Annotated in this window: 55 protein-coding genes and 1 riboswitch (1 of these 56 only partly in view); of the genes, 41 read left to right on the top strand and 14 right to left on the bottom strand. The window is 63.4% G+C overall.

Annotated features, from left to right (window positions below):
• Positions 1–554 carry the 3' portion of an aquaporin Z gene (gene aqpZ, locus AWB65_RS24515; protein WP_087669612.1) on the top strand. The gene continues 148 nt to the left of window position 1, outside the view, so 554 of the gene's 702 nt are visible here — the last part of the coding sequence; the start codon falls outside the window, past its left edge; its stop codon occupies positions 552–554.
• 73 nt (positions 555–627) lie between these two features.
• Here aqpZ and AWB65_RS24510 read toward each other — a convergent pair whose 3' ends face one another.
• Together AWB65_RS24510 and AWB65_RS24505 are read right to left on the bottom strand one after the other, a co-directional pair.
• The gene (locus tag AWB65_RS24510) at positions 628–1,575 is read right to left on the bottom strand and encodes a glycosyltransferase family 2 protein (RefSeq protein WP_087669611.1); all 948 of its coding nucleotides are present in this window, start codon (positions 1,573–1,575) and stop codon (positions 628–630) included.
• A gap of 26 nt (positions 1,576–1,601) precedes the next feature.
• Entirely contained in the window at positions 1,602–2,570 is a 969-nt protein-coding gene (locus tag AWB65_RS24505) for a glycosyltransferase family 2 protein (protein ID WP_087669610.1), read from the bottom strand.
• Between the two features lie 385 nt (positions 2,571–2,955).
• On the opposite strand from AWB65_RS24505, the gene AWB65_RS24500 reads away from it, so the two are divergent.
• Positions 2,956–3,279, top strand: a complete 324-nt coding sequence (locus AWB65_RS24500) for a PXPV repeat protein (protein ID WP_087669609.1) — start codon at positions 2,956–2,958, stop codon at positions 3,277–3,279.
• A 59-nt stretch (positions 3,280–3,338) separates the two neighbouring features.
• Here the strand turns inward: AWB65_RS24500 and AWB65_RS24495 are convergent, their stop codons facing one another.
• Positions 3,339–4,178 carry a Cof-type HAD-IIB family hydrolase gene (locus tag AWB65_RS24495; RefSeq protein ID WP_087669608.1) on the bottom strand — a complete coding sequence of 280 codons (840 nt, stop codon included), beginning with the start codon at positions 4,176–4,178 and terminating at the stop codon, positions 3,339–3,341.
• A 58-nt stretch (positions 4,179–4,236) separates the two neighbouring features.
• Complete coding sequence (locus tag AWB65_RS24490) at positions 4,237–5,121, bottom strand: glucosamine kinase nucleotide-binding domain-containing protein (RefSeq protein WP_087669624.1); 885 nt, start codon at positions 5,119–5,121, stop codon at positions 4,237–4,239.
• Between the two features lie 115 nt (positions 5,122–5,236).
• On the opposite strand from AWB65_RS24490, the gene AWB65_RS24485 reads away from it, so the two are divergent.
• From AWB65_RS24485 to AWB65_RS24475, 3 genes are all read left to right on the top strand, one after another.
• Positions 5,237–5,872, top strand: coding sequence for a DNA-3-methyladenine glycosylase I (locus AWB65_RS24485; RefSeq protein WP_200821787.1), 636 nt, complete (start codon positions 5,237–5,239; stop codon positions 5,870–5,872).
• Positions 5,873–6,341: 469 nt separating this feature from the next.
• A complete protein-coding gene (locus AWB65_RS24480; protein ID WP_087658668.1) occupies positions 6,342–6,767 on the top strand; it encodes a hypothetical protein in 426 nt (141 codons plus the stop codon).
• Between the two features lie 17 nt (positions 6,768–6,784).
• Positions 6,785–7,144, top strand: coding sequence for a hypothetical protein (locus AWB65_RS24475; protein WP_087669607.1), 360 nt, complete (start codon positions 6,785–6,787; stop codon positions 7,142–7,144).
• Between the two features lie 102 nt (positions 7,145–7,246).
• Here AWB65_RS24475 and rpsU read toward each other — a convergent pair whose 3' ends face one another.
• Positions 7,247–7,459: a 30S ribosomal protein S21 gene (rpsU, locus tag AWB65_RS24470; RefSeq protein WP_035942296.1), complete on the bottom strand. Its 213-nt coding sequence runs from the start codon at positions 7,457–7,459 to the stop codon at positions 7,247–7,249.
• A gap of 312 nt (positions 7,460–7,771) precedes the next feature.
• Positions 7,772–8,722, bottom strand: a complete 951-nt coding sequence (locus AWB65_RS24465; protein ID WP_087669606.1) for an aldo/keto reductase — start codon at positions 8,720–8,722, stop codon at positions 7,772–7,774.
• Positions 8,723–8,996: 274 nt separating this feature from the next.
• Between AWB65_RS24465 and AWB65_RS24460 the strand changes: the two genes are divergently transcribed.
• The 4 genes from AWB65_RS24460 (at position 8,997) to fliT (ending at position 14,406) form a co-directional block, all read left to right on the top strand.
• Positions 8,997–11,411, top strand: coding sequence for an HAD family hydrolase (locus AWB65_RS24460; RefSeq protein ID WP_087669605.1), 2,415 nt, complete (start codon positions 8,997–8,999; stop codon positions 11,409–11,411).
• 222 nt (positions 11,412–11,633) lie between these two features.
• On the top strand, positions 11,634–12,458 hold the full coding sequence (locus tag AWB65_RS24455; protein WP_087669604.1) for a flagellin domain-containing protein: 825 nt from the start codon (positions 11,634–11,636) through the stop codon (positions 12,456–12,458).
• Positions 12,459–12,633: 175 nt separating this feature from the next.
• Positions 12,634–14,076 (top strand): flagellar filament capping protein FliD, encoded by a 1,443-nt coding sequence (fliD, locus tag AWB65_RS24450; RefSeq protein ID WP_087669603.1) that lies wholly within the window; start codon positions 12,634–12,636, stop codon positions 14,074–14,076.
• A gap of 30 nt (positions 14,077–14,106) precedes the next feature.
• Positions 14,107–14,406 (top strand): flagellar protein FliT, encoded by a 300-nt coding sequence (fliT, locus tag AWB65_RS24445; RefSeq protein ID WP_087669602.1) that lies wholly within the window; start codon positions 14,107–14,109, stop codon positions 14,404–14,406.
• Between the two features lie 134 nt (positions 14,407–14,540).
• On the opposite strand, the gene AWB65_RS24440 is transcribed toward fliT, so the two are convergent.
• On the bottom strand, positions 14,541–15,551 hold the full coding sequence (locus tag AWB65_RS24440) for a sodium:calcium antiporter (RefSeq protein ID WP_087669601.1): 1,011 nt from the start codon (positions 15,549–15,551) through the stop codon (positions 14,541–14,543).
• Between the two features lie 89 nt (positions 15,552–15,640).
• A riboswitch (yybP-ykoY riboswitch) is annotated at positions 15,641–15,821 on the bottom strand.
• Positions 15,822–16,028: 207 nt separating this feature from the next.
• Here AWB65_RS24440 and AWB65_RS24435 point away from each other — a divergent pair.
• The gene (locus tag AWB65_RS24435; RefSeq protein ID WP_087669600.1) at positions 16,029–17,615 is read left to right on the top strand and encodes an ABC transporter substrate-binding protein; all 1,587 of its coding nucleotides are present in this window, start codon (positions 16,029–16,031) and stop codon (positions 17,613–17,615) included.
• A gap of 18 nt (positions 17,616–17,633) precedes the next feature.
• Here the strand turns inward: AWB65_RS24435 and AWB65_RS24430 are convergent, their stop codons facing one another.
• Positions 17,634–18,707: an MBL fold metallo-hydrolase gene (locus tag AWB65_RS24430; RefSeq protein WP_087669599.1), complete on the bottom strand. Its 1,074-nt coding sequence runs from the start codon at positions 18,705–18,707 to the stop codon at positions 17,634–17,636.
• A 114-nt stretch (positions 18,708–18,821) separates the two neighbouring features.
• Here AWB65_RS24430 and AWB65_RS24425 point away from each other — a divergent pair, with 114 nt between their 5' ends.
• From AWB65_RS24425 to bioB, 13 genes are all read left to right on the top strand, one after another.
• Entirely contained in the window at positions 18,822–19,244 is a 423-nt protein-coding gene (locus AWB65_RS24425; RefSeq protein ID WP_087669623.1) for a MerR family transcriptional regulator, read from the top strand.
• A gap of 25 nt (positions 19,245–19,269) precedes the next feature.
• A complete protein-coding gene (gene aceK, locus AWB65_RS24420; protein ID WP_087669598.1) occupies positions 19,270–21,078 on the top strand; it encodes a bifunctional isocitrate dehydrogenase kinase/phosphatase in 1,809 nt (602 codons plus the stop codon).
• Positions 21,079–21,104: 26 nt separating this feature from the next.
• Positions 21,105–21,875, top strand: a complete 771-nt coding sequence (gene can, locus AWB65_RS24415) for a carbonate dehydratase (protein ID WP_087669597.1) — start codon at positions 21,105–21,107, stop codon at positions 21,873–21,875.
• On the top strand, positions 21,868–23,061 hold the full coding sequence (locus AWB65_RS24410; RefSeq protein WP_087669596.1) for an acetyl-CoA C-acetyltransferase: 1,194 nt from the start codon (positions 21,868–21,870) through the stop codon (positions 23,059–23,061). The genes can and AWB65_RS24410 overlap by 8 nt, the downstream gene beginning before the upstream one ends.
• 21 nt (positions 23,062–23,082) lie before the next feature.
• Entirely contained in the window at positions 23,083–23,760 is a 678-nt protein-coding gene (locus AWB65_RS24405; protein WP_087669595.1) for an SDR family oxidoreductase, read from the top strand.
• 14 nt (positions 23,761–23,774) lie between these two features.
• On the top strand, positions 23,775–24,383 hold the full coding sequence (locus tag AWB65_RS24400) for a glutathione S-transferase family protein (RefSeq protein WP_087669594.1): 609 nt from the start codon (positions 23,775–23,777) through the stop codon (positions 24,381–24,383).
• Entirely contained in the window at positions 24,380–24,799 is a 420-nt protein-coding gene (locus AWB65_RS24395; protein WP_087669593.1) for a YchJ family protein, read from the top strand. Before AWB65_RS24400 ends, AWB65_RS24395 begins: the two co-directional genes overlap by 4 nt.
• A 335-nt stretch (positions 24,800–25,134) precedes the next feature.
• Positions 25,135–26,373 carry a dienelactone hydrolase family protein gene (locus AWB65_RS24390; protein ID WP_087669592.1) on the top strand — a complete coding sequence of 413 codons (1,239 nt, stop codon included), beginning with the start codon at positions 25,135–25,137 and terminating at the stop codon, positions 26,371–26,373.
• Between the two features lie 228 nt (positions 26,374–26,601).
• Positions 26,602–27,399, top strand: coding sequence for an enoyl-CoA hydratase/isomerase family protein (locus tag AWB65_RS24385; protein WP_087669622.1), 798 nt, complete (start codon positions 26,602–26,604; stop codon positions 27,397–27,399).
• A gap of 42 nt (positions 27,400–27,441) precedes the next feature.
• Positions 27,442–28,770, top strand: a complete 1,329-nt coding sequence (bioA, locus tag AWB65_RS24380) for an adenosylmethionine--8-amino-7-oxononanoate transaminase (RefSeq protein ID WP_087669591.1) — start codon at positions 27,442–27,444, stop codon at positions 28,768–28,770.
• A complete protein-coding gene (gene bioF / locus AWB65_RS24375) occupies positions 28,767–29,969 on the top strand; it encodes an 8-amino-7-oxononanoate synthase (protein ID WP_087669590.1) in 1,203 nt (400 codons plus the stop codon). Before bioA ends, bioF begins: the two co-directional genes overlap by 4 nt.
• Complete coding sequence (gene bioD / locus AWB65_RS24370) at positions 29,966–30,691, top strand: dethiobiotin synthase (protein ID WP_087669589.1); 726 nt, start codon at positions 29,966–29,968, stop codon at positions 30,689–30,691. The genes bioF and bioD overlap by 4 nt, the downstream gene beginning before the upstream one ends.
• Before the next feature lie 29 nt (positions 30,692–30,720).
• Positions 30,721–31,773: a biotin synthase BioB gene (bioB, locus tag AWB65_RS24365; RefSeq protein WP_087669588.1), complete on the top strand. Its 1,053-nt coding sequence runs from the start codon at positions 30,721–30,723 to the stop codon at positions 31,771–31,773.
• A gap of 60 nt (positions 31,774–31,833) precedes the next feature.
• Here the strand turns inward: bioB and AWB65_RS24360 are convergent, their stop codons facing one another.
• The gene (locus AWB65_RS24360; protein WP_087669587.1) at positions 31,834–32,832 is read right to left on the bottom strand and encodes a sulfate ABC transporter substrate-binding protein; all 999 of its coding nucleotides are present in this window, start codon (positions 32,830–32,832) and stop codon (positions 31,834–31,836) included.
• 79 nt (positions 32,833–32,911) lie between these two features.
• Positions 32,912–33,523 (bottom strand): RBBP9/YdeN family alpha/beta hydrolase, encoded by a 612-nt coding sequence (locus AWB65_RS24355; protein WP_087669586.1) that lies wholly within the window; start codon positions 33,521–33,523, stop codon positions 32,912–32,914.
• A 169-nt stretch (positions 33,524–33,692) separates the two neighbouring features.
• On the opposite strand from AWB65_RS24355, the gene AWB65_RS24350 reads away from it, so the two are divergent.
• Genes AWB65_RS24350 through AWB65_RS24325 form a run of 6 tightly spaced genes read left to right on the top strand, consistent with a single transcriptional unit; the run spans position 33,693 to position 38,115 of the window.
• A complete protein-coding gene (locus AWB65_RS24350; RefSeq protein WP_200821786.1) occupies positions 33,693–34,175 on the top strand; it encodes a VOC family protein in 483 nt (160 codons plus the stop codon).
• A gap of 1 nt (position 34,176) precedes the next feature.
• On the top strand, positions 34,177–35,118 hold the full coding sequence (locus tag AWB65_RS24345) for a 2-hydroxyacid dehydrogenase (RefSeq protein WP_087669585.1): 942 nt from the start codon (positions 34,177–34,179) through the stop codon (positions 35,116–35,118).
• 31 nt (positions 35,119–35,149) lie between these two features.
• Positions 35,150–36,073, top strand: a complete 924-nt coding sequence (locus tag AWB65_RS24340) for a hydroxymethylglutaryl-CoA lyase (protein WP_087669584.1) — start codon at positions 35,150–35,152, stop codon at positions 36,071–36,073.
• A 31-nt stretch (positions 36,074–36,104) separates the two neighbouring features.
• The gene (locus AWB65_RS24335; RefSeq protein ID WP_087669583.1) at positions 36,105–36,611 is read left to right on the top strand and encodes a YbaK/EbsC family protein; all 507 of its coding nucleotides are present in this window, start codon (positions 36,105–36,107) and stop codon (positions 36,609–36,611) included.
• 35 nt (positions 36,612–36,646) lie between these two features.
• Positions 36,647–37,207, top strand: coding sequence for a DUF1289 domain-containing protein (locus tag AWB65_RS24330; RefSeq protein ID WP_235007742.1), 561 nt, complete (start codon positions 36,647–36,649; stop codon positions 37,205–37,207).
• On the top strand, positions 37,204–38,115 hold the full coding sequence (locus AWB65_RS24325) for an MBL fold metallo-hydrolase (RefSeq protein WP_087669581.1): 912 nt from the start codon (positions 37,204–37,206) through the stop codon (positions 38,113–38,115). Before AWB65_RS24330 ends, AWB65_RS24325 begins: the two co-directional genes overlap by 4 nt.
• A 162-nt stretch (positions 38,116–38,277) precedes the next feature.
• On the opposite strand, the gene AWB65_RS24320 is transcribed toward AWB65_RS24325, so the two are convergent.
• Positions 38,278–39,168 carry an alpha/beta fold hydrolase gene (locus tag AWB65_RS24320; RefSeq protein WP_087669580.1) on the bottom strand — a complete coding sequence of 297 codons (891 nt, stop codon included), beginning with the start codon at positions 39,166–39,168 and terminating at the stop codon, positions 38,278–38,280.
• A 284-nt stretch (positions 39,169–39,452) separates the two neighbouring features.
• Between AWB65_RS24320 and AWB65_RS24315 the strand changes: the two genes are divergently transcribed.
• On the top strand, positions 39,453–40,415 hold the full coding sequence (locus tag AWB65_RS24315; protein WP_087669579.1) for an NAD(P)H-dependent flavin oxidoreductase: 963 nt from the start codon (positions 39,453–39,455) through the stop codon (positions 40,413–40,415).
• A gap of 69 nt (positions 40,416–40,484) precedes the next feature.
• Here AWB65_RS24315 and AWB65_RS24310 read toward each other — a convergent pair whose 3' ends face one another.
• Positions 40,485–41,567 (bottom strand): porin, encoded by a 1,083-nt coding sequence (locus tag AWB65_RS24310; protein WP_087669578.1) that lies wholly within the window; start codon positions 41,565–41,567, stop codon positions 40,485–40,487.
• Between the two features lie 472 nt (positions 41,568–42,039).
• A complete protein-coding gene (locus AWB65_RS24305) occupies positions 42,040–42,435 on the bottom strand; it encodes a hypothetical protein (RefSeq protein ID WP_087669577.1) in 396 nt (131 codons plus the stop codon).
• Positions 42,436–42,937: 502 nt separating this feature from the next.
• Here AWB65_RS24305 and AWB65_RS24300 point away from each other — a divergent pair.
• The 9 genes from AWB65_RS24300 to AWB65_RS24260 all read left to right on the top strand — a co-directional run bounded on the left by AWB65_RS24300 (position 42,938) and on the right by AWB65_RS24260 (position 50,595).
• Positions 42,938–43,957: a bile acid:sodium symporter family protein gene (locus AWB65_RS24300; protein WP_087669576.1), complete on the top strand. Its 1,020-nt coding sequence runs from the start codon at positions 42,938–42,940 to the stop codon at positions 43,955–43,957.
• A gap of 272 nt (positions 43,958–44,229) precedes the next feature.
• Positions 44,230–45,270 (top strand): acyl-CoA dehydrogenase family protein, encoded by a 1,041-nt coding sequence (locus tag AWB65_RS24295; protein WP_235007741.1) that lies wholly within the window; start codon positions 44,230–44,232, stop codon positions 45,268–45,270.
• Positions 45,258–46,034 (top strand): PIG-L deacetylase family protein, encoded by a 777-nt coding sequence (locus tag AWB65_RS24290; RefSeq protein ID WP_087669575.1) that lies wholly within the window; start codon positions 45,258–45,260, stop codon positions 46,032–46,034. The genes AWB65_RS24295 and AWB65_RS24290 overlap by 13 nt, the downstream gene beginning before the upstream one ends.
• On the top strand, positions 46,031–46,636 hold the full coding sequence (locus AWB65_RS24285; protein WP_087669574.1) for a class I SAM-dependent DNA methyltransferase: 606 nt from the start codon (positions 46,031–46,033) through the stop codon (positions 46,634–46,636). The genes AWB65_RS24290 and AWB65_RS24285 overlap by 4 nt, the downstream gene beginning before the upstream one ends.
• A gap of 164 nt (positions 46,637–46,800) precedes the next feature.
• Complete coding sequence (locus tag AWB65_RS24280) at positions 46,801–47,808, top strand: LacI family DNA-binding transcriptional regulator (RefSeq protein ID WP_087669573.1); 1,008 nt, start codon at positions 46,801–46,803, stop codon at positions 47,806–47,808.
• Complete coding sequence (locus AWB65_RS24275) at positions 47,805–49,067, top strand: AGE family epimerase/isomerase (protein WP_087669572.1); 1,263 nt, start codon at positions 47,805–47,807, stop codon at positions 49,065–49,067. Before AWB65_RS24280 ends, AWB65_RS24275 begins: the two co-directional genes overlap by 4 nt.
• A 5-nt stretch (positions 49,068–49,072) precedes the next feature.
• Positions 49,073–49,987: a carbohydrate kinase family protein gene (locus AWB65_RS24270; protein WP_087669571.1), complete on the top strand. Its 915-nt coding sequence runs from the start codon at positions 49,073–49,075 to the stop codon at positions 49,985–49,987.
• Positions 49,988–50,069: 82 nt separating this feature from the next.
• A complete protein-coding gene (locus AWB65_RS24265) occupies positions 50,070–50,291 on the top strand; it encodes a hypothetical protein (protein ID WP_087669619.1) in 222 nt (73 codons plus the stop codon).
• Between the two features lie 58 nt (positions 50,292–50,349).
• Positions 50,350–50,595, top strand: coding sequence for a hypothetical protein (locus AWB65_RS24260; protein WP_087669570.1), 246 nt, complete (start codon positions 50,350–50,352; stop codon positions 50,593–50,595).
• Between the two features lie 12 nt (positions 50,596–50,607).
• Here the strand turns inward: AWB65_RS24260 and AWB65_RS24255 are convergent, their stop codons facing one another.
• Entirely contained in the window at positions 50,608–51,252 is a 645-nt protein-coding gene (locus tag AWB65_RS24255; protein WP_087669569.1) for a glutathione S-transferase family protein, read from the bottom strand.
• Between the two features lie 246 nt (positions 51,253–51,498).
• Between AWB65_RS24255 and AWB65_RS24250 the strand changes: the two genes are divergently transcribed.
• Positions 51,499–55,083, top strand: coding sequence for an indolepyruvate ferredoxin oxidoreductase family protein (locus AWB65_RS24250; protein ID WP_087669568.1), 3,585 nt, complete (start codon positions 51,499–51,501; stop codon positions 55,081–55,083).
• A 1,025-nt stretch (positions 55,084–56,108) separates the two neighbouring features.
• Positions 56,109–56,499, top strand: a 391-nt coding sequence (locus tag AWB65_RS24245) for a T6SS effector phospholipase Tle3 domain-containing protein (protein WP_445344297.1), incomplete at its 3' end; no start/stop codon positions are given.

Below are 56,499 nucleotides of genomic sequence, written 5' to 3'. Positions count from 1 at the left end.
TCACGATGGCGTATGCAATCGGCCACATCTCCGGCTGTCACCTGAACCCGGCGGTCAGCGTCGGCCTGACGGTCGCGGGCCGTTTTCCGGTGCGTGAACTCGTGCCGTATATCGTCGCCCAGGTCATCGGCGCGACAATCGGCGCGTTCGTTTTGTCGGTGATCGCCAACGGCGCACCCGGCTTCGACCTCGTCTCGAGCGGCTTCGCGACAAACGGCTTCGGCGAGCACTCGCCAGGCCACTACACGCTGCTCGCCGCGTTCGTGTGCGAAGTCGTGATGACGTTCTTCTTCCTGTTCGTGATTCTCGGCGCGACGGACAGCCGCGCGCCGTCCGGCTTCGCACCGATCGCGATCGGCCTGTGCCTGACGCTGATCCACCTGATCTCGATTCCCGTCACGAACACGTCGGTGAATCCGGCACGTTCGACGGGCCCGGCGCTCTTCGTCGGCGGCGCAGCGGTCGAGCAACTGTGGATGTTCTGGCTCGCTCCGATCATCGGCGCGATCATTGCGGGCGTGGTTTATCCGTGCCTCGCGCGCTCGAAGAAGTAAACGCAGCGCCTTAAGCCGGCGGAAATGTATGAAAACGGGCGCCTCGGCGCCCGTTTTTGTTTCTTGCTTTTTTCTAGTGGCCGGCGCTCAGCCTTTCCTGCATCTGCATCACCGTTTTGGCGACGGCGATCAAACCGTCCTTCACCATGTCGATGCTCTGGGCCGTCGTATTCAGGAGCGCCGCGTCCTGATTTGCGAGCGTCACGAAATGCCTGCGCGCGTTCGCGTACTGGCCGTGTCCTCTCGTCTGAAGCGACTGTCGCAGCCAGCGGTTGAGCAGCAACTGACGGTGCAGCAGCATGTCAGCCTGCTGGGCGACCACGCAGTTGCCGAGATCGCTATCGGTTTCGGTGAAGCGGAAGTGATAGTTGGCGAGCCGTTGCTCGATGCCGGCGATGTCCCAGCGCGTCATCAGTCGCAGATACAAATCCCAGTCTTCGAAGACGCTCAGGTCGCGCGCGAACAAGCCGCCCGCCTCGATGACCGCCTGACGATCCAGCACGACGCCACATAGTCCGAGAAAATTCTCACGCAGCATCTCATCGAGACTGAGGATATCGGGATGAGCAATCTCCGGCCTGAAATCGGAGACTTCCAATAGATCGATACGGCCGCCCACGATCTTTTCCGACACCATGTGCAGCCGCGCCGCGACGCCCTTGACCGTGTTCACCCGGCCGCGCATGTCGGCCAGCGTCCGCATGCAGGTTTCGAGGAAAGCGGGATGCCAGGTGTCGTCGTCGTCGAGGACGGCAATGTAATTCGTATCCAGCGCGCGAAAACCCGCGTTGCCCGCTTCCGAGCGTCCCACGGATTCCGCGTGATGCAGCAATTCGATGCGCTGCCGCGTCGGCTCCGGCATCGAAGCGACGATCGACTCGACGATGCCCGGCTCGCCGCCATCGTTCACGAGCGCGATTTTCCAGCGGCCGAGCGTCTGCTCCTGGACGCTTTTAAGCGCGCGGCGCAGGAAAACGGGCCGGTTCTTGGTCCGGATGATGATGCCGACTGTGTCGTTCATGGATTCTTTTCTGTTCTCAGTTTCTATTACCGGTCCGCGTGAGCGGCCGGCAGGCTGTGCGCCAGCTTGTCGTCGACGTCCGCCAGTTGCTCGATGATGGTCGCGAGCACGTCCGACACGAGCGCGAGTTCGTTCAGCGACCGCTCAGCGGTCGCCGTGCGAATCTGCCCAAGCGAATGGAAGTTCTGTCTCAAATTCGCGTACTCGCCGATGCCGGTCTGCGCAACCGATCGCTTCAGCCAGTCGTTCAGCATGGCTTGCTGGGAAATCGCGGCCTGCTTGCCTTGCGTGTAGACGGAGTTGGAGAGTTCAGGATCGGTTTCAAAGGGGCGGCGATGATAATTCGCGGCGTAGTCCGGGATCGTCAAAATGTCCCAGCGCAGCATGAAGCGGACGTACAGGTCCCAATCCTCCTGAATCGCCAGCGACGGATCGAATAGACCGCCCGCCTCGACCACGGCGCGCCGGTCGAGCAGAACGCCCGACGGCACCAGTTCGCTCCCCTGCAGCATCGCGTCGAGGCTCACGACGTGCGGCGTCGCCGGCCAGGCGTTGTACGGGGTGACGCGCAGCGTGTGGATGTCGTTGCCTTCGATCCGCTCTTCGACCGCATTCACGGCGACCGTAACACCGCGCACGCTCGGCAGTTCGCGGCGAGCGTCGTCCAGGGCATCGGCCGTGATCGACAGGTAGTCGGGTTGCCAGGAATCGTCGTCGTCGAGGGTGGCGACGTATTGGGTGTCGAGCAGCGCGAAACCCACATTCCCGGTCGCGCTTCGGCCAACGGACGTCGCGAGGTGAATCACCTGCACCCGCTGCGACACGTCCTCAGGCAACGCGCCGACGATTGCGTCCACTGGAGCGCTCTCCCCGCCGCCATTCACGACGACGAGTTTCCAGTCATCGAAGGTTTGGGCGCAGACACTCGCCAGCGCGCGCTGCAGAAGGCGCGGCCGATTCTTCGTGCGGATGATGATTCCGACTTTCGCTGTCATGTGTGGTGAAAGAAATTTGAGATTGGTGAACGAGAGGCTCTATGTGGAGGATGTTAGTGGAGCGAGACTTGCACCAAGCGGCCGAACAAGCGACGTTTATCCCCTTACTTCGCGGATTCCAGCGCTCGGGTGCATCTCGAATATGAATCGCTGGCGACAAATGTAATGGGCGTTTACAAGCTGACCGGCGCGCGTTGAACATTCGTTCGATTCTGGCGCAAGGCCGCATCGGCAAAGGCATGCTGGACAAGGATCGGCCTCCGGCGCGCCTCGCCGAAAAGCCTTACACCGTGCTTGCACACGGTAACAACTCATCGAAGCATGTAAGACGGCGGACGCTTAAATTGGATTCATGCGACAGACGTCGCTTTCCAGGAGAAACAACATGAAGCGCATCGTCACCCATATTCTCGTAGCGACGGGTCTTGCCATCGGCGCCGTCGGCGCGGCTCAGGCGCACACCGATCTCAACATCGGCCTCTCGCTCGGCGCGCCGGCCTATGCTCCCGCCTATGCGCCCGTGTACGCACGGCCCGCCCCGGTGTATGTCCGCCCGGCACCGGTGTACAGCGCGCCGCAGTGGCGTCATGACGAGCGCCGCTGGAACGACGATCGCCGCGACAACGGCCGCTGGAACCGCACCGGCTGGGATCACGGCCGCGGTTGGGACAACGGGCACAACAATGGCGGCTGGAACCATCGCGGATAACGCGCGATGAAAGCAAAAAGGGAGCGCCGCGGCGCTCCCTTTTTGCCTGGGTCACTCAGTCAGCTTGGTATTTGCCCCGGCGGCGCCAGTTCGTCGACGATGCCGAACAGCTTGCGCAACTGATGCGCGACGCCCGCCTCGAAGTTGTTGCCGATGCGCGGCACGTCCGGCAGACGCTTCATCAGGTGCGGATTCGCGTTGCCCATCATGAACGGGTGGCCGGCAGTTTCGAGCAGGTCGATGTCGTTCATGTTGTCGCCGAACGCGACGCAGTGCGCCGCATCGAGATCGAGTTGATCGAGCACGACTTTCAGCGCCCGTCCCTTCGACACATCGGCCGTCATCACTTCCAGGCAGTCGGGCAGCGAATAGGTGACGTAGAGCGCGTCGCCGAATTCGCGTTCCAGATTCGCCGCCGTTTCCTCCAGATCCTTCGGCTCGCCGATATAAAGCACCTTCGCGACGCCCTCGCCGTCGTGCTCGCGCAGGTCCATCACCTCGTACTTGAAGCCCGAATCCTGATGAAAAACGAGCAATTCGGGCGCGTGGCGGTCGATCAGCCAGGCATCGTCGGCGAAAAGGTTCACGATCACGCGGCCTTCGCCGCCCGCCAGATCCGGCTGCACGAGGCGCCGCACGGCCGCCGGGTCGAGGTCGCGCGCGTAGATGCGCGTGTCGTCGGGCGCGTGAACGCGCGCGCCGTTCGACGTGATCAGGTAGGCGTCGATGCCAAGCAGGTCGCGAATGCCCGCGACATCGCGATAATGCCGCCCCGTCGCGATGACGATGCGCACGCCGCTCGCCTCCAGCCGGCGGACCGTTTCGACGGTGAAGGGATCGACTTGGTGATCGCTGTTGAGGAGGGTGCCGTCGAGATCGGTGGCGATGACTGGGTACATGACTGCCTTTAGTGTGATTTGGCGTGAAGCCTCTCATTTTATCGCGTGGCCGCGAACCTCACGTTCCGGCCGCCCGCCGCGCAATCTGCAGTGCCCCCGCCGCCGAATCGGCAAGCGGCGCGCGCAACCGCCCGCGCAACGCCGAGGGGACGAACGGCTCAAGCGGCGCGGCCAGCCCTCCGCACAACGCCACCGGGAGCACGCCAGCCGGATCGAGCGCGGCCACCAGCTTGCCGATCTCGCGCCCCGCGTCCGCCAGCAACGCCCCCGCAACCGGATGGCCGCGATTTTCGAAGACGGTGGGCGCGAGCTTCGCGTAAGTCGTCTGATTGGCGCCGCTCAGCCACACGACCAGACCGTCGCGATCCACGCCGCCGGTGCGCGCGAGTAACGCGTCGGACCACGTATCTGCGGGAGCGCGGCCGTCGAGCACCTGCTGAAGATGCACGATTGCCCGCAAGCCAAGCCACGCGCCGCTCGCCTCGTCGCCACTCGGAAAGCCGTAGCCGCCCGCGATGCGCCAGGCGCCCCGCTCATCGAGCATCGCCGCTATGCTGCCGGTTCCGAGCGCGACGATCACGCCCGGCTCGCCGCCGTGCGCGCCAACGAGCGTCGTGTAGGCGTCGCTTTCGACGGCCAGCGCGCGCACCGCAGGCGCCATCGCGTGGAATTGCGCAAGCCAGCCGGCGTGGTTCACGCCCGCGAGACCGCAACCGATCGCGCAGGCGCGCCAGTCGAAGGGCAAGGCGGCGGAGTCGAAGGCGCGCGCGCAGGTGGCTTCGATCTCGCGCCACGCCCGCTCGACGCCCAGTCCCAGCCCGGACGGGCCGCCCGTCGAGCGCGCCAGTTCGCGGCCGTTCGCATCGGCGAGAACGACGCGCGTGCCGCTGCCGCCGCCATCGACGCCGATCAGGTATTCGTTTGAGTTCTGTGATTTAGTCATGCCCGCGAGCTTACCGGGGCCGTCGCACGCCGCCAATTGGCCGAACGGCCGACTGGCGACGCTGGCGCATTCCGCTAAGCTGGCGCCAAACGAATCGAATCTACGGAAACGCGACATGACGAACGAACCGCACCGCTGCAGTTGGGCCGCCACGGAGGCGATGATCCACTATCACGACACCGAGTGGGGCGTGCCTTCCCGCGACGACCGTCATCTTTTCGAGATGCTCATCCTCGAAGGCGCGCAGGCGGGCCTTTCCTGGTCGACGATCCTGAACAAGCGCGAAGGCTATCGCGCGCTCTTCGAAGGCTTCGATCTGGAGAAAGTCGCCGCCTTCACCGAAGACGACGTCGCACGCCTGATGGCCGACGCCCGCATCGTGCGCAACCGCGCGAAGATCGAATCGGCGATATTGAACGCCCGCGCGATCCAGCGGATTCAGTCCGAGCACGGCTCGTTCGCGGCGTTCGTGTGGTCGTTCGTCGGCAACGCGCCCATCGACACGCCGCGCTCCTCCTACAAGCACGCGCCGGCATCCACCGAGGAATCGGACGCGCTGAGCCGCGCGCTCAAGACTTACGGTTGCAAGTTTGTCGGCACGACCATCTGCTACGCGTTCATGCAAGCAACCGGCATGGTCAACGATCACGAAGCGAGCTGCCTCTCCCGCGCGTCGACGAAAGCGCCCAGGAAAACGACGCGCCGCCAATCAGCAGACAAGCCGAAAAAATCTGCCCGCGATGCAAATTGACATTTCTTCAGCGGAAATATTTGCTTTTTAGCAACATTTAAGCGAAATTCGTCTCATGCCTAGGGTAAATACGGATATGACGCGATTTTTTGCGGTGAAGCACGCGAAAAGCCGCCTCCAGCAATGTTCCATGCCAGATTTGCCGCACTGCACGATCGTTCGGACCGTGTCAGAATTGCGTGCTCGCGTTCGCTAGCGCACCTTTTTACCGGGCCAAGTTGCTATAACAGGCGATGAAGCCGTCTTACATTCAAGTTGCGAATGCAACGCGAGCAACACGACGGCGCGCAACACGCAAAGCGCCGCGGGGCCGGGAAAACTCAAGCTCAGTAGATTCAGGACTCGATACATCACGTTTTTTATGTTGCCGTCCGCTCTAAGGCAAACGGCATCGACGTCCGATACTGCAAGTGCAGGTTGCTCGAAATTAAACGATTGGCCGCTGCGCAGGGGCGCAGGGGGAACAAACATGAAAAGCCTGAACTTCCTGACACATCAGGAGATATTCAACCGCGCAGTGCTGCATCTCTTTGGCCAGGGACAAGCAGCGCTATTGCCCCACGGCGGCGGCGCATATCGCGGATATTGCGGCGGCTGCCCGGTCGGCAGCTTCATCAAGCCGCGCGACTACATGACCGCGATGGAAGGCGTGCCCATTCGCTACATCGCGAAGGCGCCGGATGTCGTGCCGGCCTACATGGATGTCGGCGTCGCGGCGCTCAAGCGTGCGCTATTGCGCTCGCGCATCAACGTGTTCGATCCGACCACCGTCGAGTTGCTCAGTTGTCTGCAGAACGTGCACGACGTATTCGGCAAATGGGAATGGCGCGAGCGGCTGGCATCGATCGCTCGTCAATTCGGCTTGTCGGCCGAGCTTCTGAAAACCGCTGCATGAGTGTTGCAGGTGTTGTGATGTTGAGCGCAAGAGACATTTACGAGCGCGTGTGCGCTCATCTGCTGAAGCAGCGAGCCGTGTCGGAAGACGAGAACGGCTCGTGCCGGCTGCGTAGCGCGCACGGTCGCAAGTGCGCGATCGGATCGCTCGTCAAGGACGACGTCTACGATCCGGCGATCGAAGGCACGGGCATTTCGTATTATCGGCACGCGCAGGATGGCAAGCTGCTGCGCGCGCTATATGCATCGGACGTGAATGCCTACGATCCGGGCATCATCGAATTGCTGTGCGAGCTGGAGCAAGTCCACGACGACGCCAGTGTCGACCAGTGGCCGCATTTGCTAAGCGCGCTCGGCAAGCGTCACGCGTTCATCTAACAACACCTGTCTCAAGCAAAAAGGCGGTGCGACCTTTCGGTCGCACCGCCTTTTTGTTTTGCCGCCGCCATATCGAAACATGACCGCGGCGGAAAAAGACGCTTAGTGCATCTTCTTCGGCAGCATCTGGCTGCGCAGACGCTTGCGCAGACGGCTTACAGCCGCTGCCTTCTTGCGCTTGCGAGCCGTCGTCGGCTTTTCGTACGATTGGCGCTCACGCAACTCGGCGATCAGGCCGTTCTTTTCGATCGTGCGACGGAAACGGCGAATCGCCACGTCGAACGGCTCGTTTTCTTTCAAAACAATAGTGGTCATGGAATTCCTAAATCGCTAAACGTATTTTCTGACTGCGGGAAACGGATCTTGCGGCCCGTACCACGCGCCGGCACTCCGATCGTCCGCCCAACACGGCGGACACGAGCAAAGCGGCCACGGAGGCCGGAAAAGAGAGAGTTGGGATTACCGCCGAAACGGCATGCGCACTAAAGACGAAAATCTGAAATGACGCACTTGGGCCGCCGGGCGCAGCGCAAAACACCGCGCCGTCGGGCAAAAATCTCGATTCGGGCGCGATGTTACCAGATCACGGAGCGATCGCCAAGCACCCAACTTACTGATGCAACTCGATTATTTCGCCGGAGCGCTGGCTTCGTCGAGGGCATGCAGGTCGTCGGCGGAGAGGGTCAGGCGGGTCGCCGCGGCCAGGCTTTCCAGTTGCGCCACCGACGTCGCGCTCGCAATCGGCGCCGTCACGCTCGGCCGCGCGATCACCCACGCGAGCGCGATCGTCGCGGGCGTGGTGTCGTTGCGTTTCGCCACAGCGATGAGCGTATCGACGATCCGCAAGCCTCGTTCGTTCAGATATTTCTCGACGCGCGACCCGCGCTTGGCGCCTTTCGTGTCCTCGATCGAGCGGTATTTGCCGCTCAGAAAGCCGCTCGCCAGGCTGAAATACGTTACGACGGCCAGTTTGTGCGCGGTCGCGACCGGTTCGAGGTCCGTTTCGTAGCCTTCGCGGTCGTACAGGTTGTATTCAGGCTGAAGTACCTGGTACGCCGGCAATCCCTCGTCCTTCGACACCTTCAGCGCCGCCTCCACCCGCTCGCCGGAGTAATTAGACGCGCCGATCACCCGCACCTTCCCCGCCTTGATCAGCTTCTGATAGGCGCCGAGCGTCTCCTCGAACGGGGTTTTGTCGTCGTCGAGATGGGAGAAATAGACGTCGATGTAGTCAGTTTTAAGGCGCCGCAAGGAATCGTCGACAGCGGCCGCGATGTTCGCAGCCGTTAGCCCCGAACGCGTGCTCAGCATGCCGACCTTCGTCGCGAGCACGATCTTGTCGCGCTTGCCGCTTTCCTTGAACCACTTGCCGATGATCGCTTCCGACTCGCCGCCCTTGTGGCCGTCGATCCACGCGGAGTAGACATCGGCGGTATCGATGAAATTCAGGCCGTGGTCGACGAACGCGTCGAGGATGGAGAACGACGTGCGCTCGTCCGCTGTCCAGCCGAAAACGTTGCCGCCGAAGACGAGCGGCGCGACTTGCAGATCCGATGTGCCGATAGTGCGTTTTTGCATGTGTGCTCCGTGAAAGAAAGGGCCGGTTCGACACAAAAGCATACGCCGGGCCGCCATACGCTGCAGCGCGCGCCGTTTCTAAAGCCGCGCGCCCAAGCCCCGAACTAAGGGCGAAACCGCCTCTTTTTCGACACTTTCATTCACGGGCGTTCCCCTACCATCAGTTCATCCCGAAAACCGCCGAAGAACCGTCTCGCGAGCGCGCTCGCAGTCGCCGCGGCACGAGTCAATCCCTTACGGCGCCGCAAGCGCCGGCCCAGGAGCACCCAGAGAAATGAACGACCGCAACGTCCCGGCCAGTGACCTGATGGCGGCATGGACCGCCAAACTCGAAGGCTGCAAGATCGCCACCTTCGACTGCTTCGACACCGTCTTCTGGCGCGGCGTGCTCGAACCTCGCGACGTGTATTACGGCCTCGCGGAAGATCCGCTCTTCGTCGAGCACCGCGTGAGCGCGCGCGTGCGCATGATGGCCGAATCCGAAGCCCGCACCAAGCACGTCTTCGCCAAAAGCATGAGCGAAGCCACGCTCGAAGAGATCTACGCCGTATGCGCGCCACTTGCCGACGAGGCCACCGTGCGCGCCCTCGCCGCGCGCGAAGTGCAGAAGGAAATCGAGATCGGCTTCATCTTCGAGCCGGTGCTGGCCCTGCTTCGCGAAGCGAAGGCGCGCGGCATCGCGGTCGCCATCGTCAGCGATACCTATTACAGCGAAGCGCAACTTCGCCAGATCCTGTTCGCCACCGCGCCAGAGCTCGAAACGCTGATTGACCACATGTTCTGTTCGTCGGAACATGGCCTCGGCAAGTCGAACGGTTTGTGGCCGAAGGTCATCAAGAAGCTGGGCGTCCGGGCGGCGGACATCCTGCACGTCGGCGACAACCACGTCGCGGACTATGCCGTTCCGACCTCGCTCGGCATCGAGGCTGTGCATTTCATGCAGCGCAACGACGAAATGGCGAAAAACGATCGCCAGCGCCTGATCGCCGCGCGCCTGCTGTTCCCGTCGATCCGCGCCACACAAGCCGCGCCGAGCCTTTACCACAGCATGCAGTCGCAGCAGATCAAGCGCGAGTGGGCGCCGCACGAGCGCGTCGGCTACTGGTCGATGGGTCCGATCATCTATGCGTTCGCGCAGTTCGTCCTCGACGCGCACCGCACGCTCACCGCGACCGGCAAGCCGCACAAGTTCGCCTGCCTGATGCGCGACGGCCACCTCGTCAAGCTCGCCTGCGACGCGCTGTCGAGCGATTTGAACGCCGGCGCGGTCTACCTGAGCCGCTACACGGCGGTCGCCGTCTCGTTCGACAGCGTCGAGAGCATTCAGCGCTACGCGGCCCGGCACGCCTTTGCGGGCAGGCTTCCGATCGTGTGCGACCAGATGCTGATGCCGCTCGATCTAAAGCGCAAAATTCTGACGCGGGCGAATAAAGCCGCCAATCCGGCGCAGGAATTCCGCCGCATTCTGAACGAACCCGCGACGACCAAGGTCATTCTCAAGCAATCGAAGACGTTGCGCGAACGCCTGTTCCGCCATCTGCAGACCACCGTCGGCCTGGAACGCGGCGACACGCTCGTGCTGGTCGATCTCGGCTACTACGGCACGATCCAGAGCGCAATTGGCGATGTCTTCAAACGTCACTTCAATGTCGATGTGATCGGCCGGTACTTCGCCGCGCTCGATACGCCGGGCGGGCACCTCGACCGCGAAGCGCTCGTCGATACGAAATGGACCGACGAAAACGTCATCGAGACGCTGATCGCCCATATCGGCGATTTCGAGCAGATGTGTGCGATCAGCTCCGGCAGCGTGATCTCGTACGACGAGGCCGGCAACCCCGTGCTGGCCGACGTCAAGAAAGGCAGCATGCAGCTCGACACCACCGCCACGATCCAGCAGGCGTGTCTCGAATTCGTGCGCGACGTCGCCGCGACGGCGCCGATCCACCTGCCGAAGCTCACGCCCGAGGCACTGCGCGTCTCGGCATCGATCGAACTGGCCCGGCTCGTCTACCTGCCTGAGCATGAGGAAATCGAGCGTGGCGCCGACTCGCGGTTCGAGTTGAATGTCGGCACCGACATGGCCTTCGACGTGGTCGACGTCGAAGCGGGCATCCAGGGACTGCGCCAGCGCGGGCCGTTCTATATGCGCAGCATCGGCAAGGGATTCCGCACCGGGTATCCGTCGGAGATGCGCTACGCCGGCATCGACCAGGCGATTTTCCTGATGGCGATCCGCCGCCACCGGCTCGATTTCACCGTCGACGACACGTCGTACCGAAAACTCGACATTCCGACGCTCTTCGTGCGCGGCAACGAGAGCGCGACGCAGAACGTCGCGGCGCGCTCCACGTTCGACGGTTACTACTCGGTCGTCCTTCCGCGCACTGAATTCGATACCGCGCTGATGGTCGGGCGCGAGTTGAGCTGGCTGCAATTGGAGTCGGCATCGACTTTCCCGGCGGAATTGCTCGATTCGAATATGGAATTCGATCGCCAGCGGCCGTTGAATCCCGGCAGCGAAATCATTTACGACGGAATGGCGGAGCGTGAACCGGGGATTTTCGAAATCAAGCCGAATGGCCTGATTTATTTGCCGGCCTCGAAGGACAAAACCCCGCAGGTGATGCGCCTGATATTCCGTCCGCTTGCAAAAGCGGCCACGGAAGCCATTGCAAGCGCGGCCTGAACCCTGAATCACCCCGGCGTCCGCGGGCGGGCACTCCCCGCCCGCGGCCTTTTGCACCGCCGTAAAGCGGCTTTCGCACAAAGAGTTACAAGGGCCTAAAGTTTTTTTCGGGCGGCCCGATAACCTAGGTAAGGCGGTCAGCGCAACTCGTTAAAACAGCGCGACGCCGTAATCGATGTAAGCCTGAATGGCCTCCATACCTTAACGAGGGATCACAAAGTCATGTTGAATATCAATACCAACACGCTGTCGCAAACCACGCAAAAGAACCTCGCCGGTTCGCAAAGCGCCCTGTCGTCCGCGATCAACCGTCTTTCGTCGGGCAAGCGCATCAACAGCGCCGCTGACGACGCAGCAGGACTCGCGATTTCGACGAACATGACGTCCTACGTCAACGCGCTGAACCAAGGCGTGTCGAACGCAAACAACGCAATTTCGATGATCCAGACCGCTTCCGGCGGCCTGTCAAGCACGACGGACAACCTGCAACGTATCCGCCAGCTGGCTGTGCAAGCTTCGGACGGCTCGCTCTCCGACACGCAACGCGGCTACCTGCAAACGGAAGTGACGCAGCGTCTCGGCGAACTGGACCGCGTGTCGAGCCAAACGACGTTCAACGGCCAAGCCATGCTGAGCGGCTCGATCTCGACGGTTTCGTTCCAGATCGGCGCAACGGCTAACCAGACGCTGTCGGTTGACTTCGGCTCGGTGTCGATGGGTGCGACTGGCGTGTTCGGTTCGAGCTCGGTCGACGTCTCGACGGCAAGCGGCGCGCAAAACGTGATCGGCTATGTCGACTCGGCGCTGGACAAGGTCAGCACGCTGCAAGCAACGCTCGGCGCTGAACAAAACCGCTTCACGTCGGCGATCAGCAGCCTGCAATCGCAATCGACCAACCTGAGCGCAGCGCAATCGGCCATCACCGATGCGGACTTCGCACAGGAAACCGCGAACCTCTCCAAGGCGCAGGTTCTCCAGCAAGCAGGCATCTCGGTTCTGGCGCAAGCGAACTCGATGCCCCAGCAGGTCCTGAAGCTCCTCGGTTAATTTCCCGGGAACATGAGGCTGGCGGCATGGTTTCAGCGTCGCCGGCTTCGCAGTATTCGACCTGGGAGGCTTGCCTCCCAGTCGGCGTTCCTGGACACCATGCGTCCAGGCTTGATGTCCAGGAACGACCGATTAAAAACTTACGCCTTTCCAAGAGACCCTTCCGGAACGCCCGATGACAACGACCTCATCTTCAACCGACGTCAGCAGCACGATCGCCGCCGCGGCGCAATCCGTCATCAGCGGATCGACGAAATCGGCACTGGACGTGTCCACGCTCGTTTCATCGCTCGTGGTCGCGAAGACCACCGGTCAGGCCACGATGATCGCGAACAAGACGGCAAGCGACAACACGCTGCTGTCCGCGGTGTCGCAGATCAAGTCCGCGCTGTCGTCGCTGCAAGGCACGCTGACGGGCTTGTCCAACGGCACGTCGCTCGCCGCCTTCAGCGCGACCGCGAGCGGTAACGGCTTGTCGGCGACTGCCGGCACGGGCGCGGTGGCGGGCAGCTACCAGATCGCTGTTACGAGCGTCGCGAGCGCGCAGAAGATCACCTCGGGCACGATCGATCCGACGGCGAACCTCGGCACCGGCACGCTGACGCTCAATCTGGGCAGCAAGCAGATGAACGTCTCGCTCTCCAATTCGAGCAACAAGCTCGCGGACATCGCGTCGGCGATCAACTCGGCGTCGGACAATCCGGGCATCAGCGCGACTATCGTCACGGGCGATTCGGGCGCGCACCTCGTGCTCGCATCGACCTCGACGGGCGCGAGCAACACGATCACCGCCAGCACGAGCGGCACGCTCAGTTCCGCGCTCGGCTACACGGGCGCGTCGGACACGAACTACACGGTATCGACCCCCGCCGCCGACGCCAAGTTCAGCATCGACGGCACGAACGTCACGAGCTCGACCAACGCCGTGACCAACGCGATCGCGGGCGTCACGCTGAACCTTTCATCGGCATCGGCGGGTACGACGCAATCACTTACGGTCGCGCAGGACAACACGGCGCAGGCGAAGGCGATCACCTCGTTCGTCAACGCGTACAACTCGTTCGTGAGCCAGGCGGCCGCGCTCTCCAGCTTCGACTCGACCAAGGACGCCGGCTCGCAGGGCGGCGCGCTGCTCGGCGACTCCATGCTCCAGACGATTCGCGGCTCGCTCGCGACGATCGTGAGCGGCGGCGTGGCGTCGGGATCGGCGGGATCGATGGTCAACCTGGCATCGATCGGCATCAACTTGCAGCCGGACGGCACGCTGCTCGCGGACAACACGAAGCTGACGACGGCGCTCCAGTCGTCGTCGAGCACGGTCCAGCAGATTTTCAATCCGACCAACGGCGTCGCCGCGCAACTCAACACGAAGGTGAACGCGTTCCTGACGACGGGCGGCATCATCGATTCGCGTACGACCGCGCTCAACGCAGACCTGACGAGCCTAACGAAACAGACGGCGACGCTGCAAACCTACGCCGACACGCTGACCAAGCAATACAACGCGCAGTTCACCGCGCTGAACACGCTAATGGCGACGATGGCGAACAACACGTCGTATTTGACGCAGTTGTTCGGCGGTACAAGCAGCGCGGGCGCACTCGCGACCAACAAGTAACGCACGGCGCGAATCGAGAAGGAGAATGAAATGAACCAGCAGCTTCTTAAGAACGCACTGGAATTGACGCACGGGATCGCCGCAGCCGCACGCGCGGGCGACTGGGTCGAGGCCGCGCGTCTCGCTGATGAGCGTTCGCCGCTCCTGATGCAAGTGCAGGACGACCAAACCGACGCGACGCTCGCGCTCGTGCGTGAGATTCAGACGCTCGACGCAAGCCTCATGAGCGACGCGGACAATGCACGCATGTCGCTCGGCAAGAACTATCGCGAAGCGGTGGCGCGCACCACCGCCGCGAATCGCTATCAACAAGCTGCACGCTTGTTCTAAAGTTTTGCCGGCCACTGCCGTTAATAAGAAATAAGAACAACAAGAACAACGCGCCGCTGGATGGTGCGCTGCTTCGCTCTTCAATGCCCGCTTCGGCGGGCATTTCTTATTTGCGCAAGCGTTTCAGCACGCTTTCAGCGCCCGAGCGTCAGGCCGAGATACGCGCCGTACAGCACGCCATTTCCCAGCAACGCCCACAACACCACGCCATTGCGACGCGCATTGAAGCGCAGCCACGCCGCGGCGGCGAGCGTGATCAATACACCCGTCAACACTTCGACGCGCGGTTCCCACGGCGTCAGCATGATGCCGATCGCGGGCAGCAGCGTGCCCTGAAAAACCATCGCGCCCGTGATGTTGCCGAACGCGAGCGTATCCTTGCCGCGCCGCGCCCAGAGAATGCTGTTGACCTTCTCGGGCAATTCGGTCGCGATCGGAATGATGATCAGCGAGAGCAGCAGCGCCGATATCCCCAGCGCCTCGGACACGCCCTCCACGCCGTGGATGAATCCCTTCGCGCCGCCGACCAAAAGCGCGATGCCGATGGCGAACTGCAGCGCGATGGTGGCGAGCGACGTCGGCAGGCCGAGCTTCGAGACGAAAAGGCGTTCGGGCGCCTCGGTGCCGTGCCCGCTGTCGACGAGCGCCGCCGATGCCCTGAACGTCGTGATTACGTAGACCACGTACACGCACACGAGCCCCGCCGCGAAAAGCGCACGCACTTGCCATGCGTGATGCGGCACGAACATCGCGCCCGCCGCGATCACAAACGCGCACAGGAAGAAGTTGAGGTCGCGCACGAAGCCGGTTCGCTCGGGCGCGATCACGCCGCGCATGCCGCGCGATTTCAAAATCGCGAGCGTCATGAGACAGGTGGATAGCGTCGCGAGCATCAGCGGCGCGCCCAGGATCGCGCCGACGCCGATTTCTTCATTGACCGCCCGGCTCGCCGTGCCGCCGAGCAGCGCGATGATCGGCACGGTCGTCTCGGGAAGCGCCGTGCCGACCGCCGCGAAGAGCGACCCGGTGACGCCCTCCGATATGCCGAGCCGTTCGCCGAGATGTTCGAGCGCGTTCGTGAACAACTCGGACGCGATGAGGATGATCGCGAGCATCGCCGCGAGTTCGAGGAAAAGCAGCGTCATGCGTCACCTCGCGTCGAGGCGTGCGTGAACGAAACTGCGCTTGAGGGGATAGTATTTTTGAGTTCTGGGGACACGATAATTCCACGGTCGGACGTCAGCGAACCATGATGCATCGCGCGCCGTCCGACCAGGAACGACACGATGCATCAATGGTCTCGCCAAACCGACTGCGTGAAACTCGCGGTCGAACGCGCCACGGCAGACAAGCCGAGGATGTTGACGCGTTCTCCTTCCAGGGCGGAAGGAAGGCTACTCCCCAAAGACGGCTGAAGTGTAGCCCGGTCAAAACGATTCGGCAAGGCGCGCCGCTTGCTCCGAAGCAGGAAGCGCATATGGATATGGCGATCGGATCGTTGTCGCTGCGGCCTTCGTTCGATACTCTACCGGCGCGGGCGCGCGCCTTGCATCGTCATTGCGCGTCGTCGAACCTGAAACGAACGTAAAGACTAAATCGACCTGAAGGTCACGGGAGAACTCATGCGCCTTAAACTGCTCGCGGCCGCCGCACTCGTCGCCACGCCGATGCTCGCGATGTCCAAGCCGCTCACCGTCTGCACCGAATCGAGCCCGGACGGCTTCGACGTCGTCCAGTTCAACTCGCTCGTCACGACCAATGCGTCGGCCGACGTGCTCTTCAACACGCTCGTCTCCTACGACGAAGCCGCGAAGAAGGTCGCGCCGTCGCTGGCGGAGAAGTGGGACGTGAGCGCCGACGGCCTTACCTACACGTTCCACCTGCGACCGAACGTGCAGTTCCAGTCCACTGATTACTTCAAGCCGACGCGCAAGCTCAGTGCCGACGACGTCGTGTTCACCTTCGACCGCATGCTCTCCGAGAGCAATCCGTGGCACAAGGTCGCCGGGGCAAGCGGCTTTCCGCACGCGCAATCGATGGGGCTCGTAAAGCTGATCAAATCGGTGAGCAAGGTCGATGACAATACCGTGAAGTTCGAGCTCAACGAGCCTAACGCGACCTTCGTGCCGATCCTGACGATGGGTTTCGCATCGATCTATTCGGCCGAATACGCCGATCAGTTGCAAAAAGCGAACAAGCAGACCGATCTGAACGCGAAGCCGATCGGCACCGGTCCGTTCGTGCTGAAGACCTACACGAAGGACGCCGTGATCCGCTACGACGTGAACCCGACGTACTGGGGCGCGAAGCCGAAGATCGATCGCCTGATCTACGCGATCACGCCGGATGCCTCGGTACGCGCGCAAAAGATCAAGGCAGGCGAATGCCAGATCGCCTTGTCGCCGAAACCGCAGGACGTCATTGACGCGAAGAACGACAAGGCGCTCAAAGTGAGCGAGACGCCCGCGTTCATGACGGCGTTCGTCGCGCTGAACACGCAGAAGAAGCCGCTCGATAGCCCGAAGGTGCGTCAGGCACTCAACGAAGCCTTCGATCGCACGACCTATATCAAGACCGTCTTCGACAACACCGCGACGCCCGCCGTGAATCCGTTCCCGCCAAATACGTGGAGCTATGACAAAGCGGTGAGCCCGTACGCCTATTCCGCCGAAAAGGCGAAGAAGCTGCTCGCCGACGCGGGCTTTCCGAACGGCTTCGAGACGACGATCTGGGTGCGTCCGAACGGCAGCGTGCTCAATCCGAATCCGAAGGCCGGCGCCGAACTGCTGCAGGCCGATCTCGCGAAGATCGGAGTGAAGGCGCAAGTGAAGGTGATCGAATGGGGCGAACTCATCAAGGAAGCGAAGCAGGGTCAGCACGACATGCTGTTCATGGGCTGGGCCGGCGACAACGGCGACCCGGACAACTATTTGTCGCCGCTCTTTAGCTGCAACGCGGTGAAGTCGGGCATCAACTTCGCGCGCTACTGCGATCCGCAACTCGACAAGCTGATCGCCGACGGCAAGGCGACTGCCGATGTTTCGAAGCGCACGAAAGCGTATGGAGATGCGCAGAAGATCATCCACGATCAGGCGCTGTGGATTCCGCTCGCTTATCCGACAGCCGCCGCGCTGACGCGCGGCAACGTCAGCGGCTATCGCGTGAGCCCGTTCGGGCGGCAGAACTTCGCGAGCGTCGTCGTGCAGTAGCCTTCTTCGCTGGCGTGATTACGCGGGAGCAAAGCGGATCACGCCATCGTCATCGATCTGGCGCTTCAGCTCGCCTTCGAGCCACAGCAGATGCAAGTGCGCGAGCGCTTCGCCGAGCGCGAATGTCATCTGATGAATATCGAGCTTACGTTTGAACATCATCGGAACGATTTCAGCGGCGCTCTGCGGCTTGATCGAACACGCTTCGCGCACTTCGGCGAGACGCGCCTTGTGATGATCGCGTAACTGCGCGATGCGCGTGTGCATGCCGCGAAACGGCTTGCCGTGCGACGGTAGAACGAGCGTATCGGCGGGCATCGTTTCATAGCGTCCGAGCGATTCCAGATAGAGCGCAAGCGGATTGCCTTCGGGTTCGATATCGAACACGGACACGTTCGTCGAGATGCGCGGCAGCACCATGTCGCCGGAGATCAGCACGCCGGCCTCCGCGCAAAAAAGCGCGCTGTGCTCCGGCGAATGGCCGTAGCCCGCCACCACTTGCCATGCGCGGCCGCCGATCGTGAGTCTATCGCCATCACGCAGGCGGCGGAATTGCGGCGGAATCGAAGGCACGAGCGTCGGGTAATAGCTGTCGCGTTTGCGCAGCGCATCGAGCGATGCCTCGTCGTTCAGGCCGTGTCGCGCAAAGTGGCGCGCGGCACGCTCGCCGCCCGCATTCGAGCCGTCGCCGGCGGCCATCACGCGACCCATCGCGTATTCGCCCAGCGATATCCACAGGCGCACGTTCCAGCGCTTTTTGTCGCCGCCATTGCAAATCCAGTCGGCGAGGCCCAGGTGGTCCGGATGGCAATGCGTGATGATCACGCGCAGCACCGGCAGGCCTTCGAGCAGCGTGTCGAACACGCGCTCCCAGTTCGCGCGGATCGTCTCGCTTGCAATGCCGCAATCGACCACCGTCCAGCCGCTCACGCCGTCGATCTCGTCGCGCATCAGCCAGAGATTGATGTGATCGAGCGCGAACGGCAGTGGCATGCGCACCCAGAACACGCCGGGCGCGGCTTCCATGACGCCGCCCGCTTCCGGCAAGGCATCGGCAAACACGTAGTCGAGTTGATGTTCGAGGGCGTTCATTCGCGCATGGGTCTCCGGGTTGCGGCGCCGTTGCAATTTGCCGAGGTTGACGATAACGTAAACGTACATATTAACGTCCACGGACTAATCGCGCTCGAACTTCGGCGCCCGGCGATGAATCAACAGACGCAATACACGATCACCGAACTCGCGCGCGAATTCGAAGTCACGCCGCGCGCCATCCGCTTCTACGAAGACCAGGGCCTGCTTGCGCCGACGCGCGAAGGGTCGAGCGGATTGCGTCGCGTGTATTCCCCACGCGACCGCACGCGGCTCAAGCTTACGCTGCGCGGCAAGCGACTCGGCTTCACGCTCTCGGAGATTCGCGTGCTGCTCGATCTCTACGATTCGCCGACGGGCACCGTCTCGCAGCTGCACGCGTTCCTCGATACGATCGCCGCGCATCGCAAGGTCTTGGAGCAGCAACTGGAGGACCTGAACGCGACGCTCGCCGAGCTCGACCAATACGAGCAGCAAGGCCGTGCGCTGCTTTCAGCGAGCGCTGAAAAGCGCGCGCGCAAATCGAAAGCGGCATGACATTCCCACGACGCGCTGAGTCGATATGAACCACTTCCCCAAACTGCTCTCGTCGCAAATCGGTTTCGATGTCGCGCAGACGATGCTCGAAGGGTTCGATCGTCACTATTGCGTGTTTCGCGATGCCGCCATCGAAGCGAAGACGCTGTTCGAAGCAGGCGACTGGCTCGCGCTGCAACAGCTTGCGCGCGAGCGTATCGCGTCGTACGACAAGCGCGTCGACGAATGCGTGATGCTGCTCGAAGACGAATACGACGCGGAAAACATCGACGACGAAATCTGGCAGCAGATCAAGCTGCACTACATCGGCTTGCTCACGTCGCATCGTCAGCCGGAATGCGCGGAGACGTTCTTCAACTCGGTGTGCTGCAAGATCCTGCATCGCTCGTATTTCAACAACGATTTCATCTTCGTGCGGCCCGCGATTTCCACCGAGTACATCGAGAACGACGAACCCGCCGCGAAGCCTACGTATCGCGCGTATTACCCGGCGAAGGACGGCCTCGCCGCCACGCTCGAACGCATCGTCACGAATTTCCAGCTGAATCCGCCGTTCGAGGATTTGCAGCGCGACGTGCAATGCGTGATGCAATCGATGACCGAAGTCCTTGGCGACTTCAAAGCCGCGCCGAATTTCCAGATTCACGTGCTGTCGTCGCTGTTCTTTCGCAACAAGGCCGCGTATATCGTCGGGCGCATCATCAACAGCGACAGCGTCGTGCCGTTTGCCGTGCCCGTGCGCCACACGCAGCCGGGCCTTCTCGCGCTCGATACCGTGCTGCTGAGCCGCGAGCAACTGCTCATCATCTTCAGCTTCGCGCATTCGTATTTTCTCGTCGACATGGAAGTGCCGTCCGCTTACGTGCAATTCCTGCGCACGATCATGCCGGTCAAGCCGAAGGCGGAACTCTATACATCGGTGGGTTTGCAGAAGCAGGGCAAGAACCTTTTCTATCGCGACCTGCTGCATCACCTCTCGCATTCGAGCGACCAGTTCATCATCGCGCCCGGTATCAAGGGGCTCGTGATGATCGTGTTCACGCTGCCGTCGTTTCCTTACGTGTTCAAGATGATCAAGGATTACTTCCCGCCGCCGAAGGACACGACGCGCAAGAAGATCAAGGACAAGTATCAGCTCGTCAAGCGCCATGACCGGCTCGGACGCATGGCCGATACGCTCGAATATTCGAGCGTGGCGCTTCCCGTCACAAGGCTCGACGATGCGTTGATCCGCGAACTGGAGAAAGAAGCGCCGTCGATGATCGAATACGAGGGCGACAACCTCGTCATCAAGCATGTGTACATCGAGCGTCGCATGGTGCCGCTCAACCTCTTCCTGCAAAACGGCAGCGATGCGGATATCGAGCACGGCATCAAGGAATACGGCGATGCAATCAAGCAACTGATGCAGGCCAACATCTTTCCGGGCGACATGCTGTACAAGAATTTCGGCGTGACGCGTCATGGCCGCGTGGTGTTCTACGACTACGACGAGATCGAGTACCTCACCGATTGCAACGTGCGCAAGGTTCCGCCGCCGCGTTTCGAGGAAGACGAGATGTCGGGCGAGCCGTGGTACACCGTGGGCCCGCACGATATCTTTCCGGAAACCTACGACACCTTCCTGCTCGGCGATCCGCGCGTGCGTGAAGCCTTCATGCGCCTGCACGCCGACTTCTTCGATCCCGATCTCTGGCAACGAAACAAGGAACAACTGCTGCGCGGCGAACTCGCCGACTTTTATCCCTACGAGCGTTCCGCCCGCTTCTGCATCCGCTATCCGGAGCGCTTCGGGCAGGATTCGAACTCAACCACCTCCGCACGCGCCGCGTGACGGCAGCCGCTTTTAAACGACATATCATGAACACGCATAACGATCAGAACCCGCTCTCGCATCTGTTCAACAACAACTCGGCGTGGGTCGAGCGCATGCTCAAGGAAGATCCCGAGTACTTCTCGCGCCTGGCTCACCAGCAGGCGCCGGAGTATCTGTGGATCGGCTGCTCTGACTCGCGCGTACCCGCGAACCAGATCATCGGCTTGCCGCCTGGCGAAGTGTTCGTGCATAGAAACATCGCGAACGTCGTTGTGCACTCGGACTTGAACGCACTGTCGGTGATCCAGTTCGCGGTCGATCTGCTGAAGGTGAAGCACATCATGGTGGTCGGCCATTACGGGTGCTCGGGCGTCGGCGCGGCGCTCGTCGGCCAGCGCGTCGGTCTCGCGGACAACTGGCTGCGCCACGTCGAGGACGTGCGCGAGAAGCACGCGGCGCTGCTCGACGGCTGGCCGATGGGCGACGCGCGGCATCGCCGGCTCGTCGAGCTGAACACGATCGAGCAGACGGTGAACGTGTGCCGCACGACCATCGTCAACGATGCGTGGGCGCGCGGCCAGGAACTGACCGTGCACGGCTGGACGTACGGCGTGCACGACGGCCGCGTGCGCAACATGGGCATGATGATCAACGCGCACGACCAGATCGATTCGACGTATCAATCCTGCCTCGCGGAACTCGCGCGCGGCGGCACGCACTCGAGCGAGAACGACGTCATCGCCTCGGATGCGGCACGCCTCGGCGACATTCCCGCTATCGTTCAAGGTGTCATCAAGGAGTTGAAACATGAGTGAGACAAATCGTGATCCGGTCGTCATCGTGTCCGCAGCGCGCACGCCGATGGCGGCTTTCCAGGGCGACTTCGCATTGATGACGGCGCCCCAACTCGGCGCTGTCGCGATCGCGGCGGCGCGCGAGCGCGCGGGCATCGCGCCCGAGCAGGTCGACGAAGTCGTGTTCGGCTGCGTGCTTCCAGCGGGCCAGGGCCAGGCGCCCGCGCGACAGGCCGCGCTCGGCGCGGGGCTGCCGCTCGCGGCAGGATGCACCACGGTCAACAAGATGTGCGGCTCAGGGATGCGCGCCGCGATGTTCGCGCACGACATGTTGCTCGCTGGCTCGGCCGACGTGATCGTCGCGGGCGGCATGGAGAGCATGTCGAACGCACCGTATTTGCTTCCGAAAGCGCGCGGCGGCATGCGCATGGGGCACGGTCAGGTGCTCGACCACATGTTTCTCGACGGACTCGAAGACGCGTACGAAAAGGGCCGTCTGATGGGCACGTTCGCGGAACAGTGCGCGTCGTCGTATGCGTTTTCGCGCGAGTCGCAAGATGCGTTCGCGATCGAATCGCTGCGCCGCTCGAAGCTCGCAAACGAAGATGGCTCGTTCAAGTGGGAGATCGCGCCGGTCACGGTGAAGGGCCGCAAGGGCGATACCGTCATCGATCGCGACGAGCAGCCGTTCAAGGCCAACCTCGACAAGATCGCGACGCTCAAGCCCGCGTTCGCGAAGGACGGCACGGTGACGGCGGCGAATTCGTCTTCGATCTCCGATGGCGCCGCCGCGCTCGTGCTGATGCGCGAATCGACGGCGAAGCGTCTCGGCGTCACGCCGCTCGCGCGTGTTGCGGGGCACAGTACGTTCGCACAGCAACCTGCGCTGTTCACGACGGCGCCAGTGGGCGCGATCCGCAAGCTCTTCGAGAAGAACGGCTGGCGCGCGAACGACGTCGATTTGTACGAGATCAACGAGGCGTTCGCCGTGGTCACGATGGCGGCGATGCGCGAGCAGGATCTGCCGCATGACAAGGTGAACGTGCACGGCGGCGCGTGCGCGCTCGGGCATCCGATCGGCGCATCGGGCGCGCGGATTCTCGTTACGCTGATCGGCGCGTTGAGGCAGCGCGGATTGAAGCGCGGCGTCGCGAGTCTGTGTATCGGCGGCGGGGAAGCGACGGCGATGGGGGTGGAGCTGGTTTGAGCCTTTGATCCAGGGATCGACATGAAAACCGTACTGATCGTCGGCGCATCGCGTGGCCTGGGTCACGAGTTCGCGCGCGAATATTCCCGCGACGGCTGGCGCGTGCTGGCCACCGCGCGCGACAAGGCGTCGCTTCACGCGCTCGATGCGATGGGCGCGCAGACGTTCTCGCTCGATGTCACGCAGCCCGAGCAGGTCGCGGCGCTCGCGTGGCAACTGGACGGCGAGCGGCTCGATGTCGCGATCATCGTGTCGGGGGTGTACGGGCCGCGCACGGAAGGCGTCGAGCCGGTCAATGCCGACGATTTCGACGACGTCATGCGCACCAACGTGCACGGCCCGATGCAACTGATCCCCGTGCTGCTGCCTCTCACCGACGCCGCGCACGGCGTGCTCGCGGTTCTGTCGAGCCGGATGGGCAGCATTGGCACGGCGAGCGGCACGACGGGCTGGCTCTATCGCGCGAGCAAGGCGGCGTTGAACTCGGTGATCAAGGTGGCGTCGCTGGAGACGCGGCACTCGGCGTGCATCGCGCTGCATCCGGGCTGGGTGCGCACGGACATGGGCGGATCGTCGGCGGCGATCGATGTTGCGCATAGCGTCGGCGGCATGCGCGCGGTGATTGCCGAGGCGGGGGCGATGCGGGAACAATTCAACGGCAGCTTCGTGCAGTACGACGGCACGAAGATCGACTGGTAAACGAGGGATATTGAGTGAATTATCAAGTGCATGGTGTGTCGGCTTCGGGCAATTGCTACAAGGTCAGGCTCGCGCTCGAACAACTGAACTTGCCCTACGTGTGGCATGAGGTCGACATGATGAGCGGCGCCACGCGCACCGACGCGTTTCGTCTGCTCAATCCGAACGGCAAGGTGCCGGTGCTGCAGATCGACGACACGACGTGTCTCTCCGAATCCGACGCGATCCTCTGCTATCTCGCCGAAGGCACGCCGCTGATGCCTGCCGACCGCCTCGCGCGTGCGCAGGTGCTGCAATGGATGTTCTTCGAGCAATACAGCCACGAGCCGAACGTCGCGGTGGCGCGCTTCATTCTGCAATTCTTGAAGAAGGCGGACGATCCGCGCTTGCCTGAAAGAATTGCGGGGTCGTATCGCGCGCTGGACGTGATGGAGTCGCACCTCGCGACGCGCACGTTTTTCGTCGGCGAAAATTATTCCGTCGCCGATATCGCGCTGTACGCGTACACCCACGTCGCCGCCGAGGCGAATCTCGACCTGTCGCGCTATCCGGCGATTCGCGCGTGGATCGAGCGCGTGCGCACGCAGCCGCGTCATATCGACATGCCGGGCGTCGATCAATGAAGCCGGACGAGTGTCCGTGTGGCGGGGCGTCGCCAGCGCGCCGCCCGAATGATCGCGCGCCGCGCTACGCCGACTGCTGCGGGCGCTTCATCAATGACGGCGCGCTACCACCGAATGCGATGGAACTGATGCGCTCGCGCTACACCGCCTATGTGCTCGGCGACACGCCTTATCTCCGCGCGACCTGGTCCGACGCAACGTGTCCTGTAAACCTCGACGCTTCGACAGACGCGCAAACCAAGTGGCTCGGCTTACAAATCAAACGCCATGTAGAAACGGACCCGGATCACGCCGAAGTGGAATTCGTCGCGAGATACAAGACTGGCGGGCGTGCGCACCGACTTCACGAAACCAGCCGCTTCGTGCGTAAGGAGGGCCGCTGGCTTTATATCGATGGCGATGTAAGCGATAAATAATAATCCAGTAATAAGTCACAAAAACACTATTAAGCGTTCCCTACAATAATTCAGTATTAATTCCCTTTCGTCTGATTAAGCGAGTAGTTACAGGGGTAATGCTGATTGTTCACACTGTTTTTGTCCGGTTACTCTTTGACTACGCCAAAGCGCTCGCATCTGCGCTTAGACGCCCGTATTGAAGCCAATTGTCGTGTCTGTTCAAGGCATGACTCCCGGAAACCCGCCGTCATACTGCTTCCAAGGTAAGCAGGGAGATCGGTTTGTGACTTCGGCTTGTCTTCTCAATCTGGGCCACACCGTATCAACGTCGTTTTAGCGGCTGGAGTCAAGGGATGGGAATCAGAGCCTTTTTGGTCGGATGGAGCTTGTTGTGCGCCGCCGGGACGCTGCAGTCCCTCGCGCACGCCGAACCGATCGGAGGCACTCGCCAGTCCGAAGGACTCCAGGCACCCGCCTTCGGCCAGATTCCCAACGCCATCGACATCGCCCTCCCCGCCGTCGACAACGGTCTGAACGAAACCGTCATCCGCATCCCGGAAGGCGACGTCACGCTCCAGACGACCGTGTTCAAGCCGGACGGCGCCGGTCCATTCCCGATGATCGTGTTCAATCACGGCAAGCTCCCCGGCGACGCGCACAACCAGCCGCGCAATCGTCCGCTCGCGCTCGCACGCGAATTCGTGCGGCACGGTTATGTCGTCGTGGTGCCGAATCGCCGCGGTTTCGCCGAATCCGGCGGCGAGTACGCCGGCCACGGCTGCGACGTCGAAGCGAACGGCTACGAGCAGGCGCACGACGTCGCAGCCGCCGTCGCGTACATGAGCGAACAGCCATACGTGGACAAGACGCATATCGTCGTCGGCGGTACGTCGCACGGCGGGATGACCGCCATCGCTTACGGCGCGCGCGACGCCGTTTCGGCACCCGGCGTGCGGGGCCTGATCAACTTCTCCGGCGGCCTGCGTCAGGACGAATGCGCCGGCTGGCAGAAAAATCTCACCGCCGCATTCGGCTCGTACGGCGAGAAAGTGCGCCTGCCTTCGCTCTGGCTCTACGGCGCGAACGATTCCGTCTGGCAAGGCGAGCTCGCCGGCCAGATGTACGCCGCGTTCACCGAGCACGGCGCGAAAGCGCAGATGTTCGACTTCGGCGCGTACAAGAACGACGCGCATCGTCTCGTCGGCGATCGTGACGGCGTGCAGGTTTGGTGGCCGCGCGTCAAGACCTTCCTTGCGCAGATCGGCATGCCGACTTCAGTGCTTTACCAGGTCTCCGAGCCGCGCGCGCCGAAGGCGAGCGGCTACGCGAGCCTCGACGCCGTGACCGCCGTCCCGTACCTCGACGAAGGCGGACGCGCTGGATATCGCAACTTCCTGCACCAGTATTCGAGCCGCGCGTTCGCGGTATCGGATTCGGGCGCGTGGTCGTGGGCCGAAGGCGGCGACGACCCGATGTCGGTCGCCATCGCGAGCTGCCAGAAGCAAAGCAGCGATCCATGCCGCCTCTACGCGGTCGATGACGCCGTCGTCTGGCGCGATTCCAGCGCCGACACGCAGACGGCCTCGCGCTGAACGCGTCTCCCGCATCGATTTGCAGCGCCGGCCCCGAGCCGGCGCTTTCGCATCGCCTCCCGCCAGAAGCCCAGACAAGCGCCCGTGTTGAGCGACGTTACGCGTGTTTTCGAGATTCGCGGGCTTGACTGCGATCGGCGCAAACCGCTGCAATCCGTGCCGGAATCGAAATACGTCGCGAATTTGGAGATAATCGGTTTCTCGTCGTCCACCTTGCGAAGACTTCCCATGACCGATGCATTGAACCTGCAGCGCCTCAAGTTCACCGTCGTCGGGCACATCGCCCGCGTGACGCTCGATCGCCCCGACGTGCGCAATGCCTTCGACGACGCGACGATCGTCGAACTCACCGCCGCCTTCCGCGCACTCGACGACGACGCGAGCGTGCGCGCGGTGATCCTCGCGGCAAACGGCCCGGCGTTCTGCGCGGGCGCGGACCTGAACTGGATGAAGCGCATGGCGGGTTACTCGGACACCGAGAACCGCTCCGACGCGCTCAGCCTCGCGACGATGCTCAACACCATCCACACGTGCAGCAAGCCGGTGATCGCGCGCGTCCAGGGCGACGCATACGCGGGCGGCATGGGGCTCGTCGCCGCCTGCGACATCGCGATCAGCGCGGACACGGCGAACTACTGCCTCTCTGAAGCGAAGCTCGGCCTGATGCCCGCGACGATCGCGCCCTATGTGATCCGCGCGATGGGCGCGCGCGCCGCGCACCGCTATTTCGTGACCGCCGAACGTTTCGATGCCGCCGAGGCGCTGCGCATCGGCTTCGTGCATCAGGTGGTCGCCGCCGATCAGCTCGATGCAAGCGTCGACGCGGTGGCCGCATCGATCGTCGCGAACAGCCCGAACGCCGTGCGCGAATGCAAGCAACTGGTGGCCGACATGGCGGACAAGGCGATCGATGAAGCGCTGATCGCCGATACCGCCGATCGCATCGCACGCATCCGTTCGTCCGATGAAGGGCGCGAAGGCGTGCGCAGTTTCCTGGAAAAACGCAAGCCTTCCTGGCTCGCGTGAAAGTACGAGACATGCGCGAGTCGCGCCTGTCGTGGAGTCGCTTTGAACACAGAAGCTAATGAAAACTGGATCGCGCGTTCGCTCGCTGCCGTGTGGCATCCGTGCACCCAGATGAAGCATCACGAGCGCCTGCCGCTCATTCCGGTCGCGCGCGGTAAAGGCGCGTGGCTTTACGATCACGATGACCGGCGTTATCTCGACGGCATCAGTTCGTGGTGGGTCAATCTGTTCGGCCACGCGAATCCGAGCATCAACGCAGCGCTCAAGGATCAGCTCGATACGCTCGAACACGCGATGCTCGCGGGCTGCACGCACGAGCCCGCGGTGCTGCTCGCCGAACGGCTTTCCGCGCTGACGCAGCACACGCTCGGCCACGCGTTCTTCGCCTCCGATGGCGCATCGGCGGTCGAAATCGCGCTGAAGATGAGCTTTCACTATTGGCGCAACAAAGGGCAAGAACAGAAAAACGAGTTCGTGTGCCTCGCGAACAGCTATCACGGCGAGACGATCGGCGCGTTGGGCGTCACCGATGTCGCGCTGTTCAAGGACGCCTACGATCCGCTGATTCGGCACGCGCATGTGGTCACGTCGCCCGATGCGCGCAAGGGCGTCGATGCGGTTCGCGTCGCCCTCGCCGACATGCGCAAGCTCTTCGAGGCGCGCGCGCAGCATCTCGCGGCGGTGATCGTCGAGCCGCTCGTGCAGTGTGCCGCCGGCATGGCGATGTACGATCCGTCGTATCTGACGGCACTCCGCGCGCTCTGCGACGAATTCGACGTGCATCTGATCGCCGATGAAATCGCCGTCGGCTGCGGACGGTCTGGCACTTTCTTCGCGTGCGAACAGGCTTCGATCTGGCCGGACTTCGTATGTTTATCGAAGGGGATCAGCGGCGGTTATCTGCCGCTCTCGATCGTGCTCACGCGTGACGAGATCTACGCCGCCTTCTACGACGACGACATGACGCGCGGCTTCCTCCACTCGCATTCGTACACGGGCAATCCGCTCGCGTGCCGCGCGGCGTTGGCGACGCTCGATCTCTTCGATAGCGCCGACGTGTTCAACGAGAACCGCCGCAAGTCGTCGATATTGAGTGCTGCATTGAAGCCGCTGGCCGATCATCCGAACGTTCGCAATCTGCGCGAGCGCGGCACGATTTTCGCGTTCGATGCGGTCATCGAAGACGCGTCACACGCTCGCACGTTCTCACGGCGTTTCTTCGAAAACGCCTTGAAACAAGAGCTTTTATTGCGCCCGATCGGTACGACCATATATCTGATGCCGCCCTACATCCTCGCCGATGACGAACTCGCGCTGCTCGCTGAACGCACCCGCGCGACCTTCGAAGCGACGCTCGCGGAGGCCGCATGAGCGACACATCGGACGCACTCTTCGACACGCTCGAACAAGGCCTTGCCGATATCGACGCACGCGGCCTGCGCCGTCGCCGTCGCATCGCCGACAGCGCCTGCGCCGCGCACATGACGGTGGACGGCCGCGCGATCATCGGCTTTGCCAGCAACGATTATCTTGGGCTCGCCGCGCATGACAAGCTGCGCGCCGCGCTCTCCGAAGGCGCGACGCTCTACGGCGCGGGCAGCGGCGGCTCGCATCTGCTCGGCGGCCACTCGCGCGCCCACGCGCAACTTGAAGACGATCTCGCCGAATTCAGCGGCGGCTTCGTCGACAACCCGCGCGCGCTCTACTTCAGCACCGGCTACATGGCGAACCTTGCGGTGCTCTCGACGCTCGCGGGGCGCGGTACGCTCGTTTTCTCCGATGCGTTGAACCACGCGTCGCTGATCGACGGCGTGCGGCTCTCGCGCGCCGACGTGCAGATCTATCCGCACGCGGACGTGGAAGCACTCGACGCGATGCTCGATGCGTCGTCGGGCGACGCGGCCACAAAGGTGATCGTCACCGATGCCGTCTTCAGCATGGACGGCGATATCGCGCCGCTCACACGTCTGCTGGAACTGGCCGAGCGTTACGGCGCGTGGCTCGTCGTCGACGATGCGCACGGCTTTGGCATCCTCGGCCCGCAGGGACGCGGCGCGCTCGCGGCGGCCGCGCTGCGCTCGCCGCATCTCGTCTATGTCGGCACGCTCGGCAAGGCGGCGGGCGTCGCGGGCGCGTTCGTCGTCGCGCACGAGACGGTGATCGAATGGCTCATGCAGCGCGCGCGTCCGTACATCTTCACGACGGCGTCGCCGCCTGCGGTCGCGCACGCGGTGTCGGCGAGCATCGCGATCATCGGCAGCGACGAAGGCGACGCGCGCCGACAGCATCTCGCCGCACTGATCGAGACGACGCGCGCGATGTTGAAGCGCACGCGCTGGCTTCCCGTCGATTCGCACACGGCCGTGCAACCGCTCGTGATCGGCGGCAATGATGAGACGCTCGCGCTCGCCGCCGCGCTCGATGCAAAGGGCCTGTGGGTTCCCGCGATTCGTCCGCCGACCGTGCCCGCTGGCACATCGCGCCTGCGTATCTCGCTCTCGGCAGGGCACAGCGACGACGATCTCGCGCGTTTGAACGACGCGCTATCGACCTTGAGCAAGCAATCATGAACGCGCCCGTCTCCTTCTTCGTCACCGGCACCGATACTGAGATCGGCAAGACGCTCGTGTCGGCTGCGTTGTTGCACGGCTTCGCGCAGCAAGGCCTGCGCGCCGCCGCGATGAAGCCGATCGCAGCGGGCGCGTTCGCGCGCGACGGCGTCTGGCACAACGAAGACGCGGATCAGCTCGACGCCGCCGCCAACGTCGCGCTGCCGCCCGACGTGCGCACGCCGTACCTGTTGAAAGAACCGATCGCGCCGCACATTGCTGCCGCGCGCGAGAACGTGGCGCTCGACATTTCGCGCATCGTCGATGCCCACAAGCTCGCGATGACGCAAGCCGACGTGGTCGTGGTGGAAGGTGTCGGCGGCTTTCGCGTGCCGCTCACCGATGTGCACGACACCGCCGATCTCGCGTTCGCGCTCGATCTGCCGGTGGTGCTGGTGGTCGGCATGCGGCTCGGGTGCATCAGCCATGCGTTGCTGACCGCCGAAGCGATCGCATCGCGCGGCCTGCGGCTCGCGGGCTGGGTCGCGAACCGCGTCGATCCGAATATGCTCTACCCTGCCGAAAACATCGAAGCGATCCGGCTTCGGCTCGACATCCAGTACAACGCGCCGCTCATCGGCACCATCCCTCATCTCGCGCCGCCCGATGCCCGGGAGGCGGCAAACCATATCGATTCGACCCTGCTGTTGCAGTCGCTTCGCGCGGACAACGCAGGTCAGTGATTCACGCTCCAAGCACAAGGATTGATCTCATGACGCAAGCACACATCGCTCAGACACAATCGACGCAAGCACAAACACCGACGCAAGCGCGCTGGCGCGTCGCGGATGTCGTCGCGCTCTACGAGCTGCCGTTCAACGACTTGCTGTACCGCGCGCAGACCGTGCATCGCGAGCATTTCGATCCGAACACGGTGCAGCTTTCCACGCTGCTGTCGATCAAGACGGGCGGCTGCGAGGAGGACTGCGCGTACTGTCCGCAATCGGTGCATCACGATACCGGGCTGAAGGCCGACAAGCTGATGGAAGTCGATGCCGTGCTCAAGGCCGCGGAGATCGCAAAGTCGAACGGCGCGACGCGCTTCTGCATGGGCGCCGCGTGGCGCAATCCGAAGGACCGTCACCTCGAACCAATCAAGGACATGATTCGCGGCGTGAAGGCGATGGGACTGGAAACATGCGTGACCCTCGGCATGCTGGAGGCGCATCAGGCGGAGGGACTGCGCGAAGCGGGCCTCGACTACTACAACCACAACCTCGATACGTCGCCGGAGTTCTACGGCCAGATCATCTCGACGCGCACGTATCAGGACCGCCTCGACACGCTCGAACGCGTGCGCGATGTCGGTATCAACGTGTGCTGCGGCGGGATCGTCGGGATGGGTGAATCGCGGCGCGAGCGCGCGGGGCTCATCACGCAGTTGGCGAACATGGACCCGTATCCGGAGTCGGTGCCGATCAACAATCTCGTGCAGGTCGAAGGCACGCCGCTCACCGGCACGGCGCCGCTCGATCCGTTCGAATTCGTGCGCACGATCGCGGTCGCGCGCATCACGATGCCGGGCGCGATGGTGCGTCTCTCGGCAGGACGCGAGCAGATGGACGAGGCGCTGCAGGCACTGTGCTTCGCGGCCGGCGCGAATTCGATCTTTTACGGCGACCAGTTGCTCACGACAAGCAATCCGCAAGCGGAGGCGGATCGCAAGTTGCTCGAGCGCTTGGGGATTCGTGCGGAGGCGTCGCAGAAAGTGGAAGAAGAGCCGCACGCGTGTGATACGAAGTGCGGGCACGCGCAGATTAATTGAGGCGACCCATTTCGCGAAAAAGCCCGCATTTGCGGGCTTTTTCGCGTTCAAAGCCGTCGATCACTTCTTGTCGACGACGACCTGATCGAACGTCCCGCCATCGGAGAAGTGCGTTTTCTGAGCGTTCTGCCAGCTACCGAAAATCTGCTCGACGGTGAACGTCTTCAGTGGCTTGAACTCGCTCGCGTGCTTGGCCAGCACCTCCGCGTTACGCGGACGCAGATGATGCTGCGCGATGATCTCCTGCCCCGCCGGCGTGTACAGATACTCGAGGTAAGCCTGCGCGACCTTGCGCGTGCCGCGCTTGTCCACCACCTTGTCGACGATCGTCACGGGCGGCTCCGCGAGCAGGCTCATCGATGGATACACGGCGTCGAAATCCTTCGCGCCCACGCCGGTATCGATCAGCGCGACTTCGTTCTCGAACGTCACCAGCACGTCGCCGATGCCGCGCTGCGTGAAGGTCGTCGTCGCGCCGCGCCCGCCCGTGTCGAGCACCGGCACGTTCTTGAAGATCGCCTTCTCGAAGTCTTGCGCCTGGGCATCGGTTGCGCCGTGCTGCTTCTTGTAGCCCCACGCGGCGAGATAGGAATAGCGCCCGTTGCCCGAGGTCTTCGGATTCGCGATCACGACCTGCACGCCGGGCCGCGCGAGATCGCTCCAGTCCTTGATGTTCTTCGGGTTGCCCTGGCGCACGAGGAACACCATCGTCGTCGTGTAGGGCGCGCTGTTGTCCGGCAGACGCGTGCGCCAGTTCGCGGGCACGAGCTGGCCGTTCTCGGCGAGGAGGTCGATGTCGTTCGGCTGGTTCATCGTCACGACGTCGGCCTGCAGGCCCTGCATCACCGACAGCGCCTGCGCACTCGACGCGCCATGTGACTGGCGCACCGATATCGTTTCGCCGGACTTTTGCTTGTAGTCCGCGACGAAGGCCGTGTTGATGTCCTTGTAGAGTTCGCGCGTGACGTCGTACGAAACGTTGAGCAGCGACGTATCCGCGTGGGCGCATCCGGCGGCGAGGCTCAGCGCGGCCACGAGCGCGGTTTTCTTTACCTGCATTTTGTCTCCCTTTATCGAACGCAAAAAAGGCCGCGTGAAAGCGGCCGTCTAGCTGGATTCTATCGAAACGCGTTTGAATCTAACCATACGCATACAACTCAGGCAATTCCGCGCGGTATTCCTCGGCATCCCCAAACCGCAGCGGCGCGGCGAGATGAATCAGCGTATCGACGAAATACTTCGCGCGCGGCCACGGACCGAAACCCGCCGCCGTATTGATATGCCCGGCATCACCGAGATTCACGAACGCGCTGCCAAAGCGCGCGGCGAGTTCGCGCGCGTGATCGAACGGCATCCACGGATCGGTTTCGCTGCCGACGAGAATCGACGGCACGCCCAGCCTTCCAGCGTCGAACGTGCCAGCGAAGCGAAACTTCTCCGGGCTCGCCGGCGCGACGAACAGCACGCCCGCCACATCCGCACCGATGCCGCCGCGTGCGAGCGCATGCGCCGTCGCGAGACAGCCGAAGCTGTGCGCCGCGATCACGACCGGCCCGCGTTCCTTCGCAAGCTGCGCGCGCACGGCGTTTGCCCAGGTGTCGAGATGCGGCGCGTCCCAGTCGGCCTGCTCGACGCGCGCCGCCCGCCGGTACTGCCGCTCCAGCCACGTCTGCCAGTGCGCGCCCTCGCTGCCGTGCAAGCCGGGCACGGTCACGAGCCGCGGCGGCCAGCCTGACCTGCATGTGTTCATATCGCCCTCGCTGCCGGCATCGGCCGGCTCCTCTCATCAAGCATTCTCCGGTGCGCCCGCACGCGGACGAACCAATATTTCGTCATTTGTTTATGGCGACGCGCTGCTCGCGTGGAGCGCACGCACGGGCAAGACCGTAAAATGAGACAAACCCAAACTCGGAGGCCGTATGTCAGATTTGCCTGGTGTGTCCACTGATCAACCCGCCGCATCGGACCGTTCGAGAACGCTGCGCACGCTGCAGCCGTTCCACCTCGCGTTCCCCGTCACGAGCCTCGCGAACGCCCGCGCGTTCTACGGCGATCTGCTCGGCTGCCCGGAAGGACGCAGTTCACCCGAGTGGGTCGATTTCGATTTCTTCGGTCATCAACTCGTCGCGCATCTCGCGCCCGATGAAGTGCGGCCGCCCGCGAAGAACGCCGTCGATGGCGACGACGTACCGGTGCGCCACTTCGGCGTCGTACTGTCGATGGACGACTGGCACGCGCTCTCCGAGCGTCTGCAAGGCGTCGGCACGAAGTTCATCATCGAGCCGCATATCCGCTTCAAGGGCGAAGTCGGCGAGCAGGCGACGATGTTCTTCCTCGATCCCTGCGGCAACGCGCTCGAATTCAAGGCGTTCGCGGACATCGGCAGCCTCTTTGCGAAGTGACATGAAGATCCTCTTCTACGAACAGCACGCCGATGCCGCCCTCTGGATGCACGATCTCGCGCGCGAATTGCCCGAGGCCGATTTGCGCGAGTGGCAACCCGGCGACACCGCGCCCGCCGATTACGCGATCGTCTGGCGCGCGCCGCGCGAACTGTTCGCGAACCGGCCGGACCTGAAAGCGGTGTTCAACCTGGGCGCGGGCGTCGATGCGATTCTCGATGTCGAGCGGAAGGAACCCGGCACGCTGCCGCCGAACGCGAAACTCGTGCGGCTCGAAGACACCGGCATGGCGCAGCAGATGGTCGAGTACGCGACGCACGCGGTGCTGCGCTACATGCGCCGATTCGACGAATACGACACATTGCAGCGCGAAGGCCGCTGGGAAAAACTCAAGGCGCATCCGCGCGCGAGCTTCACGGTGGGCGTGCTGGGGCTCGGCGTGCTGGGCACGGAAGTCGCGCGGACGCTGACGGCGCTCGGCGTGCCGGTGCGCGGATACAGCCGCAGCGAAAAGCAAGTCGACGGCGTGACGACCTACGCGGGCGATGCGCAATTCGACGCCTTCCTCGACGGCGTGAAGGTGCTGATCAACCTGCTGCCCCACACGCCCAACACCGAAGGCGTGCTGAATCGCCGGACGTTTGCGAAGCTCGCGCACGGCGCGTATCTGGTGAACCTCGCGCGCGGCGCGCATCTCGTCGATGAGGACCTGCTGCAGGCGCTGGAGAGCGGCCAGATCGCGGCGGCGACGCTCGATGTTTTCCACACGGAGCCGCTTCCCGCCGATCATCCGTTCTGGCGCACGCCGCGTGTGACGATCACGCCGCATATCTCGGCCGAGACGCTGCGCGAGGAAAGCATCGTGCAGATCGCGCAGAAAGTGAAAGCGATGGAGCGCGGCGAGCCGATCGGCGGTATCGTCGATCTGAAGCGCGGGTATTAGTCGCAACAAGAGCGGCAAACAGGAGACAGGCATGACCCCCACCAAAGTAAAAATCGTCGAAGTCGGGCCGCGCGACGGCTTGCAGAACGAGAAAGAATTCGTCGCGACCGAAACCAAGATCGAACTCGTGAACCGGCTGTCGCAAGCCGGCTTGCAAAACGTCGAGTCGGCGTCGTTCGTGTCTCCAAAGTGGGTGCCGCAGATGGCCGACGGCGCCGCTGTCATGGCCGGCATCGCGCGGCGCCCCGGCACGATCTACTCCGTGCTCACGCCGAACATGCGCGGCTTCGAAGACGCGCTCGAAGCAAAAGCCGACGAAGTCGTGATCTTCGGCGCGGCGAGCGAAGCGTTCTCGCAGAAGAACATCAACTGCAGCATCGCGGAGAGCATCGCGCGCTTCGAACCGGTCGCGAAGGCCGCGAAGGAAGCGGGTGTGCGGCTGCGCGGCAGCATCTCGTGCTCGCTAGGCTGCCCGTATCAGGGCGAGGTGCCGGTGGCATCGGTGGTCGACGTCGTCGAACGGATGAAGGCGCTCGGCTGCGACGAAATCGATATCGCCGACACGATCGGCGTCGGCACGGCGAAGCGAACGCGCGAAGTGCTCGCGGCGGTGTCGAAGGTGTTTCCGCGCGAGCGACTGTCGGGCCACTTCCACGATACCTACGGGCAAGCCGTCGCGAACATCTACGCGGCGTTGCAGGAAGGCATCGAGATCTATCACGCGTCGGTCGCGGGGCTCGGCGGCTGTCCGTATGCGAAGGGCGCGACCGGCAACGTCGCGACGGAGGACGTCGTCTACCTGATGAACGGCCTCGGCATCGAGACGGGCATCGATCTCGATCAGCTGATCGAAATCGGCGATTTCATCTCGCGCGCGATCGGCAAGCCGAGCTCATCGCGCGCGGGCCGTGCGCTGCTCGCGAAGAAACGCGACGGCGCGGCGCCCTGTGTTTGAACCATTTGGAAAGTCATTCGGAAAGGACACAATGAACGACATGCAGAACCTCGAAGCGTTGCCCGATTCGGCCCGGCGCGTCGCCTTGCTGTTGCAGGAACGCGGCCACGCGAGCCCTGTCGTGATGCTGCCCGAGACCGGCAAGACGTCGGCGGAAGCGGCGGCGGGCCTCGGCTGCTCGGTGGCGCAGATCGCGAAATCGATCCTCTTTCGCCGCCGCGACGACGACGCGCCGGTGCTCGTGATCGCGAGCGGCGTGAATCGAGTCGACGAAAAAAAGGTCGCGGCGCGTGTGGGCGAACTGGCGCGCGCGGACGCGAAGTTCGTGCGCGAGAAGACCGGCTATGCGATCGGGGGCGTCTGTCCGATCGGCCACGCGAGCCAGCCCGTCACGCTGATCGACGAAGACCTGCTCGCGCTCGACAGCCTGTGGGCCGCGGCCGGCCATCCGCACGCCGTGTTCAATCTCACGCCGCAGGATCTCGTTGCGCTGACGGGCGCGCCTGTCGTCGATGTCGCGTTGCGCGAGCCTGCATGAACGCGGTCGCGTCGCCGTGTATCGACGTCTGCCGGATGAACGCGGCGACCGGTTTCTGCGACGGCTGCTTTCGCACGATCGACGAGATCGCGCAGTGGTCGGCGCTCGATGACGCGGCGAAGCAGGCGGTGCTGCGCAGAAGCGAGAGCCGTCGCAAGGGCGGCGCGCGCGTCGTCGTGATCGGGGAGCGCTTTTCCGCGACGCTCGTTCTGCCGCCCGATTCGATCAAATCGTTCGCGACGCTCGTGAACGACCAGAACCCGCTGCATCACGACGACGCCTACGCCGCCACGAGCCGCTTCGGCTCGCTGATCGCATCGGGCACACAGCCGACCGCGCACATGATGGCGATGCTCGCCACGCACTTCTCGCACTACGCGCAGCCGCTCGGCCTCGAATTCGGCGTGAAGTTGACGCGCGCGGTGAAGGCGCACGACGTGCTCACGATGACGTGGCGCGTCACCGATGCCAAGTGGAAAGCGAGCCTCAAGGGCGACCTCGTCGCGCTCGAAGGCGAGGCGTGCAATCAGCACGGCGAGACGGTGATGAAAACGACTGCGACGATCGTCGTCATGCCGAAAGAGAGGCGCGAATGATCGCCTTGCCCGCATCGATGCGCGTGTTCGAGCGCGGCTGGCTCTCGTCGAACAACGTGCTTTTCATCGACGACGAACGCACCGTCCTGGTCGATACCGGCTACGCGACGCACGCCCCGCAAACGCTCGCGCTCGTGCAGCAGACGCTCGGCGCGCGCAAGCTCGATCTGATCGTGAACACGCACCTGCATTCGGACCACTGCGGCGGAAATGCACTGCTGCAAGCCGCCTACGATTGCGAGACGCTGATCCCGTCGACTGAAGCCGACGTGGTTCGCGACTGGGACGAAGACGTCCTCACCTTCCGCGCGACCGGCCAGCGTTGCGATCGCTTCGCATTCAGCGGCACGCTGACCGCCGGATCACGCCTTCGGCTGGGCGGCCTCGACTGGTCCGCGCTCGGCGCGCCCGGCCATGATCCGCATTCGCTGATGCTTTATTGCGCCGACGAACGCATCCTCATCAGCGCCGACGCGTTGTGGGAGAACGGCTTCGGCGTGATCTTTCCGGAGATCGAAGGCGAAAGCGGTTTCGCCGAGCAGCGCGCGGTGCTCGACCTGATCGCGACACTCGATGTCCGCGCTGTCGTGCCGGGCCACGGCGCGCCATTCACCGACGTGTCGCGCGCGCTCGACACGGCATCGTCGCGGCTCGACTATCTGCGCGTCGATCCCGCGCGCAACGCGAAGAACGCGCTGAAGGTGCTGATCGTGTTCAAGCTGATGGAAGTGCGCGCGATGCCCTTCAATGCGTTGCTGGACCTGACCGCGTCCGCGCGCGTGATGCGAGCCGCAGCGGATCTGCTCGCGTTGCCCGAAGCGAGGCCCGCGTTGCTGAAACAGTGCGTGGAAGAACTGGCGCGCGGCGGCGCAGTGAGAATCGATGGCGACGCGGTACTTGCTGCCTGACCAAAAAAAAGAAAGCCGCTTGTCAGCTACGGCAAGCGGCGTAATTTATAGACGTGATCAGCGTCGATTGCATCGTAACGCGAGCCAGAATGACGTGCATCGGTGCTTTCCCTACAAAATTTTAACGCGCACATGTACGGCAGATAACCGCTCATGGTTGGCTCAACGCTCACTCGCTTCAAAGAACGACAGCACCTCTTCAAGTAACGCCTGAGGTTCTTCTTCAGGAATGTAGTGGCCGCAAGGCAGCGCGCGGCCGCTCACATCGCGCGCGACGCGGCGCCATTCGTCGAGCGGTTCGAAGCAGCGTTCGATCACACCCTCCTTGCCCCACAGCACACGCAGCGGACACGCGATCTTGTGTCCGCGTTCAAGATCGGCGCGATCGTGTTCGAGATCGATCGATGCCGACGCGCGGTAGTCCTCGCACATCGCGAACACCGCGCCCGGCGACGCGAGCGCATCGCGATACGCCTGCAACGCATGCGGCGCGAACGGCTTGAGCCCTGCGTGGCGGCTGCCCATCACGCGTTCGATATACGCATTCGTATTCCCGCCGACCAGCAACTCCGGCAACGGCGACGGCTGGATCAGAAAGAACCAGTGGAAGTACGCGGTCGCGAATTCGCGATTGGTTGCTTCGTACATCGCGAGCGTCGGCGCGATGTCGAGCAGCATCAGTCGATCGATGGCTTCGGGAAAATCCAGCGCCATCCGGTGCGCGACTCGCGCGCCGCGATCGTGCGCGCATACAAGGAACCGTTCGAAGCCGAAGTGGCGCATGACCGCGACCTGATCGGCGGCCATCGCGCGCTTCGAATACGGCTTGTGCTCGGCGTCGCTCTTGGGCTTGCCCGACGCGCCGTAGCCGCGCAAGTCGGTCGCGATGACCGTGAAATGCTGCGCGAGAACCGTCGCGCACTTGTGCCAGATCTCATGCGTCTGCGGATGCCCGTGCATCAACAATAATGGCGGCCCGCTGCCGCCCTTCATCCCGAAAATGTCGGCGCCAGCGGCATCGACACGAAACGGCTGATAGTCCTCGAAGGGCATGGTGGCGTTCTCGTCGTGGCGGGTGCGGACCATTGTATGCGCGCCGCACGCCGCGCAACGCTTGACCAGCATGACTTTCGACGAAACCGAAGACTTCCTCGGGAATGCTCCGGGCATCGCCCGGCCGACGGATCGCCTATAATCGAACGATCGTTCTATAGTGGCGCGCGGCGGTCGGTTCAAGCGCGCCTATTTCTCAAAATAATGCTGGCGTGCGATTTTTTCGGGCAGCGGTCGTAGAATTCACCGACCACGCATCGCACGTCGAACAGGAGACACACGTCATGGCATTACCCGCCGTCCTGCAACATCTCGCGCTGCCGGTCGTGGCCTCGCCGATGTTCATCGTCAGCTATCCCGAACTCGTGCTCGCGCAATGCAAGGCGGGCATCGTCGGGTCGTTTCCGGCGCTGAACGCGCGCCCTCCCGAATTGCTCGACGAATGGCTCACGCAGATCCAGGCATCGCTAGCCGAGCACAAGGCGGCTCATCCGGACGCGAACATCGGGCCGATCGCGGTGAACCAGATCGTTCATCAGTCCAATGCGCGGCTCGAACGGGACGTGCGCGTGTGCGTCGAGCACGAGGTGCCGATCTTCATCACGAGCCTGCGCGCACCGGTCAAGGAGATGATCGACGCCGTCCACAGCTACGGCGGCATCGTGCTGCACGACGTGATCAACATCCGCCACGCGCAGAAGGCGCTGGAAGCGGGCGTCGACGGGCTGATCCTCGTCGCGGCGGGCGCGGGCGGACATGCGGGCACCACCTCGCCGTTCGCGCTCGTCGGCGAAGTGCGGCGCATCTTCGACGGGCCGATCGTGCTGTCGGGATCGATCGCGAACGGCGGCTCTATCCTCGCCGCCCAGGCGATGGGCGCGGACCTCGCCTACATGGGCACGCGCTTCATCGCGACGCGCGAGGCGCACGCGCACGAGAGCTACAAGAGCGCTATCGTCGATGCGAGCGCCGCCGACATCATCTACACGAACCTTTTCACGGGCGTACACGGCAACTACATCCGCGAGAGCATCGTGAACGCGGGGCTCGATCCCGAGGCGCTGCCCGAATCGGACAAGACCGCGATGAATTTCGGCGACGGCTCGAGCAAGACGAAGGCGTGGAAGGACATTTGGGGCGCGGGACAGGGCGTCGGGCTGATGCACGACGTGCCGAGCGTCGGCGAGCTCGTTGCGCGGCTGAAGCAGGAGTATGACGAGGCGAAGGCGCGGATCGGCGTGGCCTGAACCTGCTTTTCAAACGACAACACCGCGTCCCAGGACGCGGTGTTGTCGTTTTGGCGGAACGCCTTGCGCTTAGAACTTCGCGCGCAGGCCCACGCCGTACGTGTTGCCCGACGAGATGCTCGTGTACTTGTCGTTCAGGTACGCGGCGTAGACGTCGGTGCGCTTCGAGAGCGGGTAGTCGTAGCCGACGGCCCAGCTCTTGTGCGTCTGGTCGAGGCCGCCGTTGCTGCGCGAGTATGCATACGACGCCATCACCGTGCCCGGCCCGACCGGCACCGTCACGCCGCCCTGCCCCGTGTTGACGTGGAAGCTGCCGGTTTCGATGTCGTTCTTCGTGTACATGTACTGCAGGAAGAATTTTACGTACTTCAAGTCGTACGAGGCGCCCGCCTGCGCGACGCTCTGGCTCTTGTAACCCGCGACGAGCGTCGAGAGATCGCCCGGCGTGTTGTTGTAGTTGACGTACTGGTAGACGCCGGTCGCCGCGAACGGGCCGTGGAAGTACAGGAACTGCGCGCTGTACTTCTTCGAGCGGCCGTCGCCCGCCTGGTTGCCGAAGCTGTACATCGCGCTGCCGGACAGGCCGCTGAAGTCGGGCGTCGTGTACTGCACCGAGTTGTTCCAGCCTGAATCGCCGACGACGCCCTGGTCCGTCGTGTACGTCGGGAACGTGCCCTGGCCGAGGAACACGTGGTAGACCATCGGCGAGAAGACGTACGAATCGATGAACGGGTTGAACAGGATCGTCGAGACGAAGAGTTGCGTCGTCAGGCGGCCGGCGGTGAACGTGCCGTACGGCGCCTGGATGCCGACGTAGGCGTTACGCGCAAAGAACGTGTCGCCGGTGAAGCGACCGTACTGGCCGTTCTGGGCGCGGAAGAAGCTTTCGAGGGTGAAGATCGCCTTGTAGCCGTTGCCGAGGTCTTCGGCGCCCTTCAAGCCCCAGTAGGACGTCGACATGCCGCCGCCGCTCACGTTCCAGGCGCGATCGCTGCCGGGGAACTTGGTGGCGCCCACCCATTCGTCGACCTGCCCGTAGAGCGAAACACTCGATTGCGCCTGCGCCGAGCCGGCCGCAAGCATGCCGAACGTGGCGGCGATTACGGTGGCCTTGACCGTTGCCTTAAGCGCACGGTTGACGGTTGGCTTCATGAACTCTCCTGTCGTTTGTCAAAAGTTAAAGCGTTGGCGGGCAAGCCTCATGACTTGCCTCGTCAGACCGGCGTGATGGGTTGTACCGCTGGGCTTGCGGCCTTCTCTGGAGCGGGACCATCTTTACGGATCATTTTTCCGGCCAAAATTCTTTTTGGTTATTGCGGGTATAGCGCTTCGCGTACTAAGGGCTTTTCGCGCTTCCTCTACGACGTGAATTCACAAGCGATACGCAACGCTTACAACGCGCCTGCGGCCCATGCCACGAGGCGATGCGCCGCGAAACGAACGATCGATGAATATGAGATGACACGCGCAGGCCGCATTGTCGGTGCGCGCAAAAAAGAGGGGAATTGTTGCGAAGGGTATTGGGCGCGAGTGTGGCGCGCTTACGTCACAGACGCGGGAAGTCTGGACGTGGCATTAATTTTTTGTTGTGGACAAGAGGAAGACGCGTGTGCCCGACCGCAGATTAGTTGCGGTAAGTCGCGTTGGAAGGCGCGCGGGAGTCGTCGCTTGGACGGCTTTGCGGACGAGGGATACTACGCTCCTCGTTGTAGCGCGCGATGTCGGCACGGATCGATCCAGACCCGCGCATCGGAACCGCTTGTTCGGCGCGCGGCACACCGCGCACTTCCGCGCTGATCGGCGTCAGGCCGTCCTTGGCGCCGACCTGCGTGAATCGCAGCGTCTGAGGCGTTTTGTGCGCGAGGTCCTGACTGGGCGCAGCGCGTTCCGCCGGACCGCCAGCGGTCAGCCAGACGCCGCCCGGCGTACCAGCGAGCGCAAGCGACGCCACCACCGTGACCGAACCGATCGCGGTGCCAACGAACCATCGAAACGTCTTGCGAAAGCCTATGGGCGCCATGTCGATACTGCGTATTGTCCGACGTGAACCGGCTTCTCGGGCGGCGAAAACTCGCGCGGACGACCAAGCAACCGGTCGTTGTCGGAGCTTTGCGAATGCCCCATTGGGGAGAATGGGCGCACCCGGCAACCGGTGTATCGACAATTTATGGCCCCACGCCTCGCGAGTCGAGCCAAAAAGTGTTAGACCTGCTCAATGGTTGTAACACCATGTTACTACTAGGTTTTTTGGCGTTTCAGGCATGCGTGGAAACGCTGAATCGTGTGATGAGATGACCATTTATTAGCGGGCTCGAATGTTGCGAGTGCCGCTTTCCGCGCGCGGCAGCCCATGCCGGGAGCGCATTAATCGATCACTTAAATGAATTTGCTTGTTAAATGACAAAGCAGCGAAAATACTGGTTTTCCTGACTTGACGTTTTGCACGACCGTGCTGGTTCGACGGTTTGCACGCGACGCCCGGTTTTTTCGCAACCCCATGCACATTCGAGTGCGAGATTTTGATGGCGCGCCCAAAACTTCTCCCCGATAACTTCACGCTTGCCCTCGTGGGTACCGTGATCATCGCGAGTCTTCTGCCGTGCCGGGGCACGGTCGCGGTCGGCTTCAACTGGCTGACCAATTTCGCCATCGGCCTGCTGTTTTTCCTGCACGGCGCAAAACTCTCGCGCGAGGCGATTGTCTCGGGCGCGATGCACTGGCGGCTGCACCTCGTCGTGCTGCTCAGCACGTTCGCGATGTTCCCGCTCCTCGGCCTCGCGCTCAAGCCGATCCTGACGCCGCTCGTCACGCCCCAGCTCTACATGGGCATCCTGTTCCTTTGCACGCTGCCTTCCACGGTGCAATCGTCGATTGCGTTCACGTCGATGGCGAAGGGCAACGTGCCCGCCGCCGTGTGCAGCGCATCGGCGTCGAGTCTGCTCGGCATCTTCATTACGCCGGCGCTCGTCGGGCTCGTGGTGCACAGCCACGGCGCGACGACCGGCTCGCCCTGGCACACGGTCGGCAATATCACGCTGCAACTGCTCGTGCCGTTCATCGCCGGCCAGGCGCTGCGGCCGGCGATCGGCAAATGGATCGACCGCAATCGCGCGATGCTGAAATTCGTTGATCAGGGGTCGATTTTGCTCGTCGTGTATGTGGCGTTCAGTGAGGCCGTCAACGAAGGCATCTGGCATTCGATGTCGCTTGCCACGCTCGGCGGGCTGCTCGTCGTCAATATCGTGCTGCTCGCGCTCGCCATTTTCGCGACGGCGTTCGCCGCCAAACGCCTGGGCTTCAGCCGCGCCGACCAGATCACCATCATCTTCTGCGGCTCGAAGAAGAGCCTCGCGTCCGGCATTCCGATGGCGAAGGTTATCTTCGCCTCGCAGGCGGTCGGCGCGGTAGTGTTGCCGCTGATGCTGTTCCACCAGATCCAGTTGATGGTGTGTGCCGTTCTGGCGCAACGTTGGGGCGCGCGCCGCACGGCCGCCGAGAAAGCGCGCGAGCCCGAGCGCGCGGCCGCGCCGGTGCGTCGCTGAAGTTTGCAAATCCACTGTCGCCTCCCGCAAAAGCCCTGAAAGCCGCCTCGTGCGGCTTTTTTGCTATTTGAGCCTGCGCGGCGCGTTCCGTCGATTCGTCCGATCGACATAGGCTCAAAGCACGAAATCGTGCGTTTGGCGTATTCCATCTGGCCGACTGGCGCCCGGGCATGCGCATTGCCACACTTTGTCCATCGCAAAGTCACGGCAGGGCCGACAGGGAGAACCACCATGTTGAACACACGCAGCAAACGCAGCTTTCGAGGGGCGCCATGCCAGCGGTCATGAACCGGCCAGCCGATTTGCACGCGTTCCTGCGCGAATTGCGTTTTGCACGCGGCTCGGCGGAAGAGACGGCTGGAGCGTTGCGCTCCCTCATCGACGCGGGTTTCGACCGGATTCCGATGCCGGGCGGCGGCGGCACGCTCGAACGGTGGCGGATGCTCGGCACGGTTGCGGCGTGCGATCTGGCGCTCGTGAAACTGTATGAAGGCCACACGGATGCGCTCGCAATCCTCGCCGAGCTGAACGGTATCGATCCCGGCGAAGGCAACGCCTGGGGCGTCTGGGCCGCCGAACCGCCGAACGCACGCCTCGGTGCAAAAAGCGCAGACGGCTCAAACGGTGAGAACCGCATCACGCTGCACGGCACGAAGGCGTGGTGCTCCGGCGCCGCTTTCATCACGCACGCTCTCGTGACCGCCTGGAACGAACGCGACGAGGCGATTCTCGCCGCCGTCGACCTGCGCCAGCCGGGCGTGCGCGTGACGAGCGAGGGCTGGATGGCGGTCGGCATGAATGCGAGCGCGAGCGTAGACGTGCACTTCGACAACGCTCGCGCCGTGCAGATCGGGCCGCCACGTGCCTATCTCGAACGCCCGGGCTTCTGGCAAGGCGGCGGGGGCATTGCGGCATGCTGGTTCGGGGCGGCATCGGCGATCGGTGAGTTCGTCCGGCGCGACGCCGCCCGGCGCGCCGATCCGCACAAGCTCGCGCATCTCGGCGCAATTGATACAGCGCTGAGCAGCGCCGCGAGCCTACTGCGCGACACCGCCGCGCGCTTCGATCACGAGCCACGCACCGACGCTATCGCCCCGGCGCTGCGCGCGCGGCTCGTCGTAGAGCGCGCCGCAACCGACGTCCTCGCCCACGCAGGGCGCGCGCTCGGCGCCGCGCCGCTCTGTCGCAACGCGCATTTCGCCCATCTGATGGCGGACCTTCCCGTGTTCATCCGGCAAAGCCACGCGGAGCGCGACGAAGCCGCGCTCGCCGAGCGCATCGTGAACGATGAGCGCGGATCATGGGAGCTGTAATCGTGAACGACAACCAGGATCGCGTGATCGCCGGAGACGGCACGTCGGAGGCCACCTGGCAAAGTTGGGCGCGGCTTGCCACGCTGCCGGAAGTCGACCCCGCGACGCTCGTGCCCGCAGGCGCGCGCGCGGTCATCGTGGCACCGCATCCGGACGACGAAGTGCTCGGCACCGGCGGCCTGCTCGCGAAACTCTCGGCGCTGGGGCGCAAGGTGCTCATCGTCGCCGTAACCGACGGCACCGCAAGCCATCCGGGCTCGCCCGTGTGGCCGGAAGAGCGCCTGGCCGACGTCCGCCCGCAGGAAACGCGCGAAGCCTTGCAGCGCCTGCACATGCGCTACGTCCAGACGCTGCGGCTCGGTCTGCCCGACGGCGGCGTCGAGCGGTTCGAAGCGCAACTAGCGGCAACGCTCGGCGAACATCTGCGTCCCGGCGACGTGGTTTTCGGCACCTGGCGCCACGACGGCCATCCGGATCATGAAGCGGTCGGGCGGGCGGTATCGTCGGAGGCGGAGCGGCGCGACCTGCCGTTCGTCGAGATTCCGGTGTGGACGTGGCACTGGGCGTCGCCCGACGATTCGCGCGTGCCATGGAGCCGCGCGCGCCGCATCGTCCTCGACACCGACACCCACGCGCGCAAGCTCCACGCCGTCGAGGCGTTTCGCAGCCAGCTCGAAACCGATGCTGCCACCGGCCGCGCGCCGATCCTGCCGGATCACGTGCTCGCGCGGCTCACGCGGCCTTACGAGGTGGTTTTGATATGAGCCGCGAGCCGAACGCCCAAGAATACTTTGACGGTCTCTACCAGCAAAGCGACGACCCCTGGCTCCTGCGCAAGCGCTGGTACGAACGCCGCAAGCGGGCGCTCACGCTCGCGATGCTCCCCGTCGAGCGCTACGCGAAAGCCTATGAGCCCGGCTGCGCAACCGGCGAACTGACGGCCGAACTCGCCACACGCTGCGACACGCTGCTCGCCGCTGACATGAACGCCGACGCCGTCGAGCATGCGCGCCGCCGCGTCGCGCACTTGAGCCACGTGCGGATCGAGCAGCGCTCAGTGCCCGACGACTGGCCGGAAGGCCGCTTCGACTTGCTGGTGGTGAGCGAACTCGCCTATTACCTCGACGACGGCCAACTTTCTCGCCTCGCAAACCGGCTGACCGATTCGCTCGCACCAGGCGGGACCGTGATCGCGTGCCACTGGCGGCAGCCGATTGAAGGCTGGCCGCATTCCGGCGATTACGTTCACGACGAATTGAGCGTAAAGCTTCCGCTCGCGCGCTTGTCGCACTACCAGGACGAGGACATGATTTTGGACGTGTGGTCGTCGGATGCGGCTTCCGTGCATCGGCGGGAAGCTGTTTAAGCCTTTTTTACTAAACAAAATCAACCCGACAAAACCCATACAGAACAAGCCTCTACTGGTTTCCTCTAGGTCTCTGATACGCTGTCTTGCGCCCGTTTTACTATACAATCGCCGCAACGAAGCGAACCCGCCGTCGGACGATAAACAGGACTCAGAGAAACCAGATGGGCACCACCATTCGCGATGTCGCGCGTGCGGCCAGCGTCTCGATCGGCACCGTGTCGAGAGCGCTGAAAAATCAGCCAGGCTTGTCCGAAGCGACGCGCGTACGTGTCGTCGAAGTCGCGCAGCAACTCGGCTACGATTCCGCGCAACTGCGCACCCGTATCCGGCGCGTCACCTTCCTCCTGCACCGGCAGCACAACAATTTCGCAGTCAGCCCGTTTTTCTCGCACGTTCTGAACGGCTTCGAGGAAGCGTGCCGCGAACGACGGCTCGTGCCGTCCGTCCTCACCGCCGGTCCGACGCAGGATCTCGCGCAGCAAATGCGCCTGCACGCGCCGGACGCCATCGCCGTCGCGGGCTTCGTCGAGCCTGAACTGCTCGTCCACCTGCATTCGCTGAACCGTCCTACCATTCTGATCGACCTGCGCGCGCCCGGTTTCCGCTCGGTCAATATCGACAACATCAAAGGCGCGTCGCTCGCGATGCGGCATCTGTTCGCGCTCGGCCGGCGGCGCGTCGCGTTCATCGGCGGATCGCTCGCGCATCACAGCATCTCGCAGCGCGCGCTCGGCTACCGGCTCGCTTATTTCGAAGCCGGATTACTCTTCGATCCGATGCTGGAAATCAACACGCAGCCCGGTCTCGCCGCCGATCTGGCCGCCGCCGACGCCATGGAACGCCTAATCGTGCAGGCGCGGGAGCAATCGAATCCGCTCCCCGACGCCGTTTTCGCCTATAACGATGCAGCGGCCCTCGCCGCGATGCGCGTTTGTGTCGCGCACGGTTTGCGGGTGCCGGAGGACATTGCGTTCGTCGGTTTTGACGATATTCCGGCGGCCGCGCAGAGCACGCCGCCGCTGTCCACCGTGACGGTCGACAAGGAAGCGCTCGGTCGGCGCGGCGTGGAATTGCTGCTCGAAGACAATCTGAACTCACTCGACCCGGCCGACACGCTGGTGCCGGTAAATTTCATCCCTCGCGCGAGCTCCGGCTCGACCACGACATGAACTCGACCGCTACAACCGTCGCACCGGACGCTGCCAGCACCCCAGCCAGCGCGCCCATCGACTTCCGCAGCCGCGACTTCCTGCTCTCGCACGTGCGCGACACACTCGCGTTTTACGCACCCACCGCGCACGACCCGTCCGGCGGCTTCTTCCACTATTTCAAGGACGACGGCCGCGTCTACGATCGCACGACGCGCCACCTCGTCAGCAGCACGCGCTTCGTCTTCAATTACGCGATGGCCTACCGCCATTTGGGTGACGCCGCGTACCAGGACGACGCCCGCCACGCGTTCGCGTTCCTGCGCAGCGCCCACTGGGACCCCGCGCTCGAAGGCTACGACTGGGAAATCGAGTGGCGCGACGGCGCGAAACGCACGCTCGACGGCACGCGCCACTGCTACGGCCTTGCGTTCGTGCTGCTCGCGTGCGCGCATGCGTCGATGGCGGGTATCGACGAAGCCACGCCGATGATCAACGAGACGTTCCATCTGCTGGAGCGTCGCTTCTGGGACGCCGACGCCGGCCTCTACGCCGACGAAGCCACGCCCGACTGGCAGCTTTCGGACTATCGCGGGCAGAACGCCAACATGCACGCGACCGAAGCGCTCCTCGCCGCCTACGAGGCGACCGGCCACGTCATCTATCTGGATCGCGCGGAAAAAATCGCGGGGAACATCACGCTGCGGCAGGCGAAGCTGTCGAACGGACTGATCTGGGAGCACTTCGGAGCCGACTGGTCGGTCGACTGGCATTACAACGAATCCGACAGCACGAACATTTTCCGTCCGTGGGGTTTCCAGCCCGGTCATCAGACGGAATGGGCCAAGCTCCTGTTGATTCTCGAACGCCATCGCGCGTTGCCGTGGCTCGCGCCGCGCGCCATCGAACTATTCGACGCCGGTTTCAACCGCGCCTGGGACAGCCGCCACGGCGGGCTGTACTACGGCTTCGGCCCCGACAACACCATTTGCGACCACGACAAATACTTCTGGGTGCAGGCGGAAAGCTTCGCCGCCGCCGCTCTGCTCGGCGCGCGCACGGGCCGCGAACGCTTCTGGGACTGCTACGACGAGCTCTGGCGCTATAGCTGGGCGCATTTCGTCGATCACAAATACGGCGCGTGGTTCCGCATCCTGACCTGCGACAATCGCAAGTACGGCGACGAAAAGAGCCCGGCCGGCAAGACCGATTACCACACGATGGGCGCGTGCTACGAGGTGTTGAACGCCCTCGGCACGCCCGAAACAAGCAAACGGTGAGACAAATGGCAGCAGAAAACCAGACTCTTCCTACCTTCGTCTCAGCCGGCGACATCCTCACCGACATGATCCGCACCGACACCTCGACGTGGCTCTCGCGTCCGGGCGGCGCGGGGTGGAACGTCGCGCGGGCGGTGGCGCGTCTTGGCCTGCCGACGGCCTGCGCCGGCTCGCTCGGCGTTGACAATTTCTCCGACGATCTGTGGAACGCAAGCGTCACGGCCGGTCTCGACATGCGTTTCATGCAGCGCGTCGAGCGTCCGCCGCTGCTCGCGATCGTTCACAAGACGCAGCCGCCGACGTACTACTTCATGGGTGAGAACGGCGCCGATCTCGCCTTCGATCCGTCGAAGCTGCCGTCCGGCTGGATGGAACAGGTCAAGTGGGCGCATTTCGGCTGCATCAGCCTCGTGCGTCAGCCGCTCGGCGCGACGCTCGCGGCGCTTGCCGCGCAACTGCGCGCGCACGGCGTGAAAATCAGCTTCGACCCGAACTACCGCAACCTGATGGAAACCGGCTACGAGCCGATCCTGCGAAACATGGCGTCGCTCGCCGACCTGATCAAGGTTTCGGACGAGGACCTGCACATGCTGTTTCGCGGCATCCCCGAGGCGGACGCGCTCGCGCAGGTCCGCGCGATGAACCCGCAGGCGAGTGTGTTCGTCACGCGCGGGTCGAGCGAGGCGGCGCTCTATGTCGGCGACGAAGTGTTTCGCGCGAAGCCGCCGGTGGTGCAAGTCGCGGACACGGTCGGTGCGGGCGATGCGTCGATCGCCGGGTTGCTCTACAGCCTCATGGCGCGCGAAGGCGGCTGGGGCGAGCACCTGCGTTTCGCGCTCGCGTCGGGCGCGGCGGCGTGCCGGTTCCCGGGCGGTCACTCGCCGTCGCTGGAAGAAGTCGAGGCGTTGCTGAAACCATAGTTCGAAGGCGAGCCGTCCATGTCACGCACGCTGCATATCAGCGTGCTAGCATGAATTTCCTCTGCGCGGAGCCAACATGGACATGGACGACACGATCTACACGAAGGGCCTCTACACCGCGACGCTCGGCGTGCGCGCCACCGACTTGGGCCAGTACCAGGGGCTCGTCTCGCTCGCGCGCGACGACGGCGAGGAGACGGACGCGACGCTCTACGAAGTCGATGCATCGTCGGAGAACGAAGCCGAGGCGCTCGAAGAAGCGCGCGCCCTTGCGCACCGGATTCTCGGGGAAATCGAACTATAAGCAGACAGCCGGCGGCGCTCGCGTCGCGCGGGCGCTCCTGGCCAGATCGGAGGACATCATGCCGGAACAGCTCTTTCTCTATGGCGTCTATGCGATCCACGTGCGGCCGCTCGAACTGCAAGGCGCGCGCTGGGACGCCGAATACGAAATCCGCCATCACGAAAAAGCCGTCAAGACGTGGACGACGGTCGGCGGCGACGGCGGCTTGGAGAAACCCGCTGACGCGATTGATCTCGCGCACAAGCAGGCCATCGCCGATATCGAAGCGGGCGCGGGCATTCCGAAGCCGCGCGCGTTTCCCTGAATCCTGGAGCGCCTAAGGCCGCACGCTGGCCGTCCCGGTATGCGGCTTGAGTGAAAGCCGCTCCGCCTCGCGATGATCGATCGCCGCCGCGCGCTCGTGCCCGTCGCGGGCCACCGCTCGATCGACGTAATCCGATAACGCCCCGCCCGGCTCGATCAGCTTCGCCATGTAAGCGATCTGCAGCGTGCTCGCGACGAGGATGTCGGCGGCGGTGAAACGCTCGCCGACGAGCCACGGCCCCTCCTTCAGCGCCCCTTCGATCGCGTGCTCGACGCGTCCCAGATCGCCCCAGCCGAAGCTCACCGTGTTGCCCGGCGCGCCCGTCATGCGCTCGGCCATCGCGGGTTCGAGGCAAGCGCCGGTGAAAAACATCCATTGCAGGAAACGCCCGCGCAGCGGATCGCCGGGCGGCACGCCGAGCTGCGCGTCGGGGAATTTGTCGGCGAGATAGAGCAGCACGGCGCCCGATTCCGCGACGGTCACGCCGTCGTCGTCGAGCGCGGGCAGCTTCGACATCGGATTGACGCGGCAGAACGCCGGCTCGTTCTGATCGCCCGCGCGGATGTTCACGAACGCGAAGTCGTACGGCACGCGCAGTTCCTCCAGCATCCACAGCGCGCGGAAGGCACGCGTTTTCGGCCAGTAGTAGAGCTTCATCGGCGGATCGTCCTTGGGCGTTTAGGTGCTGTTCAGGTTACCCCAACACGCACCGCCAAACGTGCGGGTTAACGCGGATACGGCACCCACGCGGGTGAATCTCGCTCCTCGATCTCGAAAAGCGGCGATTTCCTTTCCGATAACGAGATACCTGCGGGAAGTGAGCAAAAAAATTCCGGTTTTGTCAGCGAAGAATGGAGTCCTTGCGCACCCCACGCTACTTACATAACTCAAGCCGGAGACTTCATGAACGCGCGCGTTCCCTTAGAAGCCATCAACGACGGCCATACCCCGGCCCTGTCCGATTACAAGCTGACCGACAACCTGTCCGCCACGCGCGGCCGCATCTTCCTGACGGGCACGCAGGCGCTCGTGCGGCTCGTGCTGATGCAGCGCGTCGCCGACCGCGCCGCGAATCTGAACACGGCGGGCTTCGTCAGCGGCTATCGCGGCTCGCCGCTCGGCATGGTCGACCAGCAATTGTGGAAGGCGAACAAACTGCTCGCGTCGCATGACGTGCGCTTTCTGCCCGCGATCAACGAGGAACTCGGCGGCACCGCCGTGCTCGGCACGCAACGCGTCGAATCGGATGCGGAGCGGACCGTCGAGGGCGTTTTCGCGATGTGGTACGGCAAGGGCCCGGGGGTCGATCGCGCGGGCGATGCGCTCAAGCACGGCAACGCGTACGGCTCGTCGCCGCACGGCGGCGTGCTGGTGGTGGCGGGCGACGATCACGGCTGCGTGTCGTCGTCGATGCCGCACCAGAGCGATCACGCGATGATCGGCTGGAGCATGCCGGTCGTGAATCCGTCGAATATCGCGGACATGCTCGAATTCGGCCTTTACGGCTGGGCGCTGTCGCGATTTTCGGGCGCGTGGGTCGGCTACAAGGCCATTTCCGAGACGGTCGAATCCGGCTCGACCGTCGATCTCGACGCGATCCAGACCACCTGGAAAGCGCCGCAGGACTTCGTCACGCCGGCGGGCGGCCTGCACAACCGCTGGCCGGACCTGCCGAGCCTCACGATCGAAGCGCGCCTCGCCGCCAAGCTCGACGCGGTACGCCACTTCGCGCGCGTGAACAGCATCGATAAGTGGATTGCGCCGAGCGCGCAGGCGAACGTCGGCATCGTGACGTGTGGCAAGGCGCATCTCGATTTGATGGAAGCGTTGCGTCGGCTGGATCTCACCGTCGACGATCTCGATCAGGCGGGCGTGCGCATCTACAAGGTCGGCCTCTCGTTTCCGCTCGAAACCACGCGGCTGGAAACATTCGTCGAAGGGCTGTCGGAAGTGCTGGTGATCGAGGAGAAGGGCCCGATCATCGAGCAGCAGATCAAGGATCACCTCTACAACCGCATATCCGGCGCGCGGCCGATCATCGTCGGCAAGCATGCGCAGGATGGCGCGATGCTGCTGTCGTCGCTCGGCGAGCTGCGCCCGTCGCGCGTGCTGCCCGTGTTCGCCGACTGGCTCGCGCGTCACAAGCCCGCGCTCGATCGCCGCGAGAAAGTCGTTGATCTGGTCGCGCCGCAGATTCTCTCGAACGTCGCCGATTCGGTGAAGCGCACGCCCTACTTCTGCTCGGGCTGCCCGCACAACACGTCGACGAAGGTGCCGGAAGGCTCGGTCGCGCAGGCAGGGATCGGCTGCCACTTCATGGCGTCTTGGATGGAGCGCGATACGACCGGCCTGATCCAGATGGGCGGCGAAGGCGTCGATTGGGCGTCGCACTCGATGTTCACGAAGACGCCGCACGTCTTCCAGAATCTCGGCGACGGCACGTATTTCCACTCCGGCATTCTCGCGATTCGGCAGGCGGTCGCGGCGAAGGCGAACATCACGTACAAGATTCTCTATAACGACGCCGTGGCGATGACGGGCGGCCAGCCGGTCGATGGGAGCATTTCCGTGCCGCAGATCGCGCGTCAGGTCGAGGCTGAGGGCATTGCGCTCCTGGTCGTGGTCAGCGATGAGCCGGAAAAGTACCAGGGTCACGAAGACCAGTTCCCGCGCGGCACGACCTTTCATCACCGCGGCGAACTTGACGCCGTGCAGCGCCGCCTGCGCGACACGGCGGGCGTCACGGTCCTGATCTACGACCAGACGTGCGCGGCGGAAAAGCGTCGTCGCCGGAAAAAAGGCGAGTTTCCCGACCCGGACAAGCGTCTTTTTATCAACGAGGCGGTCTGCGAAGGCTGCGGCGATTGCGGCGTGCAGTCGAATTGCCTGTCGGTCGAACCGGTTGAAACCGAACTGGGGCGCAAGCGCCGCATCGATCAGTCGTCGTGCAACAAGGATTACTCGTGCGTGAACGGCTTCTGCCCGAGCTTCGTCACGCTGGAAGGCGCGAAGGTGAAGAAAGCGGCCGGCAATGCATTCGATCCCGAAGAACTCGCGCGACGCGTCGATGCGCTGTCGATGCCGAAGCAGCATCTCGATAATGCGCCGTACGACATTCTGATCACCGGCGTCGGCGGCACGGGCGTGGTGACGGTTGGCGCGCTGATCAGCATGGCGGCGCATCTGGAAGGCAAAAGCGCGTCCGTGCTCGATTTCATGGGCTTTGCGCAGAAAGGCGGCTCGGTGCTGTCGTTCGTGCGCTTTGCCGCGACCGACGCGCTGCTGAATCAGGTCCGCATCGACACGCAACAGGCCGATGTCCTGCTCGCGTGCGACATGGTGGTCGGCGCGAGCGCGGACGCGTTGCAGACGGTGCGCCACGGCCGCACGCGGATCGTCGTCAACACGCACGCGATTCCGAACGCGAGCTTCGTGCAGAACCCGGACGCGAATCTCCACGCCGACGCGCTCCTCGACAAGATGCGTCACGCGGCCGGCGCCGAGCGCATGCAGACCTGCGACGCCCAGGCGCTCGCGACGCGTTTTCTCGGCGACACGATCGGCGCGAACATTCTGATGCTCGGCTACACGTGGCAACTCGGCCTCGTGCCGGTGTCACACGCCGCGCTGATGCGCGCGATCGAGCTGAACAACGTCGCCGTGCCGATGAACAAGCTGGCGTTCGCCATCGGGCGGCTGGCAGCCGCCGATCTGAACGCGCTCGACACGCTGCGCAAGTCGGCGCAGGTGCCGCGCGTCGAAATGGCCGCGATGCCGTTGCCCGCGCTGATCTCGGATCGCGAACAGCGTCTCGCGGAATACGGCGGCGCGAAATATGTCGAGCGGTATCGGAAGCTGGTGAATGCGGCGGCGACGTCGAAGAACGACGCGATCACGCGCGCCGTCGCGACGACGTTTTACAAACTGCTCGCGGTGAAGGACGAATATGAAGTCGCGCGCCTGCACGCCGATCCGGCTTTCCGCGCGGCGCTCGAAGCGCAGTTCGAAGGCACGGCGGGGCAGGATTTCACGGTGAAATTCAATCTCGCGCCACCGGCTTTGTCGAAGGCGGAGTATGGCGGCGTGCCGCGCAAGAAGGTGTTCGGTCAGTGGCTGTGGCCGGTGCTCGGGACGATGGCGAAGTTCCGTGGACTGCGCGGCGGTCTCTTCGATCCGTTCGGCAAGACGCTGGAGCGCCGCATGGAACGCCAGCTAGCCGGCGATTACGAAACCACGATGACGCGTGCGCTCGGCGCGCTCACCGCCGATAACGCGAAAGACGTGGAAGCGCTCGCCGCTCTTTATGAGCGCGTGCGCGGCTACGGTCACGTGAAACTCGCGAACCTCGCGATGGTCAAGCGCCGCGAGCGCGATCTGGCTTCGACGCTGCGCATCGAAGCGGCGACGGGCGCGGCAGTGCGCGCATCGCTCGATGAGATGAAGGGCGCCGCGAGCCTGAAGGGGATTCCGGTGGTCGTCGCGAAGTAAAAGCGCAACGCTAGCGCTCGGGGTCGCTATCGAACCCCGTTTCATGCGCTCGTGCTCAGATGGCGGTTGTACTGGTGTCTGTTCGTTGGATTTGTCCCTTCTGGGGCAAATCCAATGCTCCGGGTACGCTAGAGGAGATCCCTTGGCTCGTCATGAAATCGACCGCAGAACCTCTGCGTGATCTCGTATAGAGCGAGCGCCGAGAATCTTCTATTGCAGCGTTACACGGTTCTGTCGTGAGCGTTAAGGCTACGGAAGATCTATCGGAAATTCCGGAATTTTTCCGAAAATCAGATTTATCTCGTTGAGCAAAATCCAGCCAAGTAGTTAATCTCCCGAACACAAAAAAGTGGATAACGGGAGAGAAACGTTCGTGAGTGCGACCACCAAGCAAACCGGCGTAAGTCGTTGCGACGCGCATAAGTTCGCAGCTTCTTCGCGTCACGACACGTACTTTGCCGGTGTGCCACGCACGGCCAGCGTCAAGAACGTGAGCGTCGTTCGGTCCGGCGTTGGCGCGATCTGCGCCGCTAGACGCCTTGCAATCACGGTGACACACCCGCTTGCAGATATGCCGCACAGTGGCTATCTGCACCGATCGGCGAGCTTCGCGAATAGCCACCAAACCGTTCTAAGTCATCAGTCTCCACAGGCACGGGTCACAAGGTACAAGGCGTCATCGCCACTTTCACCTCACTTGCCAGCCTCCTCCAAAAATTCAGACCACTCATGATTTCGCGCTGGAATCGCGCGTGCGCTTTTGTGTGACACCCAAAGTCCAATCGTGACGAAATCCACGCGCAGTCCGCTTAAAACTACAGAGGCTCGCGCTGGGGATTGATTAATCGATTCAAAAAAATGGAGGCTTAATGGACGAAGACGTGAATCAACCGAATGCGAACACCGCGCCGATGGACTCGGCGGACGCGGGCAAGCAACCCTCGAAGCGCTATCAGCACAACGTTGCCACGCGACTCGTGCCCATGCAGATCGATCATCTTGGACGGCGGTTCTGGGAATCGTATATGACGCCCGTGAGTTATCAAGTGCGGGCGCTGGTCGAGATTCCGCCGCATTTGCCGGGGATTGTCATCTTTGTGCATGGGGTGAATTCAGAGGGGGAGTGGTATGACGATGCGGAAATAGCGCTGTGCGCAGGACTCAACAAGCGGTTGAACCGTGACGATCTGGCGTCGAACACTTATGCAACACACAAAGGGGGTAAGCCGATCCCGCGCGCCATTGTCGAAGTCGGGAACTCACCCGTCATCCGCTTTTACTGGGGCTACAGCGCAAAGAAAGGCACCGAAAAACAATGGCGTATTCCGCTTCGAAACGGCAACGGGTTCGACGCTTGGGCGCCGGAGTGCAACGAGGAGTTTGGTCCGTGGTATTGGGGCGGCGGACCCTTCCAGA

Origin of the sequence: Caballeronia humi, from assembly GCF_001544475.1 — a bacterium.
In the GTDB taxonomy this organism is placed as follows: Bacteria; Pseudomonadota; Gammaproteobacteria; order Burkholderiales; family Burkholderiaceae; genus Caballeronia; species Caballeronia humi.
Note: the sequence above shows the minus strand (reverse complement) of the source record. Positions and strands in the feature narration are given on the sequence as shown.

Coding starts and splice junctions, on each gene's coding strand:
- AWB65_RS24430 (WP_087669599.1), bottom strand. CDS start 18,707: ATGAACGCCCTCGAACATCAACTCGACTACGTGTTTGCCGATGCCTTG.
- AWB65_RS24435 (WP_087669600.1), top strand. CDS start 16,029: ATGCGCCTTAAACTGCTCGCGGCCGCCGCACTCGTCGCCACGCCGATG.
- fliT (WP_087669602.1), top strand. CDS start 14,107: ATGAACCAGCAGCTTCTTAAGAACGCACTGGAATTGACGCACGGGATC.
- AWB65_RS24455 (WP_087669604.1), top strand. CDS start 11,634: ATGTTGAATATCAATACCAACACGCTGTCGCAAACCACGCAAAAGAAC.
- AWB65_RS24440 (WP_087669601.1), bottom strand. CDS start 15,551: ATGACGCTGCTTTTCCTCGAACTCGCGGCGATGCTCGCGATCATCCTC.
- fliD (WP_087669603.1), top strand. CDS start 12,634: ATGACAACGACCTCATCTTCAACCGACGTCAGCAGCACGATCGCCGCC.
- AWB65_RS24340 (WP_087669584.1), top strand. CDS start 35,150: ATGACCCCCACCAAAGTAAAAATCGTCGAAGTCGGGCCGCGCGACGGC.
- AWB65_RS24300 (WP_087669576.1), top strand. CDS start 42,938: ATGGCGCGCCCAAAACTTCTCCCCGATAACTTCACGCTTGCCCTCGTG.
- AWB65_RS24465 (WP_087669606.1), bottom strand. CDS start 8,722: ATGCAAAAACGCACTATCGGCACATCGGATCTGCAAGTCGCGCCGCTC.
- AWB65_RS24305 (WP_087669577.1), bottom strand. CDS start 42,435: ATGGCGCCCATAGGCTTTCGCAAGACGTTTCGATGGTTCGTTGGCACC.
- AWB65_RS24460 (WP_087669605.1), top strand. CDS start 8,997: ATGAACGACCGCAACGTCCCGGCCAGTGACCTGATGGCGGCATGGACC.
- AWB65_RS24500 (WP_087669609.1), top strand. CDS start 2,956: ATGAAGCGCATCGTCACCCATATTCTCGTAGCGACGGGTCTTGCCATC.
- aceK (WP_087669598.1), top strand. CDS start 19,270: ATGAACCACTTCCCCAAACTGCTCTCGTCGCAAATCGGTTTCGATGTC.
- AWB65_RS24295 (WP_235007741.1), top strand. CDS start 44,230: ATGCCAGCGGTCATGAACCGGCCAGCCGATTTGCACGCGTTCCTGCGC.
- AWB65_RS24265 (WP_087669619.1), top strand. CDS start 50,070: ATGGACGACACGATCTACACGAAGGGCCTCTACACCGCGACGCTCGGC.
- AWB65_RS24425 (WP_087669623.1), top strand. CDS start 18,822: ATGAATCAACAGACGCAATACACGATCACCGAACTCGCGCGCGAATTC.
- AWB65_RS24405 (WP_087669595.1), top strand. CDS start 23,083: ATGAAAACCGTACTGATCGTCGGCGCATCGCGTGGCCTGGGTCACGAG.
- AWB65_RS24490 (WP_087669624.1), bottom strand. CDS start 5,121: ATGACTAAATCACAGAACTCAAACGAATACCTGATCGGCGTCGATGGC.
- AWB65_RS24395 (WP_087669593.1), top strand. CDS start 24,380: ATGAAGCCGGACGAGTGTCCGTGTGGCGGGGCGTCGCCAGCGCGCCGC.
- AWB65_RS24355 (WP_087669586.1), bottom strand. CDS start 33,523: ATGAACACATGCAGGTCAGGCTGGCCGCCGCGGCTCGTGACCGTGCCC.
- AWB65_RS24250 (WP_087669568.1), top strand. CDS start 51,499: ATGAACGCGCGCGTTCCCTTAGAAGCCATCAACGACGGCCATACCCCG.
- can (WP_087669597.1), top strand. CDS start 21,105: ATGAACACGCATAACGATCAGAACCCGCTCTCGCATCTGTTCAACAAC.
- AWB65_RS24275 (WP_087669572.1), top strand. CDS start 47,805: ATGAACTCGACCGCTACAACCGTCGCACCGGACGCTGCCAGCACCCCA.
- AWB65_RS24290 (WP_087669575.1), top strand. CDS start 45,258: ATGGGAGCTGTAATCGTGAACGACAACCAGGATCGCGTGATCGCCGGA.
- AWB65_RS24260 (WP_087669570.1), top strand. CDS start 50,350: ATGCCGGAACAGCTCTTTCTCTATGGCGTCTATGCGATCCACGTGCGG.
- AWB65_RS24510 (WP_087669611.1), bottom strand. CDS start 1,575: ATGAACGACACAGTCGGCATCATCATCCGGACCAAGAACCGGCCCGTT.
- AWB65_RS24270 (WP_087669571.1), top strand. CDS start 49,073: ATGGCAGCAGAAAACCAGACTCTTCCTACCTTCGTCTCAGCCGGCGAC.
- bioF (WP_087669590.1), top strand. CDS start 28,767: ATGAGCGACACATCGGACGCACTCTTCGACACGCTCGAACAAGGCCTT.
- bioB (WP_087669588.1), top strand. CDS start 30,721: ATGACGCAAGCACACATCGCTCAGACACAATCGACGCAAGCACAAACA.
- AWB65_RS24360 (WP_087669587.1), bottom strand. CDS start 32,832: ATGCAGGTAAAGAAAACCGCGCTCGTGGCCGCGCTGAGCCTCGCCGCC.
- AWB65_RS24325 (WP_087669581.1), top strand. CDS start 37,204: ATGATCGCCTTGCCCGCATCGATGCGCGTGTTCGAGCGCGGCTGGCTC.
- AWB65_RS24475 (WP_087669607.1), top strand. CDS start 6,785: ATGTTGAGCGCAAGAGACATTTACGAGCGCGTGTGCGCTCATCTGCTG.
- AWB65_RS24330 (WP_235007742.1), top strand. CDS start 36,647: ATGAACGCGGCGACCGGTTTCTGCGACGGCTGCTTTCGCACGATCGAC.
- AWB65_RS24505 (WP_087669610.1), bottom strand. CDS start 2,570: ATGACAGCGAAAGTCGGAATCATCATCCGCACGAAGAATCGGCCGCGC.
- AWB65_RS24345 (WP_087669585.1), top strand. CDS start 34,177: ATGAAGATCCTCTTCTACGAACAGCACGCCGATGCCGCCCTCTGGATG.
- AWB65_RS24495 (WP_087669608.1), bottom strand. CDS start 4,178: ATGTACCCAGTCATCGCCACCGATCTCGACGGCACCCTCCTCAACAGC.
- bioD (WP_087669589.1), top strand. CDS start 29,966: ATGAACGCGCCCGTCTCCTTCTTCGTCACCGGCACCGATACTGAGATC.
- rpsU (WP_035942296.1), bottom strand. CDS start 7,459: ATGACCACTATTGTTTTGAAAGAAAACGAGCCGTTCGACGTGGCGATT.
- AWB65_RS24310 (WP_087669578.1), bottom strand. CDS start 41,567: ATGAAGCCAACCGTCAACCGTGCGCTTAAGGCAACGGTCAAGGCCACC.
- AWB65_RS24315 (WP_087669579.1), top strand. CDS start 39,453: ATGGCATTACCCGCCGTCCTGCAACATCTCGCGCTGCCGGTCGTGGCC.
- AWB65_RS24280 (WP_087669573.1), top strand. CDS start 46,801: ATGGGCACCACCATTCGCGATGTCGCGCGTGCGGCCAGCGTCTCGATC.
- AWB65_RS24385 (WP_087669622.1), top strand. CDS start 26,602: ATGACCGATGCATTGAACCTGCAGCGCCTCAAGTTCACCGTCGTCGGG.
- AWB65_RS24480 (WP_087658668.1), top strand. CDS start 6,342: ATGAAAAGCCTGAACTTCCTGACACATCAGGAGATATTCAACCGCGCA.
- AWB65_RS24350 (WP_200821786.1), top strand. CDS start 33,693: ATGTCAGATTTGCCTGGTGTGTCCACTGATCAACCCGCCGCATCGGAC.
- AWB65_RS24320 (WP_087669580.1), bottom strand. CDS start 39,168: ATGCCCTTCGAGGACTATCAGCCGTTTCGTGTCGATGCCGCTGGCGCC.
- AWB65_RS24390 (WP_087669592.1), top strand. CDS start 25,135: ATGGGAATCAGAGCCTTTTTGGTCGGATGGAGCTTGTTGTGCGCCGCC.
- AWB65_RS24255 (WP_087669569.1), bottom strand. CDS start 51,252: ATGAAGCTCTACTACTGGCCGAAAACGCGTGCCTTCCGCGCGCTGTGG.
- AWB65_RS24335 (WP_087669583.1), top strand. CDS start 36,105: ATGAACGACATGCAGAACCTCGAAGCGTTGCCCGATTCGGCCCGGCGC.
- AWB65_RS24285 (WP_087669574.1), top strand. CDS start 46,031: ATGAGCCGCGAGCCGAACGCCCAAGAATACTTTGACGGTCTCTACCAG.
- AWB65_RS24410 (WP_087669596.1), top strand. CDS start 21,868: ATGAGTGAGACAAATCGTGATCCGGTCGTCATCGTGTCCGCAGCGCGC.
- AWB65_RS24485 (WP_200821787.1), top strand. CDS start 5,237: ATGACGAACGAACCGCACCGCTGCAGTTGGGCCGCCACGGAGGCGATG.